Origin of the sequence: Idiomarina piscisalsi (assembly GCF_002211765.1) — a bacterium.
Classification (GTDB): Bacteria; Pseudomonadota; Gammaproteobacteria; order Enterobacterales; family Alteromonadaceae; genus Idiomarina; species Idiomarina piscisalsi_A.
Genome location: NZ_CP022133.1, coordinates 519,044 through 576,714, shown reverse-complemented (window position 1 = coordinate 576,714; position 57,671 = coordinate 519,044). Strand labels below are relative to the sequence as shown.

General features: G+C 48.9%; 57 protein-coding genes, 1 other RNA gene and 1 pseudogene (2 of these 59 running past the window's edge). 20 read left to right on the top strand and 39 right to left on the bottom strand.

Annotation, left to right across the window (positions count from 1 at the left end; genetic code table 11):
- Positions 1–1,029: the 5' portion of a glycine cleavage system aminomethyltransferase GcvT gene (gene gcvT, locus CEW91_RS02685; protein WP_088767556.1), read on the bottom strand. The gene continues 51 nt to the left of window position 1, outside the view; only the first 1,029 of its 1,080 coding nucleotides appear in the window; it begins with the start codon at positions 1,027–1,029; its stop codon lies off the left edge, out of view.
- Between the two features lie 141 nt (positions 1,030–1,170).
- Here gcvT and CEW91_RS02680 point away from each other — a divergent pair, with 141 nt between their 5' ends.
- Entirely contained in the window at positions 1,171–2,013 is an 843-nt protein-coding gene (locus tag CEW91_RS02680) for a LysR family transcriptional regulator (RefSeq protein ID WP_088767555.1), read from the top strand.
- Positions 2,014–2,036: 23 nt separating this feature from the next.
- Here CEW91_RS02680 and CEW91_RS02675 read toward each other — a convergent pair whose 3' ends face one another.
- Genes CEW91_RS02675 through CEW91_RS02660 form a run of 4 tightly spaced genes read right to left on the bottom strand, consistent with a single transcriptional unit; the run spans position 2,037 to position 6,249 of the window.
- Positions 2,037–3,209, bottom strand: coding sequence for an FAD-dependent oxidoreductase (locus tag CEW91_RS02675; protein WP_088767554.1), 1,173 nt, complete (start codon positions 3,207–3,209; stop codon positions 2,037–2,039).
- The gene (gene ubiH / locus CEW91_RS02670; protein WP_088767553.1) at positions 3,206–4,372 is read right to left on the bottom strand and encodes a 2-octaprenyl-6-methoxyphenyl hydroxylase; all 1,167 of its coding nucleotides are present in this window, start codon (positions 4,370–4,372) and stop codon (positions 3,206–3,208) included. Before ubiH ends, CEW91_RS02675 begins: the two co-directional genes overlap by 4 nt.
- Positions 4,354–5,676, bottom strand: a complete 1,323-nt coding sequence (pepP, locus tag CEW91_RS02665) for a Xaa-Pro aminopeptidase (RefSeq protein ID WP_088767552.1) — start codon at positions 5,674–5,676, stop codon at positions 4,354–4,356. Before pepP ends, ubiH begins: the two co-directional genes overlap by 19 nt.
- 3 nt (positions 5,677–5,679) lie before the next feature.
- Positions 5,680–6,249 carry a UPF0149 family protein gene (locus tag CEW91_RS02660; protein WP_088767551.1) on the bottom strand — a complete coding sequence of 190 codons (570 nt, stop codon included), beginning with the start codon at positions 6,247–6,249 and terminating at the stop codon, positions 5,680–5,682.
- Positions 6,250–6,382: 133 nt separating this feature from the next.
- On the opposite strand from CEW91_RS02660, the gene CEW91_RS02655 reads away from it, so the two are divergent.
- Positions 6,383–6,643: a cell division protein ZapA gene (locus tag CEW91_RS02655; protein WP_232507013.1), complete on the top strand. Its 261-nt coding sequence runs from the start codon at positions 6,383–6,385 to the stop codon at positions 6,641–6,643.
- Positions 6,644–6,699: 56 nt separating this feature from the next.
- Positions 6,700–6,884, top strand: a non-coding RNA gene (ssrS, locus tag CEW91_RS02650) — 6S RNA.
- A gap of 12 nt (positions 6,885–6,896) precedes the next feature.
- Here ssrS and CEW91_RS02645 read toward each other — a convergent pair.
- Entirely contained in the window at positions 6,897–8,483 is a 1,587-nt protein-coding gene (locus tag CEW91_RS02645) for an amidohydrolase family protein (RefSeq protein WP_088767550.1), read from the bottom strand.
- A gap of 47 nt (positions 8,484–8,530) precedes the next feature.
- On the opposite strand from CEW91_RS02645, the gene CEW91_RS02640 reads away from it, so the two are divergent.
- From CEW91_RS02640 to serA, 3 genes are all read left to right on the top strand, one after another.
- Positions 8,531–9,118 carry a 5-formyltetrahydrofolate cyclo-ligase gene (locus tag CEW91_RS02640; RefSeq protein WP_088767549.1) on the top strand — a complete coding sequence of 196 codons (588 nt, stop codon included), beginning with the start codon at positions 8,531–8,533 and terminating at the stop codon, positions 9,116–9,118.
- 79 nt (positions 9,119–9,197) lie between these two features.
- Positions 9,198–9,869, top strand: a complete 672-nt coding sequence (rpiA, locus tag CEW91_RS02635; RefSeq protein ID WP_088767548.1) for a ribose-5-phosphate isomerase RpiA — start codon at positions 9,198–9,200, stop codon at positions 9,867–9,869.
- On the top strand, positions 9,869–11,095 hold the full coding sequence (serA, locus tag CEW91_RS02630) for a phosphoglycerate dehydrogenase (protein ID WP_088767547.1): 1,227 nt from the start codon (positions 9,869–9,871) through the stop codon (positions 11,093–11,095). Before rpiA ends, serA begins: the two co-directional genes overlap by 1 nt.
- On the opposite strand, the gene phoU is transcribed toward serA, so the two are convergent.
- The 15 genes from phoU to CEW91_RS02555 all read right to left on the bottom strand — a co-directional run bounded on the left by phoU (position 11,092) and on the right by CEW91_RS02555 (position 27,111).
- Positions 11,092–11,814 carry a phosphate signaling complex protein PhoU gene (phoU, locus tag CEW91_RS02625; protein WP_088767546.1) on the bottom strand — a complete coding sequence of 241 codons (723 nt, stop codon included), beginning with the start codon at positions 11,812–11,814 and terminating at the stop codon, positions 11,092–11,094. The genes serA and phoU overlap by 4 nt on opposite strands.
- Positions 11,815–11,824: 10 nt before the next feature.
- Positions 11,825–12,643, bottom strand: a complete 819-nt coding sequence (gene pstB / locus CEW91_RS02620; RefSeq protein ID WP_088769337.1) for a phosphate ABC transporter ATP-binding protein PstB — start codon at positions 12,641–12,643, stop codon at positions 11,825–11,827.
- A 46-nt stretch (positions 12,644–12,689) separates the two neighbouring features.
- The gene (gene pstA / locus CEW91_RS02615) at positions 12,690–14,351 is read right to left on the bottom strand and encodes a phosphate ABC transporter permease PstA (protein ID WP_088767545.1); all 1,662 of its coding nucleotides are present in this window, start codon (positions 14,349–14,351) and stop codon (positions 12,690–12,692) included.
- Between the two features lie 22 nt (positions 14,352–14,373).
- The gene (locus tag CEW91_RS02610) at positions 14,374–16,641 is read right to left on the bottom strand and encodes an ABC transporter permease subunit (protein WP_088767544.1); all 2,268 of its coding nucleotides are present in this window, start codon (positions 16,639–16,641) and stop codon (positions 14,374–14,376) included.
- A gap of 165 nt (positions 16,642–16,806) precedes the next feature.
- On the bottom strand, positions 16,807–17,787 hold the full coding sequence (locus CEW91_RS02605) for a PstS family phosphate ABC transporter substrate-binding protein (RefSeq protein ID WP_088767543.1): 981 nt from the start codon (positions 17,785–17,787) through the stop codon (positions 16,807–16,809).
- A 101-nt stretch (positions 17,788–17,888) separates the two neighbouring features.
- Positions 17,889–19,184: a phosphate regulon sensor histidine kinase PhoR gene (gene phoR / locus CEW91_RS02600; RefSeq protein WP_088767542.1), complete on the bottom strand. Its 1,296-nt coding sequence runs from the start codon at positions 19,182–19,184 to the stop codon at positions 17,889–17,891.
- 17 nt (positions 19,185–19,201) lie between these two features.
- Positions 19,202–19,888 (bottom strand): phosphate regulon transcriptional regulator PhoB, encoded by a 687-nt coding sequence (phoB, locus tag CEW91_RS02595; RefSeq protein WP_088767541.1) that lies wholly within the window; start codon positions 19,886–19,888, stop codon positions 19,202–19,204.
- Between the two features lie 96 nt (positions 19,889–19,984).
- Positions 19,985–20,896, bottom strand: coding sequence for an AEC family transporter (locus tag CEW91_RS02590; RefSeq protein WP_088767540.1), 912 nt, complete (start codon positions 20,894–20,896; stop codon positions 19,985–19,987).
- A gap of 80 nt (positions 20,897–20,976) precedes the next feature.
- Positions 20,977–21,942, bottom strand: a complete 966-nt coding sequence (locus CEW91_RS02585; protein WP_088767539.1) for a porin — start codon at positions 21,940–21,942, stop codon at positions 20,977–20,979.
- A 128-nt stretch (positions 21,943–22,070) separates the two neighbouring features.
- The gene (locus CEW91_RS02580; protein ID WP_088767538.1) at positions 22,071–23,333 is read right to left on the bottom strand and encodes a tetratricopeptide repeat protein; all 1,263 of its coding nucleotides are present in this window, start codon (positions 23,331–23,333) and stop codon (positions 22,071–22,073) included.
- A gap of 11 nt (positions 23,334–23,344) precedes the next feature.
- Positions 23,345–23,950 (bottom strand): energy transducer TonB, encoded by a 606-nt coding sequence (locus CEW91_RS02575; protein ID WP_088767537.1) that lies wholly within the window; start codon positions 23,948–23,950, stop codon positions 23,345–23,347.
- Positions 23,951–23,956: 6 nt separating this feature from the next.
- Positions 23,957–24,364: an ExbD/TolR family protein gene (locus tag CEW91_RS02570; protein ID WP_053953732.1), complete on the bottom strand. Its 408-nt coding sequence runs from the start codon at positions 24,362–24,364 to the stop codon at positions 23,957–23,959.
- A gap of 21 nt (positions 24,365–24,385) precedes the next feature.
- Positions 24,386–24,916 (bottom strand): MotA/TolQ/ExbB proton channel family protein, encoded by a 531-nt coding sequence (locus tag CEW91_RS02565; protein ID WP_088767536.1) that lies wholly within the window; start codon positions 24,914–24,916, stop codon positions 24,386–24,388.
- Between the two features lie 2 nt (positions 24,917–24,918).
- Positions 24,919–26,298, bottom strand: a complete 1,380-nt coding sequence (locus tag CEW91_RS02560; protein ID WP_088767535.1) for a MotA/TolQ/ExbB proton channel family protein — start codon at positions 26,296–26,298, stop codon at positions 24,919–24,921.
- A gap of 12 nt (positions 26,299–26,310) precedes the next feature.
- Entirely contained in the window at positions 26,311–27,111 is an 801-nt protein-coding gene (locus CEW91_RS02555; protein ID WP_088767534.1) for a DUF3450 domain-containing protein, read from the bottom strand.
- 183 nt (positions 27,112–27,294) lie between these two features.
- On the opposite strand from CEW91_RS02555, the gene CEW91_RS02550 reads away from it, so the two are divergent.
- Entirely contained in the window at positions 27,295–29,028 is a 1,734-nt protein-coding gene (locus CEW91_RS02550; RefSeq protein WP_088767533.1) for a sensor histidine kinase, read from the top strand.
- 60 nt (positions 29,029–29,088) lie between these two features.
- Positions 29,089–29,979, top strand: a complete 891-nt coding sequence (gene rdgC / locus CEW91_RS02545) for a recombination-associated protein RdgC (protein ID WP_088767532.1) — start codon at positions 29,089–29,091, stop codon at positions 29,977–29,979.
- A gap of 6 nt (positions 29,980–29,985) precedes the next feature.
- Here the strand turns inward: rdgC and CEW91_RS02540 are convergent, their stop codons facing one another.
- Positions 29,986–30,834, bottom strand: a complete 849-nt coding sequence (locus CEW91_RS02540) for an HDOD domain-containing protein (protein ID WP_088767531.1) — start codon at positions 30,832–30,834, stop codon at positions 29,986–29,988.
- Between the two features lie 98 nt (positions 30,835–30,932).
- Between CEW91_RS02540 and CEW91_RS02535 the strand changes: the two genes are divergently transcribed.
- The 9 genes from CEW91_RS02535 to srmB all read left to right on the top strand — a co-directional run bounded on the left by CEW91_RS02535 (position 30,933) and on the right by srmB (position 40,843).
- The gene (locus tag CEW91_RS02535; RefSeq protein WP_088767530.1) at positions 30,933–32,594 is read left to right on the top strand and encodes a dipeptidyl-peptidase 3 family protein; all 1,662 of its coding nucleotides are present in this window, start codon (positions 30,933–30,935) and stop codon (positions 32,592–32,594) included.
- Positions 32,595–33,010: 416 nt separating this feature from the next.
- On the top strand, positions 33,011–33,481 hold the full coding sequence (locus CEW91_RS12345) for an arsenate reductase ArsC (protein ID WP_198400881.1): 471 nt from the start codon (positions 33,011–33,013) through the stop codon (positions 33,479–33,481).
- A gap of 2 nt (positions 33,482–33,483) precedes the next feature.
- Positions 33,484–33,750 (top strand): metalloregulator ArsR/SmtB family transcription factor, encoded by a 267-nt coding sequence (locus tag CEW91_RS12340; RefSeq protein ID WP_198400880.1) that lies wholly within the window; start codon positions 33,484–33,486, stop codon positions 33,748–33,750.
- On the top strand, positions 33,737–34,774 hold the full coding sequence (gene arsB, locus CEW91_RS02525; RefSeq protein WP_088767529.1) for an ACR3 family arsenite efflux transporter: 1,038 nt from the start codon (positions 33,737–33,739) through the stop codon (positions 34,772–34,774). Before CEW91_RS12340 ends, arsB begins: the two co-directional genes overlap by 14 nt.
- A gap of 38 nt (positions 34,775–34,812) precedes the next feature.
- The gene (locus CEW91_RS02520; RefSeq protein WP_088767528.1) at positions 34,813–35,808 is read left to right on the top strand and encodes an ArsJ-associated glyceraldehyde-3-phosphate dehydrogenase; all 996 of its coding nucleotides are present in this window, start codon (positions 34,813–34,815) and stop codon (positions 35,806–35,808) included.
- Complete coding sequence (gene arsJ / locus CEW91_RS02515; RefSeq protein WP_088767527.1) at positions 35,808–37,016, top strand: organoarsenical effux MFS transporter ArsJ; 1,209 nt, start codon at positions 35,808–35,810, stop codon at positions 37,014–37,016. The genes CEW91_RS02520 and arsJ overlap by 1 nt, the downstream gene beginning before the upstream one ends.
- 197 nt (positions 37,017–37,213) lie before the next feature.
- Positions 37,214–38,704, top strand: coding sequence for a SulP family inorganic anion transporter (locus CEW91_RS02510; RefSeq protein ID WP_088767526.1), 1,491 nt, complete (start codon positions 37,214–37,216; stop codon positions 38,702–38,704).
- An 11-nt stretch (positions 38,705–38,715) separates the two neighbouring features.
- Entirely contained in the window at positions 38,716–39,567 is an 852-nt protein-coding gene (locus CEW91_RS02505; RefSeq protein WP_442906056.1) for a universal stress protein, read from the top strand.
- A 22-nt stretch (positions 39,568–39,589) separates the two neighbouring features.
- Positions 39,590–40,843: an ATP-dependent RNA helicase SrmB gene (srmB, locus tag CEW91_RS02500; protein WP_088767524.1), complete on the top strand. Its 1,254-nt coding sequence runs from the start codon at positions 39,590–39,592 to the stop codon at positions 40,841–40,843.
- Here the strand turns inward: srmB and CEW91_RS02495 are convergent.
- From CEW91_RS02495 to pomA, 4 genes are all read right to left on the bottom strand, one after another.
- Positions 40,840–41,172 carry a VanZ family protein gene (locus CEW91_RS02495; RefSeq protein WP_088767523.1) on the bottom strand — a complete coding sequence of 111 codons (333 nt, stop codon included), beginning with the start codon at positions 41,170–41,172 and terminating at the stop codon, positions 40,840–40,842. The genes srmB and CEW91_RS02495 overlap by 4 nt on opposite strands.
- A 12-nt stretch (positions 41,173–41,184) precedes the next feature.
- Positions 41,185–42,639, bottom strand: coding sequence for a tRNA uracil 4-sulfurtransferase ThiI (gene thiI, locus CEW91_RS02490; protein ID WP_088767522.1), 1,455 nt, complete (start codon positions 42,637–42,639; stop codon positions 41,185–41,187).
- 67 nt (positions 42,640–42,706) lie between these two features.
- Positions 42,707–43,648, bottom strand: a complete 942-nt coding sequence (locus CEW91_RS02485; RefSeq protein WP_088767521.1) for a flagellar motor protein MotB — start codon at positions 43,646–43,648, stop codon at positions 42,707–42,709.
- 2 nt (positions 43,649–43,650) lie between these two features.
- Positions 43,651–44,418 (bottom strand): flagellar motor protein PomA, encoded by a 768-nt coding sequence (gene pomA / locus CEW91_RS02480; protein ID WP_088767520.1) that lies wholly within the window; start codon positions 44,416–44,418, stop codon positions 43,651–43,653.
- 180 nt (positions 44,419–44,598) lie between these two features.
- Between pomA and CEW91_RS02475 the strand changes: the two genes are divergently transcribed.
- From CEW91_RS02475 to dxs, 3 genes are read left to right on the top strand one after another with little or no spacing between them, the layout of a single operon-like run.
- On the top strand, positions 44,599–44,835 hold the full coding sequence (locus CEW91_RS02475; protein ID WP_088767519.1) for an exodeoxyribonuclease VII small subunit: 237 nt from the start codon (positions 44,599–44,601) through the stop codon (positions 44,833–44,835).
- Positions 44,832–45,719 carry a farnesyl diphosphate synthase gene (locus tag CEW91_RS02470; RefSeq protein WP_088767518.1) on the top strand — a complete coding sequence of 296 codons (888 nt, stop codon included), beginning with the start codon at positions 44,832–44,834 and terminating at the stop codon, positions 45,717–45,719. Before CEW91_RS02475 ends, CEW91_RS02470 begins: the two co-directional genes overlap by 4 nt.
- 4 nt (positions 45,720–45,723) lie before the next feature.
- Complete coding sequence (gene dxs, locus CEW91_RS02465) at positions 45,724–47,571, top strand: 1-deoxy-D-xylulose-5-phosphate synthase (RefSeq protein WP_088767517.1); 1,848 nt, start codon at positions 45,724–45,726, stop codon at positions 47,569–47,571.
- Positions 47,572–47,719: 148 nt separating this feature from the next.
- On the opposite strand, the gene CEW91_RS02460 is transcribed toward dxs, so the two are convergent.
- The 13 genes and pseudogenes from CEW91_RS02460 to CEW91_RS02405 all read right to left on the bottom strand — a co-directional run.
- Positions 47,720–48,184 carry a phosphatidylglycerophosphatase A family protein gene (locus CEW91_RS02460; RefSeq protein ID WP_088767516.1) on the bottom strand — a complete coding sequence of 155 codons (465 nt, stop codon included), beginning with the start codon at positions 48,182–48,184 and terminating at the stop codon, positions 47,720–47,722.
- 3 nt (positions 48,185–48,187) lie between these two features.
- Complete coding sequence (gene thiL / locus CEW91_RS02455) at positions 48,188–49,192, bottom strand: thiamine-phosphate kinase (protein WP_088767515.1); 1,005 nt, start codon at positions 49,190–49,192, stop codon at positions 48,188–48,190.
- A gap of 2 nt (positions 49,193–49,194) precedes the next feature.
- Positions 49,195–49,614: a transcription antitermination factor NusB gene (gene nusB, locus CEW91_RS02450; RefSeq protein ID WP_088767514.1), complete on the bottom strand. Its 420-nt coding sequence runs from the start codon at positions 49,612–49,614 to the stop codon at positions 49,195–49,197.
- Positions 49,615–49,616: 2 nt separating this feature from the next.
- Positions 49,617–50,081, bottom strand: coding sequence for a 6,7-dimethyl-8-ribityllumazine synthase (gene ribH, locus CEW91_RS02445; protein WP_053953707.1), 465 nt, complete (start codon positions 50,079–50,081; stop codon positions 49,617–49,619).
- Positions 50,082–50,151: 70 nt separating this feature from the next.
- The gene (locus CEW91_RS02440; protein WP_232507011.1) at positions 50,152–50,799 is read right to left on the bottom strand and encodes a GNAT family N-acetyltransferase; all 648 of its coding nucleotides are present in this window, start codon (positions 50,797–50,799) and stop codon (positions 50,152–50,154) included.
- Positions 50,793–51,398, bottom strand: a complete 606-nt coding sequence (locus CEW91_RS02435; protein ID WP_088767513.1) for a lysophospholipid acyltransferase family protein — start codon at positions 51,396–51,398, stop codon at positions 50,793–50,795. The genes CEW91_RS02440 and CEW91_RS02435 overlap by 7 nt, the downstream gene beginning before the upstream one ends.
- 3 nt (positions 51,399–51,401) lie before the next feature.
- The gene (locus CEW91_RS02430; RefSeq protein WP_088767512.1) at positions 51,402–52,277 is read right to left on the bottom strand and encodes a DUF3014 domain-containing protein; all 876 of its coding nucleotides are present in this window, start codon (positions 52,275–52,277) and stop codon (positions 51,402–51,404) included.
- Between the two features lie 11 nt (positions 52,278–52,288).
- Positions 52,289–53,065, bottom strand: a complete 777-nt coding sequence (gene yaaA / locus CEW91_RS02425; RefSeq protein ID WP_088767511.1) for a peroxide stress protein YaaA — start codon at positions 53,063–53,065, stop codon at positions 52,289–52,291.
- A gap of 35 nt (positions 53,066–53,100) precedes the next feature.
- Positions 53,101–54,039, bottom strand: coding sequence for a protein translocase subunit SecF (gene secF, locus CEW91_RS02420; RefSeq protein WP_088767510.1), 939 nt, complete (start codon positions 54,037–54,039; stop codon positions 53,101–53,103).
- Between the two features lie 15 nt (positions 54,040–54,054).
- Positions 54,055–55,899, bottom strand: coding sequence for a protein translocase subunit SecD (gene secD / locus CEW91_RS02415; protein ID WP_088767509.1), 1,845 nt, complete (start codon positions 55,897–55,899; stop codon positions 54,055–54,057).
- A gap of 29 nt (positions 55,900–55,928) precedes the next feature.
- Positions 55,929–56,264, bottom strand: coding sequence for a preprotein translocase subunit YajC (yajC, locus tag CEW91_RS02410; protein ID WP_088767508.1), 336 nt, complete (start codon positions 56,262–56,264; stop codon positions 55,929–55,931).
- Between the two features lie 138 nt (positions 56,265–56,402).
- Positions 56,403–56,615 (bottom strand): annotated as a pseudogene (locus CEW91_RS12395) (sigma-54-dependent Fis family transcriptional regulator); the annotation flags it as partial.
- A 35-nt stretch (positions 56,616–56,650) separates the two neighbouring features.
- Positions 56,651–57,671: the 3' portion of a sigma-54-dependent transcriptional regulator gene (locus CEW91_RS02405; protein ID WP_232507010.1), read on the bottom strand. 245 nt of this gene lie beyond the right edge of the window; 1,021 of the gene's 1,266 nt are visible here — the last part of the coding sequence; its start codon lies off the right edge, out of view — the gene reads right to left on this strand; the stop codon is at positions 56,651–56,653.

Here is a 57,671-nt window from a genome sequence, read left to right as displayed (position 1 = left end):
CGGTACTTGTTTCTTACGCATTTCAACGTCCGCCGTATCACCCACTGAAGCAGGTACACGCGCCATTGCGACTGAGAAACCAAGTGTAGGCGAGAATGTACCAGAAGTGATGATACCTTCGCCACCCTCTACGGTCACTTTTTGACCGTGACGAAGCACACCTTTTTCTTCCATCACCAAGCCTACCAGCTTGTCGTGACCTTCCGCTTTTTTCTGCTCTAGTGCTTTACGGCCAATAAAATCTCTGTCTGCTGGCTCAAATGCCACACTCCAGCCCATGTTAGCTTCTAATGGTGTGATATTTTCGTCCATGTCCTGACCGTACAGGTTCATTCCTGCTTCTAAGCGCAGGGTATCACGTGCGCCCAGTCCACAAGGCGCGACGTCAGCTTTTAGCAGAGCATCCCACAGCGCTTCAAGCTGGTCAGCCGGAACCACAATTTCGTAGCCTTTTTCGCCGGTGTAACCGGTGGTCGCGATGAAAAAGTCGCCCACTTGTTTACCAACGAATGGTTTCATGCCGTCAATTTCAGCGTATTGTTCGCTTGAAAGTACTTTTTGAATTTTCTCAGCAGCGTTAGGGCCTTGCAAAGCAAGCATGCCCATATCGTCACGTTCTTTCGTGGTGACATCAAAATCGGCAGCGACTTTTTCAATCCATGCTAAGTCACGGTCACGCGTGGCTGAGTTGACAACCATACGATAAGACGTTTCAGAAAAGTGATACACGATAAGGTCATCAATAACACCGCCGTTTTCGTTCAGCATGCTGGTGTATTGTGCTTTACCTTCCGCTTTAAGCTTAGCCACGTCATTAGCAAGCAAGTAACGCAAAAACGCCTGAGCCTGAGCGCCTTCAACATCAACAATGGTCATGTGCGACACATCGAAAACACCGCAGTCGCGGCGTACCGCGTGGTGTTCTTCAATCTGTGAGCCATAGTTCAGCGGCATGTCCCAGCCATGAAAGTCGACCATTTTGGCACCGGCTTTTACGTGTGCATCGTACAGTGGCGTTTTGCTACCCATAACGCGTTCCTTATCTGTTCACTTTATGTGCGTGTTTATGGGCGCAAATTATAGGCGTGATTGACTTAAACTTAAAATCAATAATGCTTATAATGCTATTAATTTTTCAAATAGTAACTAATCACTTTATAAAGCAAACCAATGAAACATTTATCATTAGAGGCATTACGCAGTTTTAGCGCCGTTGTCGAGTTAGGCAGCATGACGCTGGCCGGCGAGCGCATGGGGCGCTCCCAGCCCGCTATCAGTCTGCAACTCAAAAAACTGGAAGAGCAACTTGGGGTCGAGTTGCTTGTTCGCCAGGGCAATGGCTTTGCGTTGACCCCGGACGGCGACGTTCTGTTTGACTACGCACAACGTATGCTGGCACTCAATGATCAGGCCTGGGCTCAGTTCGAGCCCCAGCAAGTCAGCGGTAAAGTACGCCTGGGTATTACCAGTGAATTTGCGTCTAGCTTATTACCGAAAGTACTGGGCCAGTTTGCCCAGGTGTACCCACAGGTTACGTTGCAGGTAACTTCAGGGCTGAGTAAAGACTTACTTTCCGGGCTCGGGCAGCAATTCGATATTATTCTGGCGTTGCGCGAGCAGACCAATAAAAGCGATGTGTTAATTCAGCGGGAGGAGCTGGTTTGGGTCGGTTCGCCGGCATTGGTTGAGCAGCCCAGTTTGCCGTTAGTTGTCGCGCCGGATGGCTGCATTTACCGGCGTCGGGCTGAGCAAAGTTTGCAGCGCATTCGACAGCCTTATCGAATTACTTATACCAATACAGATTTCTCCGGGCTCACCGCGGCGTTGAATAGTGGACTGGGTATAACGGTGTTAGCCAAAAGTACCGTACCCGAGAGTGTCTCAGTCATTGATGCTTTAGCGAATGGGCAAAGCCTACCAACCCCCGGATCAGTAAACGTCATTATGCGTCTGGCTGGCGGCGCTTCCAGTGCGGCTTCTCAACTGGCCGATTACTTAAAAGCGCGAATTTAAAGATCGCACCTGATGCAATAGCATCAGGCGACAGCGATTTCAGCGAGTTTTCTTTTTAAGAGCGTCAATTTATTCGCCACACCAAAGGCGATGGCGCGCAGTCCTTTTATCACCGGGTTAGCGGTACCAAAGCCGCGCTTGAAGAGCTCCATGGCAGCTATCATAACTTGGGTGTCAGCTTTGCGGGAACGCTGATAGGCGCCAAGGCGTTTGGTTAAATCGGTAAGTGCTTTTAAGTCGATGTCCTGCAACTGTTCGCACAGCTCTTTCACGTCGCCAAAGCCCAAGTTAGCGCCCTGCCCGGCAAGCGGATGAATGGTGTGCGCGGCGTCGCCGGCCAACACAATGCGCTGATGAAACCACTGCCGTGCGTACTGCATTCTAAGCGGGAAAGCTTTTACGTCAGACACGCACTCACATGCGCCCAGCACTCGCCCTGACTCGGTTTCTACCTGTTTAGCGAACCGTTCCGGGCTTTCATTCAGTAACGCCACCGCCAGCGGCTCGTCCGCTGACCAGACAATAGAAACAGTATGTGGGTCGGGCGTGGGTAACAGCGCCAGCGGTCCTGTCGGTAAAAATACTTGTCGTGCCACGCCATTATGCGGCTGTTCAGTACGAATGTTGGCGACAATGCCGCGCTGCTCGTAGTCCCAGAAGCTAATGGGTAACTCAGCAAACTGGCGCACCTGCGAGCGGCCGCCGTCTGCGCCAATAATGAGGTTGGCGGAAAGTAACTGCTCACCCACTTGTATTTCTGCTGGAGCGCTTTCATCACCTGCACTCAGTAATTTCCAACTGTCTGTTTTAATAATGTCTACGCCAGCTTGCTCCGCGCTTTCCCACAGAAAATGCTCGGCCACGTTGTTCTCGACAATAGCGCCAATATCTTCCGCGTTAATTTCTTCGGCAGAAAATTCAATATGGGCAGAACTGTCTTTGTCCCACACTTGCATGCTGTTGTAGGGTCCGGTGCGGTGCGCCTGTATTTTCTGCCAGGCATCACAATCGGCAAGCACACTGCGACTGCGGTCGTTTAACGCGCTCACCCGCAATGCCAGCTCTTCAGTGAGTTCGGGCTGGTCGTGGCGTTCTATCACAATGACTTGCCGCCCCTGTTGCGCCAGCTTGGTGGCCAAGCTCAGGCCTATCATGCCGCCGCCAACAACAACAATGTCCGTGTATTTGCGTGTCATGGTTTCATCCCCATGGTCAGTCGGGCAAAGCTCGACTTTAGAGGGCTACAATGCTGCAACAACATGAGCGCACTGTTCCGTCCTAATATCGTTGGCCAAAACTGATTGGAGAACCCTCTAACTAAGCCATCGGTTAAACGGATAATAGACTCGTAGTCGCGCTCGCGTTGTTGTTCGTAGTCGGCCAGATTCTGGAATGCGCCCGGATCCGTAGCATTGCTCAAGGTCTCACAAAGCTGCTCTACGTCACGCAGCCCCAGGTTAAACCCTTGCCCGGCGATTGGGTGCAAAGCGTGAGAGGCATTACCAATAATCACCGTTCGGTGGTGCGTTGAGCGTTTTGCCCGGCGTAGAATCAGCGGATAAAACACGCGTGGCGACACCGATTTAAAACGCCCGGCTCGATAACCAAAAGCTTTCTGGCAACGCTCCAAAAACTCAGAGTCTGTCCATTGTTCCGCTTCGGCCAACTGCTTTTCGGTAAAGCTCCACACCAACGACGCGTCGTTTCCTTTCATAGGTAAAAGGGCAATGGGTCCATTTTCGGTAAAACGTTCGTAGGCCCAGCCATTGAGGGGCTGCTCAAGCGTCAGCGTGGCAATACAACCGTACTGTCCGTAATCCGTCACGTCTGACTTCAGTCGTAACTGCTCACGCACTAGCGAGTTTTGGCCGTCGGCGCCAATCAGCAGCCGACAATTCACCCGCTGTTGGTTGTCCAGTGTCACGTTTACCTGCGCTTGTTCTTGTTCAATACGCTCGGCACGCACGCCGCCTAACCAGGTAACGTTATCCAGCGTCTGGCAGCTGTTATATAAGCGTTCTACCAACTCAGACGCGGCCACGACTTTACCCAAGGCTTCCACGCCTTCGTGCTCTGCATGCAGTTCGGTACCGCCAATGAAACCGCGGTCAGAAATATGAATGTGCTTTATGGGCTCGTGGGTAATATCCTTCAGCACGCCCAGCTTAGACAAACGATGGGCCGATGCAGCCGCCAACGCAATAATACGTTTGTCGTTGGGTGGGCCTTCTTTGCGGGGTTCGCAAATAACAATACGCCAGTCCGGACGCTGTTGCGCCAGCATCATGCCGGTTAATGCGCCAACCAGACCGCCGCCAACAATGGCGATATCGGCAGAGGTTATTTGCCGTTCATCCATGCTTCTATCTCTTCTATGGTTTTAGGCACGTCGCTGGTCAGGTTTTCATAACCTTCGGCGGTGACCACCAGGTCATCTTCGATGCGAATGCCAATGCCACGCCATTTCTCATCGACGTCGGCATCTTCCGGAATATAAATACCCGGCTCGACCGTCAACACCATGCCCGGTTCAAAAGCAACGGGTTTACCGTTTTCATCTTTGTAGCGTCCCATGTCGTGCACATCGAGACCCAGCCAGTGTCCTAAGCCGTGAATAAAGTACGTTTTCCAGCGCATGGCTTCAAAGGTGGTGTCCGGATCACCGTCGATAATGCCCAGTTCAACTAAACCGTCGTTAATGACACGAGCCGCGGCATTACTGGCATTAACCAAATTACTGCCGGGCTTTATTTCTTCAAACGCTGCGTACTGTGCTTTTAATACCAACTCATACAAGGTGCGCTGCGTGTCACTGAATTTGCCATTGACGGGGAAAGTACGAGTAATGTCGGCAGCATACCCCTGATACTCAGCGCCGGCATCGACGAGGATCAAATCGCCATCGTTCAGTACGTCTTTATTGTCGGTATAGTGCAATACGCAGGCATTGGCCCCACCACCGCAAATCATTCCATAAGCTGGGTACAGCGCCCCGTTCATCGCAAACTCATGATGCAGTTCTGCACCCACTTGGTATTCGTGTTTGCCGGGCGCCACAAAACGCATAATGCGACGAAACGCGCTGTAGCTGATACGCGCCGACTCGCGCATAACGTCAATTTCAGCGTCTGACTTTATCAGTCGCATGTCGTCTAATAGCGGTCGTAAATCGCGCAGACTTTGTGGCGGTAATTCGCCGCTGCGACGGGCGGCTTGCTGCAGTTGGTTACGGGCACCGTGAATCAACTCACCGACTTCGGGTTGTTCGCTCATAAGGTAAAACACGCTGTCCATACCTTTCAGTACATCCGGCAGTCGTTCCTCAAAAGCGTCTACGTCTTCCGCCACATCGACACTCAATGCCTGCTCGGCATTTTCATAACCCAACCGCAAACCATGCCATACTTCCTGTTGTGGGTCTTTGTCCTGACAGAACAGCAAACTATGCGGTTGCTTGTCATTAATAAGTACCAACACCGCATCGGGCTCGGCAAAGCCGGTTAAATAGAAAAAGTCACTGTTTTGCCGAAACGGATACTCGGTGTCGTTACTGCGCGTGACTTCGCTGTTACCGGCAATAATGGCAACAGCGCCTAGTGGCAAACGCTTCATGAGCGCTTGCCGGCGTTGTGCAAACTCTTCTACGGAAATTACGGCGGTCATAAATTAATGCAGTGTTTTCGGTGGTTGGTTGGCTGGCTGCTCTTTGCGGCCTAACTCGGTGTAGCACATCATGGCCGATACACGCAGATATTCGACAATTTCAAAGTAAGCGCGTTCTTCTTCCTCGCCACCACCTTCTTCGGTGAACTCAATTTTTGCCAGTTCGACCATGTCTTCTATGGCCTCTTTTAAGTCAGCGCTTAAGGTCGCCATACTTTGCTGATTAACACCGTAGCCTGCGAGAAACGCATTCACCCAACCGGCTAAAGCATTTAGACGCTCCGGCAATGGCTCGCCGTCTTCCGGCAGCAGTAAACGAAAGCCCAAATCGTGATCGCCCAGCGAATGTTCAATTTCTTCCGCTTGTTGCTGTAATAAGTTTTTAAGCTCGGTTGGAATACTTTGGCCGTCGTAGGCTAAGTCTGACAATATCGCCATGAGTTCGTCGCTTTGAGCGTCGCTGCCTGTTGCGATTAAGCCGGTCAGCATGCCTTGTACTTCAGAAACGCCTGGCGTCATATCGTAACCAGCATAAAGTTCGGCTAAACGGTCATAATTAAAGCGTGTGGACATGAATTCTCGCCTTTTGTGAATCTTGCCCTAATCCTAACACTGGCTTTACATAATCGCTAGCTGACAAACGCCCGCCGCTCGTGCCATAATGCAGTTATTCACGCTGATGAGTCAGTTGCAAGGAGTCTTTTGAATGGCCGCGAAAACCATGGATATTAAATTGCTGGAGCGTAACTATAAGGTTGCCTGCCCTGTGGGTCAGGAAAGCGCGTTGCAGCAAGCGGCAGATGCGTTAAACAGACGCCTTGAAGAAACCAAGGAACGAACCCAACTGACCAATGTCGAACAAATAGCCGTGATGACCGCACTCAACTTGTGTCATGACAGTCGGCCAAAACGGCCAAGCTTGAAGAGAAAATTCAACTGCTTCAGGCGACAATTGAACAGGCGATGAGCGAGCAGCGCTCGCAACGTAATCGCTAATTTGACAATACAGTAACCCTTTTCTGCGGTTCCCTGGGGTGTTAGCCAGCAGGCTTATGTCCCTGAGCCGATGCTTGTATTAAAAGGGGATCACTGGCCCGTCATGAGCAAGCCCGGCACGCACCGGGAAGCCTACGACGGATACCAATTGCTCCCCGCCTTGAACCAATGGGTTCAAGGGCTACAGCCAGCAGCGGCACCTTGGGGAACCACCACTTCATACATTATTCCGCGCGTTCTGCTTTTTCTTTTGCGACAAGGCGCTTCACGTCGTCCAACAACGCCTGCGCGTCGTAAACAATACCGTCTTTAATGGTGTATTTAACGCCTTCTGTGCGCATCGGCTTGTTCTGGTCGTTTAATTTGAAATGACCGGTGCCATACAGCACTTTAAAGTTCGCCAGCGGGTTTTCCTTCACAATAACCATGTCGGCTTTTTTGCCCAGCGCAATACTGCCAATGTCGTCTTCCATGCCTAAGGCTTGCGCCCCTGCAACCGTTGCCGCATGGATGACTTCCAGTGCGTTTAGACCAGCCTCACGGAGCAGTTCCATTTCGCGAATGTAACCAAAGCCATAAATTTTATAGATATAGCCTGCGTCAGAGCCCAACGTAATACGGCCGCCGTTGGCGTGATAATCCTTCAGAAAAGCCATCCACTTGTCGTAGTTGTTTTTCCAGGCAATCTCATTATCGGTGGTCCAGTCGAACCAGTATGAGCCATGTGCGTAACGGCTGGGCTCGAAGAAGTCCCACAGTCTTGGCAGTGTGTATTCATCGTGCCAAATGGCTTGGCGTTCACGCATAAGATCGCGCGAGGCTTCGTAAATTGTGAGCGTTGGGTTAATGGTAAAGTCGAGCTCTATCAGTTCATCACGCACCGCGTTCCATTTGTCAGAGCCTGGTTCCGCCGCTTGTTTCCATAAACGCCCGGCTTCTTCGAAACGGTGTTGCTCGTTGTTGTAATTGTAATGCGCCGGATAGTCCTGAATGCGCTGATCTTCGAACAGCGCTTCCGGCAAGCCATACCAGTGCTCCATTGAGGTCAGCCCCAGCCGCGCCGAGTCCAGCGCATTCATGGACATAACGTTGAGCTGAGCGTGGTGCATCATGGTACCGAGACCTTGTTTGTTGGCTTCGTCAAGCGCGGCTTCCATGACTTTGCGTGACGCGCCAAAGAACTTAATGCCTGCAGCACCCCGATCTTTTATGTAGCGTACCCATTCTCGCGCTTGCTCAGCACCGTAAATAGGCTCTTCCCAGCCTTGTCCAAAACCGACATAAGGCACAATGCGCGGCGAAGCAATGTCGTTGTCCTGCGCTTGCTCCTGATGCCACTGCACCCAGTCCAGACCGTTAAAACTGCCGGGCTCGCGAATGGTAGTAATGCCGTGTCCCAGCCACAGCTTCAGTACATACTCGGCCGGAATACCTTTCGCTGAACCACCGATATGAGCGTGCATGTCGATAAATCCGGGCAAAATATAATGCCCGGATACGTCCATTTCTTTGTCGCCGCGACCTGCTTTAGGGCGGCGCGAGTCGATAATCGGCACACCCGGGTTACCCACACTGACAATTTGAGTAATGCGATCATCTTCAATAACGATGTCGACCGGGCCTTGTGGTGGTGCGCCTTCGCCGGTAATGAGGGTTCCGCCACGCAAAATTAAGCGGTCATAGGGGCCCTCACCTTGCTCTCGTTCAGGTGCTTTGGGCGGTGCCTGCATTAACGGGGCAGAAAACACCTGAGAGGAAGCAGCAAGCAACAAGGCTGCGCAGGTGAAAGCTATCGTTTTTATTGTTTTCATCGGTTATCCTCGACACATTCGTTCGGCTGACTGACACAGACTTTAGCATGACCCGACAAGAACTCCGAAGCAAGTTACAGCACATTCGCCGCAGCTTACCCCAGGATTATGCCGAACAGGCCGGTATGGCGGTTGCTGACGCTGTTGAACAGCGGCTGCGGGGGTTAGAGCCTACCCAAACCACTGTTGCTGTGTATCACAGCTTTGCCGGCGAGCTGCCCACACAGCCAGTTATTGAGCGGCTTTGGGAAAACGGTTTCCAAACAGTGCTGCCAGTGTTGCACCCATTCGCGAAAGGTCATTTACTGTTCTTACGTTACGCCCCCGATACCCCGATGACCACCAATAAATATGGTATAGAAGAGCCCGAATTGCGTGTCGATAACGTCGTGCCCCTTAGCAAGATTGATATTTTGCTGCTGCCGCTGGTCGGTTTCGACAAAAAAGGCAACCGACTGGGCATGGGCGGCGGTTACTACGACCGAACATTAGCGCAGTGGCATAACGGACATACACCCCATTTATTCCCAATTGGGCTAAGTTATGACGAGCAGCGGGTCGATGAGTTGCCTGTTGAAGCCTGGGATATTCCTTTGCCGGAAGTTATTACGCCAACGAAACACTGGCAATTTTAACGGTTTTCGGTGTAAAGCGTTCGATAAAAACCAACAAAAACCTTATACTGACGCTAAAAGTCAAACGGGGAGTTTTACCATGTCAGGCAATGCAGATTCACTCAAAAAAGCCGCTGCAGAAGCAGCTATGCAATACATTGAAAACGGCACTGTTGTCGGTGTTGGTACCGGTTCCACTGTCAATTTCTTTATTGATGAGCTGGCCAAGCGGAAAGACGATATTGAAGGTGCGGTATCAAGCTCTGAGGAATCAACCAAACGCTTAAAAGCCCATGGTATTGAGGTGTTTGACTTAAACTCAGTTGCCGATATTCCTATTTACGTTGACGGTGCCGACGAAATTAACGAGCACGGCCAAATGATAAAAGGCGGCGGTGGGGCATTAACCCGCGAGAAGATTATTGCAGCGGTGGCGGACAAATTCGTTTGTGTCGCCGACGACAGTAAACGTGTGGGCTTGTTGGGTCGTTTCCCGTTACCGGTTGAGGTGATTCCCATGGCGCGTTCTTATGTGGCACGGGAAATCGTCAAGTTAGGCGGTGATCCAGTCTGGCGGCAGGGCTTTACCACCGATAACGGCAACTGGATTCTGGATGTCCACAACCTGGACATTATGAAACCCATGGAGCTTGAGTCTGACCTGAACAATATTGTCGGCGTAGTCACTAACGGCTTATTCGCCCAGCGTGGCGCCGACGTGGCGCTGATTGCGCGCGAAGACGGCGTTGAAACTCTTAAGGTAGCAGGCTAATGCAAAAGTCATTGTCGAAAGACAAGATAAAAGTTTTATTGTTAGAAGGTGTGCACGACAGTGCCATACAGCTGTTCCGCCACCATGGTTATAACAATTTAGAGATTCTGCAGACATCACTTAACGAAGACGAGCTGTGTGAAAAAATTAAAGACGCGCACATTGTCGGTATACGCTCGCGCAGCCAGTTAAATGAGCGGGTCTTTGCGGCAGCAGAGAAACTCATCGCGGTCGGCTGCTTTTGCATTGGTACCAACCAGGTCGACCTTGAGGCAGCGAAAAAACACGGTGTTATTGTATTTAACGCGCCGTTTTCCAATACTCGCAGTGTGGCGGAGTTAGTGCTGGCTGAAATTATTATGCTGCTACGCGGTATTCCTGAAAAGAACGCAGTGGCTCACGAAGGTGGCTGGCTGAAATCGGCGAAACAGTCTTTTGAAGCGCGCGGTAAAATACTGGGCATTATTGGTTATGGCCATATTGGCAGCCAGTTAAGTGTGCTTGCTGAGCAATTGGGTATGCACATTCGCTACTACGATGTGGAAGACAAGCTGCCAATGGGGAACGCTCAGTCGGTACCAACGTTGGATGACTTACTGGCACAGTCTGACATTGTCACATTGCATGTACCGGAAACGGAACAAACGCAGTGGATGATAGGCCGCCGTCAAATTGAGCGAATGAAGCCCGGCAGTTTATTGATTAACGCGTCGCGTGGCACGGTCGTGGATATTGACGCGTTGGCTGACGCCCTTTCTTCGCGCCATATTGCCGGTGCCGCCATTGATGTGTTCCCGGTTGAGCCGAAAGGCAATAACGATGAATTTGTGTCGCCGCTGCGCGGTTTGAAGAACTGCCTGCTGACGCCACACATTGGCGGCTCGACACTGGAGGCCCAGGAAAACATTGGTGTGGAAGTGGCGGGTAAACTGGTGCGTTACTCTGACAATGGTTCGACGTTGTCGGCGGTGAACTTCCCGGAAGTCAGTTTACCTACACACGCGACCACACAACGGTTGCTGCATATTCACAAAAACCAGCCTGGTATGCTGAACGCTATTAACCGTATTATTAGTGACAACCAAATAAACGTGGCGGGTCAATATTTACAAACCGACGAGACGGTCGGTTACGTTGTGATGGATATCGACAGCGACAATGGCGCCGATATCCTGCAGCAACTGAAAGACATTCCGGGCACCATTCGCGCCCGGCGTCTGTTTTAGTCTGCTTTTTTCCCCAAAACTGTGCGTTCCATGCTCTCCGGTGAGACATGGCGCACGTCTTTGCCTTTCACAAAGAAAATAATGTACTCGGCAATGTTCTGGCAGCGGTCGCCCATACGCTCTAATGAACGCGCAGACCACAGTACATCCATAATCTTAGGTATCGAGCGTGAGTCTTCCATCATGTAAGTCATTAGCTGACGCGTCAGTGCTTCGTACTGGCGGTCGGCCTGCTCGTCCTGCTGGTGCACGTCGTAAGCCGCTTCCAGGTCCATACGAGCAAAGGCGTCGAGCACTTTGCGCAGCATGCTGAGAATGTGCTGACCTAAGTTCTCCAGACTCACCAACAACTGCTGTTGGTCTTTGTTGAAGCTCTCTTTTGCCACTTTGGCAATACGCTCCGCTTCGTCACCAATGCGCTCTAAGTCGGCAATGGTTTTGATAATAGCAATGACCAAACGCAGGTCACTGGCTGCCGGCTGACGTTTCGCAATAATGTGCACACACTCTTCATCAATCTGCACTTCCAGCTTATTGATTTTGTGGTCACTGCTCAGGACTTTTTCGGCCAGTTCAACGTTGCCTTTTTGAATCGCCTCCAGCGCATCGCTTATTTGCTGCTCGACCATTCCGCCCATGCTCAATACCCGGTTACGCACAGCCTCAAGCTCTTCATTGAACTTACCGGAAATGTGCTTACTCATGTTCATTTTATCCATAACACTCTCCTTAGCCGTAACGACCGGTAATGTAGTCTTCGGTTTGCTTTTCCGACGGTGTTGTAAATAACGTGTCAGTGTCTGCGTATTCTATCATTTTACCCATGTACAAAAATGCGGTCTGGTCTGACACACGCGCCGCCTGCTGCATGTTATGGGTAACAATTACCACTGTGAATTTTTCTTTCAGCTCGGTAATGAGCTCTTCAATGGTTAACGTAGAAATCGGGTCAAGCGCTGAGGTTGGCTCGTCGAGCAGTAAAATTTCAGGTTCTATAGCAATAGAGCGCGCGATAACCAAACGTTGTTGCTGACCACCTGACAGACTAAACGCACTGGCGTTGAGACGGTCTTTTACTTCGTCCCACAGAGCCGCACCACGTAGCGACGTTTCTACCGCTTCGTCTAATACGCGTTTGTCTTTTACGCCTTGCAAGCGCAGACCATAGACCACATTTTCGTAAATGGACTTAGGAAACGGGTTAGGACGCTGAAACACCATACCAACGCGGCGTCTTAACGCAGCAACATCAACGTTCTTGTCGTATATGTTCTGACCGTGCAGCTCTATTTCGCCGTCAATACGGCAAATTTCCACTAGATCGTTCATGCGATTAATGCAGCGCAGCAGCGTCGATTTACCACAACCTGACGGTCCGATGAACGCCGTGACGCGATTTTTTGGAATGCGCATGGAAATATCATGCAACGCCTGATCTTCACCGTAGTATAAGTCCAGGTTCTTAATATCCAACGCGGTTTGCTCAGCTGGCAAGTTGTGTAAGTCCAGCTTTTCCATGTTGCTTGTACTCGGGTTTACCGAAATCATAAATTCTGACCCTTTCGCTAATTCATCAAAATCTTTTTTGTAAACTTTAGTGCTCAAGTGAGCGGTATTTTTCACGTAAATGGTTACGCACACCAATGGCCGTCAGGTTCAGACCCACAATGACGGTAATCAATAAAAATGAGGTGGCGTACACCAGCGGCCGTGCCGCTTCAACGTTCGGGCTTTGGAAGCCAACGTCGTAAATATGAAAGCCTAAGTGCATAAACTTACGGTCTAAATGTAAGTACGGGAAGTTGCCATCAACCGGCAGCATCGGCGCCGACTTCACCACACCCACCAGCATGAGCGGCGCGACTTCACCCGCGGCTCGTGCAACAGCCAAAATAAGCCCCGTCATAATGGCCGGTGACGCCATCGGCAAAACAATACGCCAAATGGTTTCCCACTTAGTGGCGCCCAGAGACAAGCTGCCCTCTCGCAACGACGGCGGAATACGTGACAAACCTTCTTCGGTTGACACAATAACCACCGGCAGTGTCAAAATTGCCAAGGTAACCGCCGACCACAGCACACCCGGCGTCCCAAAGGTTGGGTTCGGCAGCGCTTCCGGGTAAAAGATTTGGTCCAGACTGCCACCGACCATGTATACGAAGAAACCAAGACCAAACACCCCGTAAACAATCGACGGTACGCCCGCCAGGTTAATAACCGCTATGCGAATGAGCTTGGTGACTGGGTTCTTTCCTGCATATTCGTGCAGGTAAACCGCTGCCACAACACCAAACGGCGTGACAATAATAGACATTAGCAGCACCATAAAGACGGTACCGAAAATAGCCGGGAATACACCGCCTTCGGTGTTAGCTTCACGTGGATCTTCACTCACAAACTTGCCAATTTGCTGGAAAAAGTGCCCCAGCTTGGCGAAAAAGCCCATGTCGTTCGGGAAGTTAACGTCCAACACCCGGTACATTGGCACTTTGACGTCTTCGCCACGAAAGTCTTTAACCACTAACGCGTCGCGCTGTGCCTGCTCACGTAAGTCGAACAGCTCTTTTTCGTAAACCTGATAATCGGCATTTAATTGTTCGCGCTGTGCCTGCAGTTCGGCGATAGCCTGATCGGTTAATTCGCCCTGTAACTCCAGGCGACGGCGTTCCAGCGAGAGCTCATTCAACTGGTAGTTAATAGACGATATTTCGCCTTCCTGTAAACTCATGGCTTGTTCATTCAGCTCGACCGCTCGTTCAACCCGATCGAACATGACTTCACGAAAGTTGTCGTCACTTTGCGACGCAACGATGTCACCATTTTCAGTCACGGCAGTAATGCGACCGTAGAAGTTACCGTCTTTACTGCGCTCAATGACCGCCATGTCTTTTGGCGTGGTGTCTTCAGTAACCAGTGACTCAAGTACCCAGGTAAAGTCGAGCGGCACGTATTCGCGGTTACCAATTTTCATGAGGTAACGCGTGACGGTTTCTGACTCTATGTCGGCTAGCTCAATCATTGACTGAGGCAAGCGAGTGGTCGGAACCACTTCCGAGTCGTACACCTCACCAATAATGTGCTTGGTGCTGCCATCGGCCTGCATAATGTCCATTTCATGAATGGCGGATGGCCAGAAGAATGACAAACCGCGCCAGCCAATCATGATAACCAGCCCAATGACGGCAATTAGACTGACGCTGACCGAGCCAGCCGTTAGCCAAATCCAGGGTTTTCCGGTTCTAAACCACTTTTTCATCGTTAAACCTCAATTCCGCGGATTACATTGAGCTGTATTTGTCGCGCAAGCGTTGGCGAACAAATTCAGCAATGGTGTTAAAGAAGAAGGTGAATATGAACAACACAAAGGCTGCCAGGAACAAAATACGGTAATGCGAGCTGCCCACTTCCGACTCTGGCATTTCAACCGCAATGTTGGCAGATAAGGTGCGCATACCTTCGAAAATGTTCCAGTCCATAATAGGCGTGTTACCCGTGGCCATGAGCACTATCATGGTTTCACCCACAGCACGACCAAGCCCCATCATCACTGCGGAGAAAATGCCCGGGCTGGCGGTCAGCAACACGACTTTGGTCAGGGTTTGCCAAGGCGTAGCACCAAGAGCTAATGAACCGTTGGACAAGTGCTTGGGCACGCTGAATACGGCATCTTCAGCGATGGAGAAAATGGTTGGGATAACCGCAAAGCCCATCGCAATACCCACCACCAGCGAGTTACGTTGGTCGAAGGTAACGCCCAGTTCATTGGTGATAAAGCGACGAGCATCACCGTCAAACACCACGTGCTCAACCCAAGGGCTTATTTCAAAGGAGAACCAGCCTACCGCCAAAACAACAGGAATAAGCAGTACCGCAGCACGGCCGTCATTCACCTTGCTCTTAATCTGAGTCGGCAACTGGCTCCAAAGAGCCGCCATTAAGATAACGGCCAGTGGCACCAGTAGTAGCACGGCGACAAACCCCGGGAGGTAGGCTTCCACTAAAGGGGCCAACCATAAACCTGCAAGGAAACCAAGAATGACCGTTGGCAATGCCTCCATAATTTCCACGGTCGGTTTAACGTACTTACGCACCGATGGCGACATAAAATACGCCGTGTAAACCGCTGCGGCTAAGCCAATCGGCACCGCAAATAGCATCGCGTAAGCGGCGGCCTTTATCGTACCGAACGAAATAGGTACCAAACTGAACTTAGACTCAAAGTCGTCAGAACCTGACGTTGACTGCCAAGTGTAGTCTGGTTCAGGGTAACCTTCGTACCAGACTTCCTGCCACAAACCGCTCCAGCTGACTTCCGGGTGTTCGTTATCGACATCATAAAGGCCATAACCGTCTGCCGTTTTCATTAATAGGTAATTGGCTCGCGGATCGACCATGACAGCTTGAACTTCCGCATCGGCTGGTTTGCCTCGGTATAGGTCAGCTTCTGCCGTTGTATGGAAAATGTTCATGTCACCGTTTTCAGATAACGTGTAGAACGTACGGCGATAATATTCGACTTCAACGTTAGTTACCGGTGAACCGGCGTCAAAGCTGCGAATAAATTGATACTGGCGTCCGTCGTCACCCGGCACTTCAAACCATTGTGAGACTTTGCCCGAGTCGTGGGTTAACAATACCGATGACGCGCCAGCCAATAGGTACATGCCGGTAGCATTACCCAGCTCGCGCGTACGCATAGGCAACAATTCACGCTCAGTAACGTTACCGCTAATCGAGATATCAAATACATGCACACGGTTGCCACGGCGAGCAATAACCTGTCGTAAGTCTGGCGTCACAACCAGGTCATCAATAGCGGTATTTAAAGGAATTTCGGTGTAGTTTGGCGTCAATGTGACGGCGCCTGTCATAAAGTTTTCTTCGGCAACAAAGTGCGTGATCAACAAAGTGCTTTTTTCAACGGCGGCAGCAAATATCATACCGTCGCCATCGGTCTCATAAGCCAGCTTCTCAAGTGCCCGGCCTTGTTCATCAATAACTAATGGCTCGCCGTCGTTTTTCACTTCAAACCGTGGCGTAATAAGCCGTTCCACTTTATCGGTTACGGAAGTTGCCGCCGTTTCTGGAAAAGTAACGGAGAACTTAGGCTCGACAACCAGCGCCTCACCCGACGCTAACCCATAAGCGTATTGCTTATTCACTGGCAGAGTCTTAGCAAAGCTGGTGATGTTTTCTGAGCCCACAAAGGTTTCACTCAGTAATATGTCACCTGAACGACGATCGTTTTTGTCGATAAGCGAGAAAAACTGCAGCTCACCGCTTTGTAAAAAGCGATAACCAATTTCTGCCTGCTCTTCCATACCAACCGCTTCAACTTGCCCCGCCTCAGGCAAGTTAAAACTGTTCACTTTTTTCAAGCTCACCGACTCGAATATCGGCTGCACCACATAAAGCAGGTAAAAGAAGATCAAAAGCAGTGCGACCAATACCATAACGCCGCCAGCCGTTACGCCATAACGTGCGAAACGGTCTTTGAACAATCGCATGCGATTGGCCGACAGCTGTTGGGCAGATTGTGTTGCCATTGTGACCTCGGACTCTAAAATGACTTCAAATTTAACTGAGTGATAGTGTAGTAAAGTTTTATGACAGTACTGTTACAGTACCGTCATATTTTCTTCACTAAACTGTCAAAATAGAAAAAAGCCGGCAGTTTCAAAGAACTACCGGCTTTATTATGACGTAATTTTTTAGTGGCTAAGGCCGAGTTTTTTCAGCTCTGCTTCGACCACTTGCTTCGGCAAGCCGATATAGCCGTCTTTGTTCACAATGTCCTGGCCTTGTTTTGACAGAATCATTTTCATGAACTCAGCTTCTGCTTTACCTAATGGTTTGTTCGGGTGCTTGTTCACGTATACGTAGAGGAAACGTGCCAGCGGATATTTGCCTGCCAATGCGGCTTCACGTGACGCTTCAATAAAGTCGTCGCCGTCGCCCTTAGCAATCGGTACCGCTTTCACACCCGAGGTGACATAACCAATACCTGAGTAACCAATCGCGTTCAGTGACGTAGACACTGACTGAACAACTGACGCTGAGCCCGGTTGTTCGTTGACGTTTGCACGGAAGTCACCGTCACACAGTGCCACTTCTTTAAAATAACCATAAGTACCGGATACCGAGTTACGGCCGTAAAGCTGTAAGTCGCGGTTAGCCCAGTCACCGCCTAAGTCCAGATCACCCCAACGGTTGACTTGCTGGTTCGCACCGCATTTACGAGTTGACGAGAATATTGCGTCGACTTCCGCAATGGATAAACCTTCAATTGGGTTGTCTTTATGTACGAAAACCGCTAACGCATCGATAGCAACTCGCACTGGGGTTGGCTTGTAGCCGTGACGCTTCTCAAACGCTTCAATTTCTTTTGACTTCATAGCGCGGCTCATTGGGCCAAAGCTTGACGTCCCCTCGGTTAATGCCGGCGGCGCAGTTGAAGAGCCTGCCGCCTGAATTTGAATGTTAACGCTTGGGTACATGCGCTTAAATTCTTCGCCCCAGAACGTCATCATGTTGGCCAGGGTGTCAGAGCCTACTGACGATAGGTTGCCTGATAAACCGCTGACTTTTTCGTACTCTGGTAGGTCCTCGGTTGCTGCTGCCAGCGAGCTGAACATTAACGTGCCCGCCGCGACTAAACCAGTTAATGTCTTGTTCAAAGTAGATTGAAACATGTTTTTCACCTCTGTGGGTTTTGTCTGAATTCAAGAAATCGTTCTTCGATGATGAGTAGTTTAAGAACGATTTGTGACAGCTTTATGACAATGTGAAAAATTTATGACTTAATTAATCCTTGCGGCAGTTGAAATGCAAAACGACTGCCTTTGCCCGGTGTACTGCTAATATCCAGTTGAGCGTTATGATGTTCGATGGCTTGTTTCACAATAGATAACCCCAGCCCAGTTCCACCACTGGCACTATTACGGTCTTCATCAATACGATAAAAACGTTCAGTCAATCGCGGTAGGTGCTGCGCGGGTATGCCTTTGCCATTATCGGTGACACTGAACTCGACACCACCTGACGTTTCTTTCCAGCACACCTCTATTTCGCCGCCCTCCGGCGTGTAACGAATGGCGTTCGTGATCAGGTTCTGCATGGCACTGCGCAGCAATGACTCTTTGCCATAGATACGAATAGGGTCAACCTTGAATATGAGGTTATGCTGCTTTTGCTCATTGAGGCGATGGGCTTCCGTTTGTAGTTGTTCCAGCAAAGCGGGTACGTTGACTTCGTGGTCAAACACATCATCACTTGGCGTTTCCATGCGAGACAGAACCAGAAGTTGGTCAACTAGGTTGGCCATGCGATCACTTTGCGCATTCATGTTCTCGACCGCCTTTTTGAGCATAGCGGGTGGTGTTTGCTCAGGATCTTCCAGCATTTCCAAATAGCCCTGCAACACGGTAAGCGGCGTTTTTAATTCATGCGACACGTTGGCAACGAACTCTCGGCGCATAGAGTCCAGCCGTTTAACTTGGGTGACGTCGCGCGCAACCAGCAGGAACTGATCGTCGCTGTACGGCATAATGCGAATTTCAATATCGAGGCTGTCCCGCACCGGCGACGGTATCGTCAGTGCGTCATCAAACTGACCTTTGCTGAGATACACCGAAAATTCCGGGTGACGAATAAGATTAGAGAGTCGTTGCCCCGCATCGTCCGGCCAGCGTAACCCAAAATAAAATTGGGCGAGTTTGTTGCTCCACAGCAAAGCACCATCGGCACGAAACACAATAGCCGCATCCGGCAGAGCCTCCGCCGCTTCACGAAAACGTCTTAACAGGCGTGCCAGCGACTTGCGGCGCTTTTGACTGCGGCGTTGGGAACGATAAATACCGTCGTAAATATAGGACCAACTGCCCGGAGCTGATGGCGGCATGAGTGTACGGCTTTGCCACAGCCATTTAATAAGCTTTTGCTGATAAAAATAGTGCCAGCACACCAGACCCAGCAAGGCAAATGTCAGCAGCGGCCAAAAAATATCGAACAGCCATCCAATAAAAATAAACGGCAGCAGAAAGAGAGCGAGGTTACGCAGCGACTGCCAGTTTGAATAGTCTCTGTCCATATCAAGCAGACCCGCTGTTAGCGACTTGAGAAACGATAACCAACTCCACGAACAGTCTGGATTAAACGGTCATAACCGTGATCAGCCAGAGCTTTACGTAAGCGACGAATGTGGACATCCACCGTTCTGTCTTCAACGTAAACATTGGTGCCCCAAACGTGGTCCAGTAATTGCTCACGACTATATACCCGCTCAGGGTGAGTCATAAAAAAGTGCAGGAGCTTGAATTCGGTCGGCCCCATATCAACGCTGTTATCAGCAACGGAAATTCGGTGGGACACAGGATCAAGCTTCAAACCATCAACTTCTAACGGTTCGTCTAATACCGTTGGCGCCACACGTCTAAACACGGCACGCATGCGAGCCATCAGTTCTTTCGGGGAAAACGGCTTAGTAATATAGTCGTCAGCCCCCACTTCTAACCCTTTTATTTTGTCTTCTTCTTCCCCGCGAGCAGTCAACATAATAATAGGAATGTTGCGGGTGAAGTCATCGCCTTTAATTTTTTTTGCCAGTTGAATACCGGAACCGCCGGGGAGCATCCAGTCAAGCAATACCATGTCGGGGTATGGCTCGGCAATTTTACCGACGGCGGCGTCAAAATCATGAGCTTCGACTGCTTGATAGCCGTGTTGCTCCATAACAAAGCTCAACATCTCACGAATGGGGGCTTCATCTTCTACAATTAGAATTCTGCGCGACATGTATTTAGTCCCTTATTGGATCAGTTGAGCCAATTATTACTAAAGAATATGACATTTTTATGACCAGCGACACATTGCTGTAAGATTTCTCTTGTTTTACGCCAGAAACTGCATGAATTCATAGGTTAGGGGCAATGTAATAAAGGCCAGCAGTATGCCATAACCGACCATAGCGGCTGACAATCGCGGTGCTAACCCGGCCATAATAGCGACAGCTCCTGCGGTTATCATTGGCGGCATAGCGGCTTCAAAAACAGTGACTTGAATCAGTGTGTTGTCAAAACCAAAACTGAACAGCAGTAACATAGCCACTGCCGGCATGAGTACCAGCTTGGTTAACAGGCCAATGGCCAACGGTGTTTTACTGCCTTTGGGTAAACGGAACTTCAGTTGAAAACCCACAGCTATCATAATGACCGGCACTAGCGTAACGGCTAATGACTCAATTAGGCGCTGAAAAACATCGGGGTAACTCAGGCTTTTAGTTAACAGCGCCAGCACCAAAGCGATAAACGGCGGGAAAGTAATAATTTTTTTAAAAACGCCTGCCACGGTCGGCCTTTCGTCTTGGTCTTTATAAAGCGCAATAATAACGGTTGAGTAAATGGCCAACCCGAAGAACGAACCAAACTGGTCATAGAGCAGGCCGTAGGCAATGGCGTCGCTGCCGTAGAAGGCTTCTATCATGGGGAAGCCGAAGAAAGACGTGTTGCCCAATGGCACACAAACCAACAAGGCGCCGACAATTTCTTTGCGCCAGTTCAGTGCTCTGCCAATAAGGAAAATAAACACAGCACTAAACGCCAGCAATACCCAGGGAATAATAACGGGAATAAGTAAGTCAGCGGAAAATTCAAGGCCGGGCACTTTGCTAAAAATAACGCCGGGTAACGCGGCATAAATAACGTATAAGTTAAGAACTTCTGCCGTGTTGTCGGGACACTTTCCGGAACGTTTTAGAATAAAACCAATAAGTAGGTAAAAGCCGAGTACCGCCAGGTTGGTCATATTAAGTACAGAGGTTGAGAGTGACGGCTATAGTGTAGCCTGACCAAGGCGATCAGGCTACATTAGTCTGCTTTAGACGCTTACCAGGAGAAGTCGTGGCGAATGCCTACAGCGAAGAAGTCTTGTTCTGCGCCAGGTGTTGCACCACAGCCACGGCTTTCATAGGTGGCAATGTCACACTCACGACCGGTGTACCATGCGTAAACACGCGTATTGCCGGTGAAATGATAGTCCGCGCCGAACGAGAACGACGCATCGCTTTCACCACTTTCGTCAACGGACTGATATTGGCCTTTAAACACCCAGTTATCCATTGGGTAGGTTGCGCTCAGTAAGTAGCCATCACCGTCTTCCAGACCGTCGGTGCTTTCAAACTGCTGCAGTGCAGCACCGAGTTTGAAGTCGCCTAATTTTGTGTGGACACTTAACTGCTCCGTGTCGTAACCGTCAACGTCGCGATCAACCGCAATAGCAGCGTAAAACGGCGTTTTCTTCAGTTTGTCGTCACCGTACAGTAAGCCCATAGACACGCCGTCTTCCTGTGCGTCGCCGCCAGAGGCAATATAGGTCACACCGAAGGTGAAGTTATTATAGGTTGGCGAGTAATAGGTCACGGTGTTGTCCGGACGCTCCTCACCAACGAATAAGCTTTTTAAGTCCGCTTCGTAGTCTTTAAACGCGTCGATAGATCCCTGAGAGTCTTTCAGGAAGGTATCGTAACGGCCGATCATGACTTCACCAAAGTTGCCGCGTAAACCGACGATTTGGTTACGGTTGGTTACCGCATCTTTATCATCACTGGAGTCCGCTAAGTCAACGCCAAACTCAAGCTGGTAAAAAACTTCTAAATCATTTTTCAGTTCAGCCGCGCCTTTAAAACCAAAGCGCGACGAGTTGCTAACAACGTCGGTGTCAGAGCCGTTGCCGGTATCATTGCTTTGCAAAGATACATTAGCTCGACCGTAAACGGTTAACGTACCGTCATCGTTCGCAAACGCCGGGAAAGTCGCACCAGCAATTAACAACGCAATTAAAGACTTTTTCATAGAACCCTCATTAACTTATAACCCAACTGCCCAATTCTTAACCGCATTATAGACACGATAAGAATTATTGCAGTTATTTTTCTGCCATGAGTCAATTCTATGTCTTTTTTGTTACAGCTTTATGACAGCTATAAGTCAATTAACGAAGCCAACTGCTCCTTTTGTCGGTGTTGTGCCTTTGCGTACTTTAACCACTGCTTTGCAGTCGACGCTGTTTTTTCATACTCACTTGCCTGTTCAAAGGCTTCCAGCGCCAATTTGTAGTCTTTTAGGTTTAGCGCCGCCATACCTTCCACTAAGTGCAAATGCCCCGGGTTAGACACCTGCCCTTTATTACGACTACGGGTAACGTACTCGATGGCTTGGTCATTATTGTTCAGGTTTAAGTGCAACTGTGCAATTTGAGCCGCGAAGTTACCGTGGTCAACTTGCTCTGATGCTTTTTCATACGCCTGAATCGCTAGCTCGTATTCTTTTGCTTGAGCGTAAGCCTGCGCCATAAACTTCAGGTTATCGACAGTAGCGTCGACCACACCTTTTTGTATGGTACTATTTAACGTTTCTGCCGCTTTGAATGGCAGTTCGTTGAAGTAATACGCTTGCGCTAGCTGACGCCAGTCGCTGGCTTTTTCAATAAAGCCCTGTTGATTTGCCGCTTCCAAAACCGCTAGCTGCTTTTTGTCTTGCTCTAACTGCGCATAAACGCCCGCCAATTGCAGCCAGTATTCCGGCTTACTGTAATCTGTGACCAAACGTTCCATGACTTTGGCAACGTGCTTCGGCTGCTCTAGTTCGTAGTGCAGTGCGCGCTTGAGAATTAACCAGTTTTCGTCGGGGGTTTTATTGTTGGCGTCGGCATTCGCAATGGCTTTATCAATAAGCGGCAGCGCTTTAGTAAAGTCTCCCGACTGGTAAAAGGCCTGCGCTTTTAATACCCAGGCTTTGCCCAATTCGTCTGGCTCGGCCAACGTCTCCCAACGCCCCAGAAATTCGACAGAACGTTGATACTGACCTTCGCTCAACGCCAGCTGCGCCAGGCTGAATAAGGTGCTTTTTTTAAGCGACTCGGGAATTGGCGACTCATTCACCACTTTTTCAAAATAGTGAATAGCCTGGCTTATTTGATCCTGCTCGTAATACATAAAGCCATAAAAATTCCAAAGCATGGCGCGTTCGTAACTGTTCATACTGTCGGCTTTTCCTTCAATGTCTGACAGTATGCTGAGGCCTTCCTGAACATTACCATTGTCGGCTTGTTCCTGCGCCCGTGCCAGCTGACCATAGACTTTTTCGCGCAGGGCTGGCACACGTTCAGTTTGTTGCGCAAGCACTGGCTGAGTTAATGCTATCCAACCACTTAAGGCGGCAATAATCACAAATTTCATATTCATAAGTCACCCAATCAGTTCATTTCGAAGGTCATGCGGTTTCTGACTCCGCCCACTTCTACCGCTTCCCCGTCAATGACCCTTGGTTTGTATTTAAACTTCAGTACCGCATCCATGGCGGCCTGATCAAAAATGCCTTCCGGCTCAGCCTCAATAACGACAGGATCGCGCACTGAACCGTGCTTGGTCACAGTGAACTCCACAACCACATAACCTTCAATGCCACGCTGTAAAGCGCGTCGTGGGTAAGCCGCCTGTACTTTCACAATCGGCAGATACTCGCCGTCACTGGCTTGCAATGACATGCCATTACCAATGTCTGCACCCGCGTCCATACTGGCAGAGAAGTCGTAACCTGAGCCGCTATCGGCATCAGCAATGTCGTTATCCATTTGCGGTTGCGGCAAGTCCTCCGGCGGTTGCTCTGGCTCCGGCGGGCGCTCAGGCTTGCGCTCTTTCTCCTGCACTTCTTCAGGCTCTGGCGTGCGCACAAAGTCCAGCACACTGCCTCGCGGCGGTTCGCTCATTGCCCCTTCGCCACCGCTGATTAGCGACTGCATCAAGTAAAACAGCCCAATAGTGACAAACGCGGCGACCAATAATGCTGCCAAAAGTCTCATTGCGGATTACTCTTCGTCAGTTGCAACAGATACGTCATACACACCGGCGGCTCGCGCTGCATCCATTACTTTAATAAGTACGCGTGTATTCGACTCTTCGTCGGCCTGAATGACCACAGAACCTTGCGGATTCTCTGCGTATAAGCGTTCGATATTCGCCTGCACCGCACGCACATCCACCTGACGCTTGTTTATCCAAATTTCGTTGTTATCACTTATCGCAACTAAGATGTTTGCCCTGTTTTTCTGAACCGCGGTGGCGGCATCAGGGCGGTTTACATCAATACCCGCTTCTTTCACAAAAGAGGCGGTAACAATGAAGAAAATAAGCATAATGAACACCACATCCAGCATGGGCGTCATGTCGATGTTGCTCTCTTCTTCTTCAATTAAGTTGGCAAAATGCTGTTTCATCGTTGTTTCCTCAGCCTCACTTTAGTGACGCTCTAAAAGTATTTTGTCTTCCAGCTTCATGCGCTCACGACGGGTGGTGCGCTGTAACCAGGTAGCGGCGAAGACGCCGGACAGCGCGCCAACCATGCCGGCCATTGTCGGGATGGTGGCCTTAGACACGCCTGATGCCATTGAGCGGGCGCTTCCGGTTCCTGTTACCGCCATAACGTCGAACACTTCAATCATGCCGGTCACGGTGCCCATAAGGCCTAATAAAGGACACAAGGCAACCAACGCTTTGATAACCGGTAAATTACCGCCCAATGCCAAACTGACGCGTGAAATCATTGCCTGACGAATTTGCTCTGCGTTCCAAGACGACTTGTCTTCACGTTGCTGCCAGCGCTTAAGGGTGTCTTTAACCCGCGCGCGATGCCCTTTCAGGTAGTAAAAAATGCGCTCGAGAATCATTAACCACATACTAAAAATGAGGATTCCGATGACCAGCAGGACTTGCCCGCCGGCCTCGATAAAGTCTCGAATCGCATTATTAAACTCGATGAGAAATAACACGGTTACTCTCCTCGCTCTGAGCGCTCCGCAATAATGCCGGACGCCTGCTCCTGCAATATGTGAATCAGGTTTTTACTGCGAGTGTGCAAAGTGGCGAACAGTAAGGTCATGGGTATTGCGACCACCAAGCCGAGTACCGTTGTGACCAGGGCTTGTGAGATACCACCTGCCATCAGTTTCGGGTCACCTGTGCCGAACAGCGTTATCGCCTGGAAGGTATTGATCATACCGGTGACGGTACCCAACAGACCCATCAGTGGTGCGACCACGGAAATGATTTTGATGAACGTCAGGTTGCGCGTAATTTTAGGCACTTCGCGCAAGATACCTTCACTGAGCTTCAACTCCAGCGTTTCAGTGTCGGCTTGCGGGTACTTGTCCTTAATCAGCATGACTCGACCCAGCGGGTTGTCCTGACTTGGCTTGTCTTTCTTAAGCTGACGTTTCACTTTGTTGCCCAGTAGCATCAGTGATACAAAGCGCTCTAATGCGAACAGCAAGCCAATAGCACCCAACGCCAGAATGATGTAACCCACGGTGCCACCCTGATCGATGCGCTCACCTAAGCTTGGTGCCTGAACTAATAAGCCAAGAATTGAGCCGCCTGTTGGATCAAGACCGAAGGTGACAATGCCACTGTCGGTTTGCTGGATATTTTCAGCCGTATCCAAATAGCGACCGGACGGTTGACGCACTAACTCAGCCACAGAGCCGGTTGAACTCATGCGTTCTAAGTACTTACCATTTGAAACTAGGTTAAAGGCACCTACGCGAACCACTTCTTGCTCCGCTTTGTCGCCGTTGGCTGCTGTCACCTCAGTCGTGAACTCGGCTACTTTGCCCGACTCGGTCATTTCCTTTTGCAGGGCAAACCAGACGCTTTCAATGTCTTCAATGGACGCCAGTTTCGATGACGAGCTCATATTTTCTGCCAGCTGCTTAAGCGCTTCGGAGCGGCCCGGATACTGAGCTGAAATAACCGAGTTGTCGAACTTGCCTGATGCGTCATTCGCCACCTGCTGCAGCACACCAAACAGCTCTTTGAGTGAGCCCATGCGCTGGGTCAGCGTGTCGCTTAAGTTGCCTAAGTCGACTTCGTTCTGTTCAAAGTTCGTTTCCAGCTGCTCGGCGCGTTGCTCCAGCTGGTTTCTTTGAGCAATTGCGTCTTCGAGCATGGCTTTTTGCTCTTGCTCTTTTTCGCGGAAACGCTGTTCACGTTGCTTATTGCTCTCTGATTGCGAGAACTTGCCTTGCTCTAATTGCTGTAGTAATTGATCTAAGTTAATCGGGTCTTGCGGCAACGGCGCGGCTAGTGCAGCGCTTGAGTTCGCTGCCAGCGCAATCACTGAGAACCACTGGACAATGCGTTGTGTTAGCTTCATGTGTGTGACTCCTTATTGACCAGCAGCGGTGTTGGTAGCGGCTTTGTTAGCGAAGACAGGCATCATCAGCATGTCCGGTGCTAACTGTTTTCGGGCTATGCGAATAGCTTCTTCAACGGCAGGTAAGTGCTTACTATCGAGCTCTTGCCACTTGCGCTCCTGTTGGTTCCAGATCCCCAGGTGCTGACCGTCGCGGGTTTTGTAAATAAGCGCTACCCGACCAATGCGCAGAAACGTCACGTCTTGCTGTTGGCCGTTAATCTCATGCTCTGCAGTGTAGGCTTCAATGTTGCGGCCGTAGTCTGCTTCTATTTGGTAAGCTTCCATAACACGGCGGAACTTTTCAGAAACGTCGACGTTGGCGCGCTCCATCAAGTCGTTTAATTGCGCTAAACGCTCGTTACGCTCGGTTTCAAGGAAGGGAACGTCCAGCTCAACAAAGGACTCGAGCGAGTCGATCATGCGTAACATCAGCGGAGTAATTTGACGCTCGACATAACTGACCTTGTCTATTGAGTCATTGATGTCCTGCTTTTCCTGTTGCTGATTATTAATTTGCTGCTCAAGCTGTGCGGTATACACTTTTAAACCATCAATTTCCTTCATGATGCGTTTATACTGCTGCAAACGCTCTTGCATGTTGTCTGAGATTTGGTCGATGGTCAGCTGAGACTGACGTGCAGACTGGTTAATTGAAGAGGCTTGTTCAACAACCGGTTCAAGCTTGTCTTGCTCTTGTAATGGAGCTGAGTGCGCTTGCGCTAAAAGCGCAGAACTTAAAACCAAAGCGCCAGCCGAGGTAATGAACTTCATAAGTTATGACCCTTGTGAATTAATTTGTGGCAACTTTAGTGAGTTTTAGTGACAGCTTGATGACCAAAGTGTGTCAGTTTTGTGTCAATTGCTCTGGGCGAGAACGCTTTGCTTTATTGCGTTATTAACAGCAATGATTTAGTTTAAGCTTATATTTACAAAAATCTTACGCACACCTCATATATGGCCATCAAAAGTATTTCATCATCGCTGCTGACACGGGTTCTGTCCGTTTATTTTGTGCTGACATTTATTGTTACCGCAGTACAAATTGGTGCGGAATACTTTGATACCAAACGCATACTCATTGCCGAGCTGCAAAACCAACAGCGCACGTTTAATGGCTCATTAACGCGTTCGCTGTGGGAGTTTAATAGTGACCAAATTGACAGCATTGCTGACGGCCTCATTGGCATTCCGGCAATTGCCGGTGTTTTAATTCGTGATGACGCCGGTAATATTTTGGTGCAACTGGGCGAAACATCGGAAATGTCTGACTTACCGGAAGAAACAAGTGAAGGTGTTTTACTCCCTGAACGCAATGGTGTTTTTGGCTACCACAGTTCACTTATTTTCGAGTTTTCCGGGCATTCTACAAAAGTCGGTGACGTTAGCCTGTTTTCAACGCGCGACATCGCTATTGACCGGATTAAAGTCAGCCTGGGCTTTATTATTGGTAACGCACTCATAAAAAGTACCTTCTTAATTATTCTGTTTACGGTCGCCTTCAGCCGTATGCTAAGCCGCCCTCTCAATGACTTAACACAGCAAATAAAAAGCTTCAGGCTGGACAACCTGGAACGTTCGCGGATCCGCTTAAAAGACCAGCATAATAACGAACTGGTACTGATTGAGCAGGCTTACAACCAACTTCTCGATAATATTGAAGAGTACCAGGCCGATTTAGACCGTACTCAAAATAAACTGAAAGCAGCGAATCGGCAGCTGGATGAACAGAACGCGATTCTAGAGCAGGAAGTGGCTCGTAAAACCTCTCGTTTGAGCCAGGTGATGCTCGACCTTGAACAGCGTAAAAACGAGCTGGAAATGCGACAGGAAAAACTCGAAAGAGAAATTAGTCAGCGTCGCACCATGGAAAATACCTTGCGCCAATCTAACCAGCGACTCGAGTCGTCACTCAACCACCTACGCGAGACTCAGCAGCAACTGATTGAATCCGAGAAAATGGCGTCACTGGGGGGCCTTGTCGCGGGCATTACTCACGATGTGAACACACCCATAGGGATCAGTGTGACTGCAGCCTCTTATCTGCGCGAGAAGTTAGATTCACTGGATACCGCGTTAACCAATAAAGAACTGACTCAGCCACAACTGCAAAAATTTATCGAGGAAGGCAGAGAAAGCTTAAGCCTACTCGATAACAACTTGCACAGAGCGTCCGATCTTATCAGCAGCTTTAAGCAAGTGGCAGTCGACCAGGCGTCTGACGCCATTCGTGATATTAATGTGAAGCGCTACATAGAAGAGTTGATTCAGTCATTGCAGCCCCATTTGAAGAAAACGTTGCATAAAATTGAGCTCAACTGTGCCGATGACTTATTTATTCGGTGCCCTGCCGGCGCGTTGTCGCAGATATTCACTAACTTAATTTTAAATTCGTTACGCCACGCCTTTGACGGCATTGAACAAGGTACCATGACCATCAATATCGAACTGCGCGACAGCGAGCTTCATGTTGTTTACGAAGATAATGGTAATGGTCTGTCTGAAGAGAACCTCAGCAAGCTGTTTGATCCCTTCTTTACGACTAAGCTTAACGATGGTGGCAGTGGCTTGGGTACCCATATTGTGCGTAATTTGGTCACTCAAACCCTGAAAGGCGATATTGACGCGACCAGCGAACCGGGTCACGGCCTAACTTACACCTTTTCGTTTCCTGTACAGGTTTTAAACTGACAGCAACGTTGTTAGTCGATACAATTCAGGGTTTCTAATGCCGGACAGGAACCCTAATTTATGTGGTTTAAAAACCTTCGCTTTTACCATTTCAGTGAGACTTTTTCATTACCCGATGATTTTGCAGAGCAGCTATCTGAACATACATTTCACCCATGTTCGCGAACTGAACAAAGCAGTTTTGGCTGGTTCTCCCCTTTTGGCCCGGACAACGATACGTTAACCCACAGCGTCGGTAACTGTTGGCTTCTATGTGCCAAGCGTGAAGAGAAAGTATTGCCCAGCACGGTCGTCAACGCACAACTCGATGAAAAAGTCCGTCAGATTAGTGAAGCCGAAGGCCGCTCTGTGCCGCGCAAAGAAAAACAAAACTTAAAAGAAGACTTAATTCATCAGTTATTACCACAAGCATTTAGTCGTTTTCGCTTAAGCTGGGGCTACATCGATTTAGACCGTCAATTTATAGCGGTTGACGAGTCGGCGGCGAATAAAGCAGAAGACTTCCTCGGTTTATTGCGTGGCTCGGTGGGCTCTTTACCCGTCAGACCTTTGAGCCCGTCTGAAGCCGTTGAAGTGTACTTGACCGACTGGTTACAAAAACAAGAGATTCCTGCACCTTTTGAACTGGGCGACGAAGCGGAGCTGCGTTCACCCCAGGCCGACGGTGGCATCATTCGTTGCAAACAAGAAGACCTGACTCGTGACGACATTCAAGCTCATTTAACTGCCGGTAAGCAAGTGACTCGGTTAGGTTTGGTGTGGCAGGAAAATCTCGAGTTCATTATTGAGTCCGATATGGCGCTGAAACGCGTCAAGCCGACCGACGTGTTGTTAGACGCGAAAGACGATTTAGTTGATCCGACACCAGAAGAGAAGATCGATGCCGACTTCGCTTTAATTAGTGGCGAAGCCGGTCAGTTATTCGATGATTTAAAAAAAGCGTTCGCATAACCTGGATTAGCCAAATAAATCCAATACCTGGTGGTAAGACTCTTGAGTTGAGTCTTGCTGCCAGAAATCCTCTCGTTCAATAATCCCCCGTAATTCATACTCCACCACGGTAACATTGTGTCTTTTACTGGCGTTATTGCCTGTTAATAGACTGGCTAAATGCACAATATCGCAATAATTCACGGTAATAGCGTCATCCAGATTCATGCGCCCTTTATTAAAATGTAACGGTACCTGCACTAAATTTGGTGTGAATTGCCAGTATTTCAAAATGTTAGTACCCAGCGGTGAACTTAACTGTGAAATGCATTCGTTAATAAACGTTGGATTGGCAAAACTGTCCTCAAACTCACTGGCCATTCTTAAAATAGGCGTCACGCCAATTCTGGATACCATCCCTGCCAGCAAAGAAACATCCTGGTGTAACCGGTGTCCTATTCCTCTGCGCTGAAGATCTTTCGTGATAACCACCGATGCAGCGGCAATTTCTCTGCTCTCTTTGATATATTGTTCTGAGAACATCTTCACAATGTCGTTGCCGGGCTCAAATACCTGCTCCATGGCCATTGCAAAAGCCAAGGTGCGAATTCGACGCATACCTATACGTGTTAGCGCCTGCATCAGGCTTTCAGCTTTATTGCGGCCCCCCAGATAAGCACTGTTTGCCAGACGTATTAATCGAGCCGACAATACGGCATCTTGTTGAATGATGTGCGCCAAATCGTGCAAGTTGCAATCAGGATCAAGTGTTGCGTTACGCACTTGCTCAGCCGTTTTCGGCAAACCGGGCAACGTTAGTTCGTCACGCTGTAACCGTTCATCAATGAGTAAATAAAGCGCATTCTGCGATGCCATTGAGAGATCCTTTTTTATGGTTATTCTATTGCTTCTAATCAGGCATAGCAGTAGATTAACAGAACTTTCCAACAACTCAATTTGACAAAAGTATCATTATGAAAAAATCAGCCTTTTTTATTGCCCCGTTAGCGCTTGCTATAGCCGCCTGCGGTCAACAATCAACAACTGAAGATACCCAAAGCGCGGCTCCAAAAAGCTACCAATTGATTGAAGGAAAAGAGCACCGGCTCGATATTTACACGCCGTATGAATTGACCAGTGACCTGTCGCATTTATCCAGCGACCAGAAAAAAATGATCGGCTTACTGATTGATGCGTCAAAAATAATGGACGAGCTATTTTGGCAGCAGGCATTCCCGGGAAACAAAGAGAAGCTGCTGACAAAGGTAGAAGAACGCGCTAAAGAGTTCACGGTGATAAACTACGGTCCGTGGGATCGCCTTAACAACAATCAACCTTTTTTAACGGGCTTTGACGACAAGCCTGCCGGCGCCAACTTCTACCCGGAGGATATGACCAAAGTTGAGTTTGAGAACGCTGATTTAGCCAACAAAGACAGTCTTTACACGTTATTACGCCGTGATGAAAACGGCGACTTAATGACGGTTCCTTACTCTGAAGCGTTCAATGAGTCACTGACCGAGGCAGCTGAGTTACTGCGCCAGGCGGCGGATCTCGCGGAAAGTAAAGACTTCGCCGAATACCTGCGCTTACGTGCCGATGCGTTTTTAAGTAATGAATACCAACCGTCTGATATGGCGTGGATGGACATGACCGACAACGAGATTGATGTGGTTATTGGTCCTATTGAGAACTACGAAGATCACTTGTACGGCTACAAAACGGCATTTGAGTCTTATGTTTTGATTAAAGACAAAGCCTGGAGTGATCGCTTAGCAAAATACGCCGAGTACTTGCCTGAATTACAACGCGGCTTGCCGGTTGAAGACGCTTACAAAGCGGAAATGCCGGGCGCTAATGCCCAGCTAAATGCTTACGATGCGGTTTACTACGCCGGGCACTCTAATGCGGGTAGCAAGACGATTGCGATAAACCTGCCTAACGACGAAGAAGTTCAGCTGGAAAAAGGCACCCGCCGCTTACAGCTCAAAAACGCCATGCAGGCTAAATTCGATAAAATTCTGGTTCCTATTGCCGAACAGCTGATTGTGCCAGAACAGCGCGAGAACATTACGTTTAATGCCTTCTTTGCCAATACCATGTTCCACGAAGTGGCTCATGGTCTGGGCATTAAAAACACGCTAAATGATAAAGGTACCGTGCGTTCGGCGTTGAAAGAACATGCTTCTGCGCTAGAAGAAGGCAAAGCAGATATTCTCGGCCTTTACATGGTGACTCAGCTATTTGAACAAGGCGTTTTAGCCGAAGGCGAACTGGAAGATTATTACACCACCTTTATGGCCAGTATTTTCCGTTCAGTGCGTTTTGGCGCATCTAGCGCTCACGGCAAAGCCAATATGATTCGATTCAACTATTTCGCCGATGAAGGCGCTTTCAAACGCAATGCACAAGGCCAGTACGCCATTGACATGGACAAAATGCGTGCCGCCATGAACAGCCTTTCAGAAAAAATTCTGACCCTGCAAGGCGACGGCGACTACAACGGTGTGGCTGAACTGGTTGCAACCTTAGGCGTTGTCAGCCCGCAGCTCAAAGCCGACCTCGACAAACTCGCCGACGCCGGCATCCCGGTTGACGTCACCTTCAAACAAGGCAAAGACGTCCTCGGGCTTTAGCTGCGAGGGTGGGGCTGAAACCACGAGCGCTGAGGTTACAGGAGCTACTGTGGAGGACGCCCGTGAATACATCCCTGTAGGGCTTGAGCAGCGCCATCCATGGCGCTGCTCACCTCCTCAGTAGCTCCTGTAACCGTTGGGCGCACTCATGGTTCAGCCCCCTCACGACCAATGGTAGATAAGGCCGGTTGCTCACTTGTAAGCGTTACGAGTGTTGAACCTCCTGTGTCGGAGTGTCGAAGGCCAAGGATGGCCTTCGTCAAGCGTTCATGGATAAACTCGTAGCGTCTCCGCCACAGGAGGTTCAATGCTCAAGCGAAACAAGTGACAACCGGCCTCCTCCCAGCTTGGCTATTGCGCGGCCAATATATTCGGGATAGCATATATATGAATTATCGAATATATGGTGTTACCTGATGACGAAGGTTTTGTTTCTGTGTACGGCGAATTCTGCGCGGTCTTTGATGGCGGAGGCTATTTTTCGGCAGTTTGCTGGTGATGACTTTGAGGTAGCCAGTGCAGGTACTGAGCCGACACAACCGGAGCCGGAGGGGCTATCGGCGTTGCAGGCTCTGGGTGTTGAGACAGAGGGGCTTCGCTCGAAAGCGCTTGATGACATTGAGCTTGATAGCTTCGATTATGTGATAAGCCTCTGTGACCGCGCTCGCACAGAGTGCCAGACTTTATGTGGCGACCAGCATTTCATTGCCTGGGACTTCCCGGATCCTGTTGCCAGCAAAAAAGCGGATGCTTTTAAGAAAACGGCGCATGAATTAAGCGAGCGTATAAAGATGCTGTTGCTGATTTTACGCAAGGAAAGTAACCGACCGCAGCTCTTTGATGCCCCCATGAGTTCTTCAAAATTCTGTCTGATCCGCTACGCCTGAAAATGATTTTAATGCTACAACACCATGGTGAGTTATGTGTTTGCCAATTCGTGGACGCGACGGGTATGTCACAACCAAAAGTGTCGCGGCATTTGGCGCAACTGCGCGAATACGGGTTGCTTGCTGACCGCAAAGATCAGCGCTGGGTTTACTATCGCATTAACCCCGCGCTGCAGGACTGGATGGCAACAATTATTAAAACCACTGCGGCTTATCACGCAGCGTTAATTCCTCAACAAGTCAAGGATGTCGATAATGGGTGTGTTTGAACGGTTTTTATCGGTTTGGGTCGCACTGGCGATTATTGTCGGTACGTTACTGGGCAACTTATTCCCGTCAATCTTTGAAGTCTTGTCGGGCATTGAATTTGCTCAAGTGAATCTGATTATCGCGGTGTTGATATGGTTGATGATTTACCCGGTTATGGTTCAGGTAAACTTCGAGTCGATTACTCAAATTGCTAAGGAACCGAAAGGGCTTATTCTTACCGTGGTCATTAATTGGCTGGTAAAACCCTTTACTATGGCACTGGTCGGCTGGCTGTTTTTCAAAGGCGTATTTGCTGATTTCATTCAGCCCGAGACCGCCAACGAATACCTGGCTGGGGTCATTCTTCTGGGCGTGGCACCATGTACAGCTATGGTGTTTATCTGGAGCCAACTGACCAAAGGCGATGCCAGTTATACCCTGGTACAGGTGTCGGTCAACGACGTCATTATGATTTTTGCCTTCGCACCAATAGCTGCGCTGCTTTTAGGTATTACCGACATCATTGTGCCCTGGCAAACCCTATTGCTCAGCGTTGGCTTATACGTGGTAGCACCGCTTATTGCCGGGCTGTTAACGCGCCAGCGGCTAAAGGGCAGAGCAACATCGCAACAGCAAAATGTCGACTCCGCACTGCAGGCCTTTGATACGCGCATGAAGCCCTGGTCCATTGTCGGCTTACTGCTAACAGTGGTGCTGCTATTCGGCTTTCAGGCCGAGGTGCTACTAACACGCCCGTTAGACATTGCCATGATAGCAACGCCGCTGCTGATTCAAACCTACGGCATTTTTGCTATTACGTTTATTATTGCGTTACTGATAAAGCTCCCTCACCGCATTGCGGCTCCGGCCTGCCTGATTGGTACATCAAACTTTTTTGAGCTGGCGGTTGCGGTGGCTATTTCATTATTTGGTTTGCAGTCGGGTGCAGCGTTAGCAACGGTTGTTGGTGTCTTAGTTGAAGTGCCGGTTATGCTCTCTTTAGTCTGGTTCGCGAATAAGACGAAACACTGGTTTAAATCATGAGCGCTAAAACCCTTTAGATATAGAATGGGGAGTCTTTTATGACAATTAAAGTTGGAATTAACGGTTTGGGTCGCATTGGCCGTCTCGCTTTACGTGTAGCATGGGAAAACCCTGAGCTGGAGATTGTTCAGGTCAATGATCCGGGTGCCGATGCGGCTACTTTTGCGCACTTGCTGAATTTTGATTCGGTGCATGGCCGCTGGGGTTATGAGGCCGAAGCTCTGAACAATGCGATTCAAATTGGTGGGGAACGCATTGCTTTTTCTCAGCACAAAACCATTGCCGACAATGACTGGAGTGGTTGCGATGTGGTTCTGGAAGCCTCCGGCAAGATGAAAACCGTGAAGGTTCTGAATGACTATCTGTCACAGGGCGTTAAGCGAGTTGTGGTATCCGCTCCGGTTAAAGAACCCGGCGCTTTGAATATTGTCATGGGCGTTAATGAGCACCTTTATAACCCGGAAAAGCATCAGATAGTTACAGCAGCTTCCTGCACCACCAACTGTCTGGCGCCTGTGGTAAAAGTACTACAAGACAAAATTGGTATTAAGCACGCGTCTATTACCACGATTCACGATTTAACTAATACGCAGACCATTCTGGACGCGCCGCACAAAGACTTACGTCGGGCCCGCGCCTGCGGCATGAGTTTAATTCCGACGTCCACCGGTTCGGCTACTGCTATTGTGGAGATTTTCCCAGAGCTGAAAGACAAAATTGACGGTCACGCTGTACGAGTCCCCCTTGCCAATGCGTCCCTAACCGACTGTGTATTCGAAGTGGAAAAAGCCACTTCTGTTGAAGAGGTTAACGACTGGATGAAAGAAGCCGCAGAAGGTGAACTTAAAGGCATTCTGGGTTACGAAGAGCGCCCGTTAGTGTCGATAGATTACAAAACTGATCCGCGCTCAAGCATTGTCGATGCCCTGTCCACCAAAGTCATTAACGGTACGCACGTAAAAATTTACGCCTGGTATGACAACGAGTGGGGTTATGCCAACCGCTCGGTTGAGCTGGTCGAAAAGGTCGGTTAATGCTGAGTCAGCTGTCGCCGGCAATACGCCAATACTTAATTGTTACGGGCAACTACTGGGCTTTTACTCTGACTGACGGCGCGCTGCGTATGCTGGTGGTGCTGCACTTCCACCAGTTGGGCTACAGTGCGCTGGAAGTCGCCATGTTGTTCCTGTTCTATGAGTTTTTCGGCATAGTCACCAACCTGTTTGGTGGTTGGCTGGGGGCTCGTTGGGGGCTCAATCGCACCATGAACATTGGGCTCGGCATACAAATTGTGGCACTCGCCATGCTGCTGGTGCCCAGTTCGATGCTCACTGTTATTTGGGTGATGGCGGCTCAGGCGCTATCCGGTATTGCCAAAGACCTGAATAAAATGAGCGCTAAAAGCACCATTAAGCTCTTGGTGCCGGACGACAAGCAGGGTCAGCTATACAAGTGGGTAGCGATACTGACGGGATCGAAGAACACCTTAAAAGGCGTTGGCTTTTTCCTGGGCGGGTTTCTCCTTACCTTAATTGGTTTTCAAGGCGCGGTACTGGCTATGGCGATAATGCTCGCTGTTGTCTGGACAGGCAGTTTAATCTGCCTGAAAAAAGAGTCCGGCAAGGCCAAGTTTAAGCCGAAATTTAAAGACATTTTATCCAAAAGCCGACCTATTAATATTTTGTCGGGCGCACGTTTTCTGTTGTTTGGTGCTCGTGACGTCTGGTTTGTGGTTGCGTTGCCTGTATTTCTTGCCAGTCAACTCAACTGGAATCACTGGCAGATCGGTAGCTTTTTGGCGTTATGGGTGATTGGCTACGGCTTTGTGCAAAGCGTTGCGCCTAAATTCACAAAAAGTAGCCAGGACGTGCCCAAAGCTCAGGCGGTGGTATGGAACGCCCTACTGACACTGAGCCCGCTAGCGCTTGCTCTGGCACTTTGGCAATACTTACCGATTGCCCACAGCATTATTATTGGCTTAGGGCTATTCGGTATTTTGTTCGCCATCAATTCGTCGCTGCACAGTTATTTAATTGTGGCTTATTCACGCGCTGACGGGGTGTCGCTGGACGTTGGTTTTTATTATATGGCCAATGCCGCCGGACGCCTATTAGGTACGGTTTTATCCGGTTGGGTGTATCAGCAATGGGGGCTGGTTGCTTGCCTGATCATATCAACGCTGTTATTGGCGCTATCTACCATGGCGATTAGCTTTTTACCGGCGCGAGGAAAGCACTTGTAGTTGGCACATTTTATGCTAAAATTCGCGCTCTTTTTTTGACCAGCCTCAAACCATAAGGAGCCACCTACGTGCTGACGCGTATTACGCCACCCTAGCCGTCACTTCCTTGTCGCAGGTGCGCAGTAGGCTGTTCACTGCTTTTCTGGCCATTCCGGCCGCTTTTATATGTGTTATTTAAAATTTGGTGTCATTTAACTATGTTGAAGTCTATCCAGCAGAACTGGTTTTCTAATATACGTGGTGATTTGCTCTCAGGTATTGTCGTTGCTCTAGCGCTAATTCCTGAAGCCATCGCATTCTCCATCATTGCCGGCGTTGATCCAAAAATAGGCTTATACGCTTCTTTCTGTATTGCTGTGGTTATCGCTTTTACGGGTGGGCGCCCGGGCATGATATCTGCCGCAACCGGTGCTATGGCACTGCTAATGGTCACCCTGGTCAAAGACCACGGGCTTGAATACCTGCTAGCTGCCACCCTATTGACCGGTGTGCTGCAAATAATTGCGGGCTATCTCAAGTTAGGGGACCTCATGCGCTTTGTCTCACGCTCGGTGGTGACAGGCTTTGTGAATGCTTTGGCTATTTTGATATTTATGGCTCAGTTACCTGAGCTGACCAATGTCACCTGGCATGTGTATGCGATGACGGCGGCTGGCTTGGCAATTATTTACGGATTCCCTTACATTCCGGTTATCGGAAAAATTTTACCGTCTCCATTGGTTTGTATTGTTTCTTTAACCATTGTTGCCGTGTTCTTAGGCTTAGACATTCGCACCGTTGGTGATATGGGCGAATTGCCGGACGCTCTGCCGATATTCTTATGGCCTGACGTTCCGTTAAACTTCGAAACCTTAGCCATTATTTTCCCTTATTCTGCGGCATTGGCGGTTGTCGGTATTCTTGAGTCACTGATGACGGCAACCATTGTTGATGACTTAACCGATACCTCCAGCGATAAAAACCGCGAATGTAAAGGTCAGGGCATAGCCAATATCGGCTCGGGTTTACTTGGCGGCATGGCGGGTTGCGCCATGATTGGTCAGTCGATTATTAATGTGAAATCGGGTGGTCGTACGCGCCTATCCACCTTGGTTGCGGGTATTTTCCTGCTGATTATGGTCTTAGTGCTGGATAATATTTTGGTACAAATACCCATGGCAGCGTTGGTTGCAGTGATGATCATGGTCTCTATTGGTACCTTTAGCTGGAGCTCTATTCGAGATTTGAAGAAACACCCACTGTCGACCAATATCGTTATGGTGAGTACCGTTGCGGTTGTTGTCGCAACACATAACTTAGCATTAGGCGTTTTAGTCGGCGTGCTGTTAGCTGCCATGTTCTTTGCCAACAAAATCGGGCATTATCTGTATATTAACTCGGATGTTGATGCGGATGGCATTAAACGCACATACCGCGTTGTCGGCCAGGTGTTCTTTAGCTCGTCTGAGAAGTTTCTCGCCGCATTTGACTTTAAAGAAGGTGTTGAACGGGTTGTTATTGACGTGAGCAATGCCCATTTCTGGGATATTACCGCCGTTGAAGCACTTGACCGTGCAGTAGTGAAGTTTCGCCGTGAAGGTGCTGATGTTGAAGTGGTTGGACTTAACGAAGCCAGTGCTACGATTGTCGATCGGTTTGGTGTTCACGACAAACCCGAAGCGGTTGATAAATTAATGGGCGGTCACTAAAAAGGAATTCGATGATGAAACATGTTGTTGCTTGTATTGACGGTTCTGCCTCGACACAGTCAGTTTGTGACTACGCCAGCTGGGCGGCACTGCGTTTAGATACCCCATTAACGCTGTTCCACGTATTGGATGAAGCGCGCTACCCGACTGAAACTGATATGACGGGCAATATTGGCTTGGGCAGTCGCGAAGCCTTACTGGAACAGCTGGCTGAACTCGACCAACAGCGCAGTAAATTAGCGCTTGAGCAAGGACACCACATGCTGGAAAGCGCCAAAATACGCGCTCAGGAAGACGGTGTGGAGCAAGTACACCTGCGCCAGCGTCATGGTGACTTAGCCGAATCGTTGCACGAAATTGAAGACTCTATGCGCTTGCTGGTCATGGGCTTACATGGTGAAGACACGACACGCACTCATCGCATAGGCAGCCAGTTGGAAACCGTGGTAAGAACCATGCGTCGCCCTATTTTGGTGGCACCTGAAGAATTCACGGAACCGAAAAGTGTTATGTTGGCATACGATGGCAGCGATTCGTCACGCAAAGGCATACGCTTACTTGCTGAAAGCCCGATTTTTAAAGGTCTGCCTTTACACTTGGTCATGGTTGGCGCCGACACTAACGACAACCATGCAGCAATAGAGTCAGCGGCTAACCATTTACGGGAACTGGGTCACGACGTGCGCTTTGAAGTGCGCTCAGGAGAGATTGAATCAACTCTGCACGCCTACCAGAATGAACACAATATTGATGTGCTGGTGATGGGTGCCTATGGTCATTCGCGCATTCGCCAGTTCTTGGTGGGCAGCACGACCACTAGCATTTTACAAACAACCAACTCAGCCTTGCTGCTGTTGCGTTAATTTGTTTTAAAGAGGAAAAACAATGGTCCCAGACTGGGAAGAGTTAGAACTGGATGATCGCTTAATTGGCGTTCTCAAAGCAGCCGATTTAAACAAACCAGCGAAAGTTCAACAGTTAAGTATTCCACAAGCGCTCGACGGCCGGGACTTGTTAGTGAGTGCGCCGACAGGCACCGGTAAAACCTTAGCGTTTTTATTGCCGGCGCTGCAGCACTTATTGGACTTCCCTCGCAAGCAACCAGGCCCGGCCCGGATTTTGGTGTTGGCGCCGACGCGTGAGTTGGCTGAACAGATTCACCAACAAGCGTCGCTGTTCTCTGAGGCTACCGGTTTGTCGTCGGTGGTGGTCACCGGCGGCATTAACTATGGAAGCCAGTTGTCTCAACTAGAAAAAAGTCACGATCTGTTGGTCGCAACGCCTGGCCGCTTGATGGATTTACTGGAGGCAGAACAGTACAACTTAGAAAGTGTTGAGTGGCTGGTCATTGATGAAGCTGACAGAATGTTGGATATGGGCTTTGCCGCTTCAGTAAAAGAAATGGCGTTGCAGGCCCGACACAGACAGCTGTCACTGTTGTTCTCTGCAACACTGGGCAGCTCTGGGGTTATTAAATTCTCCAAAGAGCTTTTAAATGAGCCCGAATACATTGACGTGCAACCACCCAAGCGCGAACGCGGTAAAATTGTTCAGTGGATTCATTTGGCTGACACCGATGAGCACAAGCGTAAACTTTTAATCTCATCCCTAAAGGACTTTAAAGGTCGTCAGTTTGTCTTTGTTCGCACTCGTGAGCGGGTGGAAATAGTCGCTAACTTCTTGCGCAGTGAATTTACTGATACCCGCAAGATTGTCACGCTAAGAGGTGACATGCCTCAGAATGAGCGCCAGCAAATTATTAATACACTGAAAGAGAATCAGGACATTACGCTGGTTGCTACTGACGTGGCCGCGCGTGGGTTAGATATTGATGATATCTCGTTAGTTGTTAATTACGACTTGCCCAAACAAGCCGATGTGTATGTGCACCGTATTGGCCGAACGGCTCGCGGTGGGCAAAAAGGTACGGCTATTTCATTAGTCGAAGCACATGATGCGTTGTTGTTAGGCCGGATTGAGCGTTATTTAGATGCTCAACTCGATAGACGTGTTATTGAAGGGCTGCGCCCTCAGTACAAATTCCCGTCGACGAAAAAATCTAAGCCGAAAAAGAAGGCGAAGAAAGAAACAAAAGGGAAAAAAACGGCTAAGCCAAAAAAACCGAAAAAGTCGCGTTAAGAGCGCGACTTTTTTCGTATATGATGGAGAGCAAAGTAAGCAATAACGCCACAGGCGTCAGCTATCCAGTCATAGACATCGGCACCGCGTCCAGGTGCATAACTTTGTGCAATCTCAATGGCCAAGCCATAGCAGGCCAAAAACAATAAAGACAACTTCGCTGACAATGCGAACGCTCGGTGAAAAGTCATCGCCAACACGAAGAATATTCCAAAATGCACAAGCTTATCCAGGTAAGGAATACTCTGCGCGCCGGTGTTTGGGAATTGCCACAAAAACAAAACCGTCGCGATACTCAACAGAAGAAAAAACAGCAATCGTGCCAGCATAAATACGTCTCTTTAATCAGGCTTATAAACAGATACGTTGTTAAAGCCATTTTCGTGCAATAGCAACGCCTGCATACGACTCATAATTCCCTGGTCACAATAGAGCAAATAATCGCGACTCTGGTCTAATTCAGGAAACTTAGACGCCAATTTGAAAAATGGAATTTCGATGATATCCGCACTGACACTCAAAGGTGCCGCTTCAATTTCATCATCGTTACGAATATCTATGATGACACTCTGCTTGCTGAGTTCCGCTGTTGTATCCGGCATTTGCAATTCATTTTCAGTTTGTTCTGCAATGTCCTGCATACTCAATACATTGGATGCGCGCACAACCTGATCTAAAAGCTCCGGGTTCAGTTTTGCTTCTTCCGCCTCGATAACGTCAGGCAAGGCTTTCACTGTCGGTTTATTAGAAATGACTCCACAGTACTCAGGAATCGATTTCGCTAACGGTTCAGTGCCTATTTTCTTCGCCTCGTCGACAATTTCTTGTTTGTCTTTGGTGATAAGCGGACGCAATACTAAGGCCGGTGTCGCCTGATCAATCACTCGCAGATTAGACAGTGTTTGGCTGGAGACTTGACCCATTGCTTCACCAGTGACCAGCGCCTGTGCTTTAACATAATGAGCAACTTTCGATGCCGCCCGAAGCATTTGACGCTTAAGCACAACCCCCATTTGGCCATTATCAACATTCGTCAGAATGTCATCAACGATGGGCGCAAAGTCGACACTGATAAACTTAATAGGATGTGATGAGCTGTATTTTTTCCAAAGGAAATAAGCAATTTGACGCACCGCCACTTCGTGAGCGTCGCCACCTAAGTTGAAAAAGCAGAAATGAGTACGGGCCCCACGACGAATAAACTCATAGCTGGCAACGCCGGAGTCAAACCCACCACTGAGCAGTGACAACACCGTCTCCTGAGTCGGAATGGGAAAACCGCCAATACCATCAATACGTTCACCAATAAGATGCACCACTTGATTGGTAATCTGCAGTTGTACTTCTTCATCCGGCCGGGTTAATTGCACACGAGCGTTTTCTGAATGCTTTAAAAGATAGCCACCGATGTAGCGTTCAAGTTGCTGAGAATTAAATTCGTGTTTGCCCTGACGTTTGACTCGCACCGCAAAACTTTTGCCTTGCAGGCGACGATTCCAGTGCTCACCGACGAGTTCAGCAATATCGTCAAAGGTCGTTAATGGCTGCTCAATAACTTCGGCAAACCAGGAAATTCCCGGAGTATGTCTCAGTGCCTCGCGTATCGCGTCGCGCGCGTCGTTGCTATCGGTCTCCGCTGCCACCTCAATACGGTCCCACAGCCACTTAACATAAATGGACGAATGTATCGGTGCCAAAATTTTGCGCAAATTATTGGTTAACACCTTACCGTGGCGTTTTCGGACCGATGCGCTTTTAATGGTGATTTCGGCGTGCAGGCGGACAACAAACTTCATAGCAATATCATTTGGCTTTGTGAGAAAGTCGGCAATTATACGTGTCCTAAGCGCCAGAAACCAGCGCTTAGTCTATGACGTCAACCTGTTGCTCAGACTCGGCCGCTTTACCCTGCATCACCGATATCTCAACCCGACGGTTACGGCGGCGATTCTCTTCAGAGTTATTAGGAACCAACGGTTTGGTGTCTGAATACCCCATAACCACCATGCGGTCTTCACTGAAGTCATCGACTTTTAGCATTTCCTCAGCGACAGCAACTGCTCGTTTGCTGGAGAGATCCCAGCGTGAAGAGTAAATCTCTGACACAACTTGCTCATTGTCACTGTGTCCGGAAATCGTAATTTCGCCCGGAATCTCTTTAAGCGCTGTCGCGACTTGCTGAATAATTGGGCGGAATTGTGGCTGTAAGAAAGCCGAGCCTTCCGGGAATGAGCCTTGTTCACGAATACGAATAATAATTTGCTGACCGTGCTGCTCCAGCTCGATAGTGCCCGCTTTTATTTCGTTCTCGAGCTGTTGCTCAATGCGACGCATAAGCTCTTGAGACACTTGAGTCATGGCTTCAGTATTTTCAGATTCAGCCTGTTTTTCATCTTCTTTACTATCGGCTTCCTGACCGCCACGCTCGGTTTGCTGACCGCCGGCAAAGTCAGACTGCCCTTCCTGAAACTCGAGCATTTGTTGAGTCATTTCAACGGTTTGCTGCTGAATGGTTTCTATTGGGGTTGGCTCAGGCCGACCAGGCCGAAATTCCTGAGCGATAACACTGGTTCCTTTGGGTATGTCTTTCACTTCAATTTTATTCTGAACGCCCAGAGCGTACTTCATAGAACCGGCTATTTGTTTAAACTTCAGCACGTCCATTTCGGAGAACGCCAACAGCAAAACGAAGAAACACATCAACAGCGTCATCAAGTCGGCGAATGTCGCCATCCACATGGGCAAGCCTGCGGGTGGGCAGTCGCACTCTTCTTCGTCTTCGTCTCTTACTGTTTCAGAGGCCATTATTACTCTTCCTCGTCACCGTCACCAACGCGTTTTGATTCAGCCAGGTAGTTACGCAAAATACCTTCAATGACACGTGGGTTTTGCCCGTCTTGTATACCGAGTATGGCATCAAGAACCAACTGCTGATTCAGTTTTTCCTGCTCGGCACGCAGCATCAGTTTGTTAGCGATTGGAATCGCGATAACGTTAGCCAAAAACGCACCGTAAAGCGTCGTCAACAAGGCAACCGCCATGGCCGGGCCAATGGCTTTAGGGTCATCCATATTAGACAGCATAGCCACCAAGCCAATAAGCGTACCTATCATACCCATGGCCGGTGCGACATCGCTCAGAATTTTAAAAACGCGAGCGCCTTCTTCATGACGCGCAAAACTCATTTTTATGTCTTTCGATAGCGTTGTTCTTACGACTTCTGCATCGTGACCATCGACCAGCATGTCGACACCTTTACGAAAGAACTTGTTGGGAATTTCCGCCTCTTCCAGTGCCAAAAAGCCGCCTTTACGCGCGGCGTCCGCCATTTCAACTGCCGTATCGATAAGTTCTTGCGGGTGCTCGATTTTGAAAAAGAAGGCTTTTACAACGACTTTACCTGTGCCCAGAAACTGACTAAGAGAAAAGTTTGCGAGTGTAATAAAAAGGGAGCCACCAAAAACAATGAATACCGATCGTGTATCCATAAACAAACTGATATCGCCACCCAAAATCATTGCCATGATAACGAAACCAATGGCGCCGATTATCCCAACGAGCGTTGCTATATCCACTCAGTGCTCCTCCCCAATTCACTTTTTGCCATTCAGCTACGCTCCATTCTTAAACAATAGCGCTGCTCTGACAAGCATCTTCTTGTTATGTTACACAGGAATAATGAGATCATCGGCTGACATTCGGGATTCTTTATCGGATAATTAGCCCTAACACACAACAATTGCGCAAGAAGCACTATGTCAGAACAACAAAAAGCCCCTTCATTTGAGCAGGCGTTAGAAGAGCTAGAGTCATTGGTAAATGAACTTGAGCATGGCGAACTGCCACTTGAGAAGTCGCTGGAAAAGTTCGAAAAAGCCATTCAATTAGCTCGTACCAGCCAACAGCAACTGCAACAGGCCGAGCAAAAAGTCACAACCCTCATGGCTGCTCAGGAAGGCTCTTCTGAAAGTGATGACGGAGAAGTCATGTGAGCATTAATGCATTAACGGCTGAAGTGCGCGAGCAAGTCGACACGTTTTTACAAAAACAGCTGTCTCGCCACTCCATTAATGAACCATTAACCCGTGCTATGGAGCACGGTGTGCTGCTGGGCGGAAAACGCGTGCGCCCGTATTTATTAATGACGATTGCCGATATTTGTCACGGCGATAAGCATGCCGCTTTAGCCGCTGCAGCGGCGATTGAACTCATTCATGCGTATTCGCTGATTCACGATGATTTACCAGCGATGGACAATGACGATCTAAGGCGCGGTCAACCCACCTGCCACATAGCCTTTGATGAGGCGACCGCTATTTTAGCCGGTGACGCTCTGCAGACACTCGCCTTTGAATTGTTGTCAGAATCCCCGCTAGGTGGGTTGAATGCAGACCGCCAGTTGTCTATGGTGAACGCATTGGCTCGTGCCAGTGGTAGTGCGGGCATGTGCGCCGGTCAGGCAATTGACTTGCAAGCCACAGACCAGCATGTCAATGAGACCGAGCTGGAGCACATGCACAAGCATAAAACGGGGGCGTTAATTGAAGCCGCTGCGACAATAGGCGTACTTTGTGGTGAAGAAAAAGCCCAAAAGTGGCAACCGCATTTTAAAACCTTTGCGGCCCATTTGGGGCTCGCATTTCAAGTGCAGGATGATATTCTCGACGTTATCGGCAATACTGAGTTGCTTGGTAAGCCCCAAGGGTCAGACACGGCAGCCAATAAATCAACGTACGTTCAACTATTAGGTGTCGACGGGGCTCAGCAATACTTAAACTCGTTACATGAGAAAGCACTACTGTCACTCGCCGATATCCCTTACAATACGGCAAAACTCGAACAATTTTCTGATGTCCTGCTGAAGCGGGATCACTGAGCGAATGATACAAAATTACCCGTTACTCGATAAAATTAATTCTCCGGCTGATTTGCGTGAACTGTCACCCAATCAACTCACTGACCTATGCGCTGAAGTTCGTCAGTTTCTGCTGACCTCCGTGAGTCAAAGCAGCGGGCACCTGGCGTCAGGTTTAGGTACCGTAGAGCTCACTGTTGCCTTGCACTACGTGTACCACACGCCAAATGATAAGCTGGTTTGGGATGTTGGTCATCAGGCCTACCCGCACAAGATTCTGACCGGTCGAAAAGACCAGCTGCACAGCATTCGCCAAAAGGACGGGTTACACCCCTTCCCATGGCGTGAAGAAAGCGACTATGACGTGCTTTCTGTGGGTCACTCGAGTACATCAATATCCGCCGCACTAGGGCTAGCTGTAGCCGCACAGCGTCAAAAACGCGAACAGAAAGTGGTCTCCATTATCGGTGACGGCGCTATGACTGCCGGTATGGCCTTTGAAGCCATGAATCACGCGGGTGACATAAAACCGGATATGCTGGTTATTCTGAACGACAATGATATGTCGATTTCGGAGAACGTCGGTGCATTAAATCATCACTTTGCTCGTTTATTGTCAGGTCGCTTTTATACCTCTTTACGTGAGAGTGGCAAGAAACTGCTGAGTCCGCTGCCTCATATTCGCCATTTCGCCAGCCGTGCCGAAGAGCATATGAAAGGAATGATGGCGCCGGGTACCATTTTTGAAGAGCTTGGTTTCAACTACATAGGGCCCATTGACGGTCACGATGTTAATGCGCTGGTCGACACCCTACGTAACATGAAAGACCTGAAAGGTCCTCAGTTACTGCATATAGTGACGCAAAAAGGCAAAGGCTATAAGCCCGCAGAAAAAGACCCTATTGGTTACCACGGCGTGCCTAAGTTTGATCCTAAGTCATCAGAGCTGCCGCAAAAGGCGCCGGGCGTTCCAAATTACTCCGATATTTTTGGTCAGTGGCTGTGTAGCACTGCACAAAGTGACAAGTCCCTTATGGCAATAACCCCAGCCATGCGTGAAGGCTCAGGCATGGTTGAGTTTTCCCAGGCGTACCCTGAGCAATACTTTGATGTTGCCATCGCTGAGCAGCACAGCGTCACTTACGCTGCTGGTTTAGCCATTGCCGGCATGAAGCCCGTTGTCGCCATATACTCCACATTCTTACAGCGTGGTTACGATCAGCTCATTCACGACGTAGCATTGCAGAATTTAGATGTATTATTCGCTATCGATCGAGCGGGTATTGTTGGTGCCGACGGCCCAACCCACCAGGGGGCTTTCGACATTAGCTATATGCGCTGCATACCGAATATGGTCATAATGACCCCCAGTGACGAGCAAGAGTGTCTGGATATGCTGACGACCGGCTATGAATATAAAGGTCCGGCCTCTGTTCGCTATCCCAGAGGCGCCGGTGTTGGACTCGAACTGAGAGACCCTAAGCCATTAACAATCGGTAAAGCCAGAACCGTCCGTGATGGTGAAAAAATTGCCTTTTTGAACTTTGGCACACTGTTGCCAGAGGTAATGCAAGCCGCAGAAGCATTAAACGCAAGCGTTGTTGATATGCGTTTCGTTAAGCCTTTGGACACCAAAGCTATTGAGGATGCGGTTGCCAAACACGACAGTTTAGTCACCGTTGAAGAAAACGTGACCGCGGGTGGCGCCGGCAGTGCTGTGCTCGAGCATCTTGCCGACAAAGGCTTATCTATTTCTGTCCTGCAACTAGGACTCCCCGATGAGTTCATCAAACACGGCTCACAAGCCGAAATCCGCGCAGAGCTCAACCTAGACGCCAAAGGCATCGAAGCCCAAGTCAAAGACCGCTTATAAGCGTTACGAGCATAGAGAAGCTTTACTGGGGAGTGTCGAAGGCCATGGATGGCCTTCGTCAAGCGTTCATGGATGAACTCGTAGCGTCTCCACAGGGAAGCTTCTCTATGCTCAAGCGAAATAAGAGGGTTATCTGTCCCTTCGGGCCTTAAAAGAGGTATGCCGCTACATGCAAGATGGCGGTGGTTAGGATGCCGGCTATGACGTCGTCCATCATGATGCCGGTGCCGCCAGTGAGTTTTTTGTCGGACCAGCCGATAGGGCCGGGTTTCCAGATGTCGAATAGGCGGAATAGAATGAAAGCGGCGATGAGCCAAACGGCTTCGAAGGGTAAAGCGAACATGGCAAAGCCGTAGCCGACTATTTCATCCCATACAATGGAAGGATGGTCATGTTCACCCATGGCTTTGGCTGTATACTGGCATAGAAAAACACCAATAATGGTAGCCATTAATAAGACGCCAATTTGCCATTGCCATGTGAGCTGGGTAGTCAGATAAACAAAGGGGATGCCGACTAAGGTGCCGAAGGTGCCGGGTGCTTTTGGGGCTAACCCAGTGCCAAACCCCAGAGAGAGCCAGTGTATTGGATTAAACCAGTTTAGTTTCGGCATAACTTACTCGCCTTTTCTGACCCGTTCGTCTGTGGCAAAGTGGTTAAAGCTCTTATAGCCCTCGGGAAGCTCCCACGGTTCGCCTTCATAGTGCATGTCAATTTGCGCTTCAGCACCTTTGACGATTCTGCCGATACAGACTGGTTTGGTCTTTAAGTGTGACGTTAGCGTTTCCATACGACCGCGGTGTTCTTCCGGCAAGGTAAAACAAAGTTCATAGTCATCACCGGCGGTTAGCGCCATCGCTAGTGCCTCATTGGCTTCCAGCGTTTCCGTCAGCGCTAGTGACAGTGGCAACTTTTCTAACTCTATTTGCGCAGACACCTGAGCCTGTTTTAGCAGGTGCCCTAAGTCTGCAACCAAACCATCCGACACATCAATGCACGACGTTGCTACCCCTCGCAATACTTGCCCCATTGCAACCCTTGGCGTCGGGTAGTGTAGCCGCTCGATGACATGCTGTAAGTGTCGGCCGGTCGTGCTGACTTTATTCTGTGTTACTTTTAAGCCTAACCCTGCATCACCTAATGAGCCACTCACATAAACCCAATCTCCGGGTTTGGCACCGCTTCGGCTTATGGCGGTTCCGGTTGGCAGCTGGCCATGGGCTGTTACGGTGACCGTTAGCGGGCCTTTTGTGGTGTCTCCGCCAATAAGCTGACAATCGTAATAACGACAAATTTCGTCAAGTCCACTGCTGAATTCTGCTAGCCAGTCGTTGTCAGTATTAGGGCAAGTGAGTGCAAGGCTTATCCAGCTGGGCTGGGCGCCCATAGCGGCTAAATCGCTTAAGTTAACGGCGACCGCTTTGTGTCCAATGGCTCTTGGTGGTGTGGTTTTATCAAAATGCACGCCCTCAACTAACGTATCAGTTACGACAACAAGATCATGCTCGGGCAAAGGTTTCACCACTGCGCCATCGTCACCAATGCCAATTGCAACATCGCTCCGACAAGCGGAGCGATTTGCGAAATAGTCGTTAATGAGAGAAAACTCGTCTTGAGGCATAACTATTTTCGTGCGGGTCTCAACGTATCGACTGCCTTGTCTAATACACCATTGACAAAACGGTGGCTCTCATCAGCCCCAAATGACTTAGCAAGCTCAATAGCTTCGTTAATAGCCACTTTGTAAGGAACATCCATGCGCTCACTTAGCTCGTAAGCCGCTATACGCAGAACCGCCAACTCAATAGGATCAAGCTCGTTTATTGGACGCGCCAAAAAGGGCTTCAGAGACTCATCAAGCGAACGGTACTGACCGCCAACGCCACGTACCAGCTCTAAAAAGTAGTCAACATCCACTTTATTGGTGTCGGTGTCCGTCAAAAACTGTGCTTCAATATCGCTGAAGCTGTTTTGCGATAACTGCCAGGAGTAAATAGCCTGTACCGCTAATTTTCGTGCTTTTCTTCTTGCTGCAGGTTTCATCTTCAGATCTTATCCAGTACGTTAACCATTTCGAGTGCGCTTAATGCAGCTTCAGAGCCTTTATTACCTGCTTTAGAACCGCTTCGTTCAATCGCTTGCTCCAGTGAATCTGTGGTAATAACGCCAAAAGCGACAGGCAGCCCAAATTCGGTTGCAACACGACCTAGCCCGCTATTGCATTCACCGGCAACAAATTCAAAGTGAGGCGTGCCACCACGAATGACTGCACCGACAGCAATAATTGCATCGTACTTCCCAGATTGGGCTAAACGCTTTGCAGTAACCGGAATTTCGTAAGCACCAGGAACACGTACCACAGTGATGTCGTCGTCTGCTACTTCGCCATAGTGCTTCAATGTTTGAACCGCACCGTCCAGTAAACTTTCAACAACGAAATGGTTGAAGCGAGATACGATAATGGCAAATTTTTTGCCAGCCGCATTAATACCGCCTTCAATTACCTGCATAAGTTTTCCTTAATTGACCTGTCTTTAGTACTAAATCGCAAATTGCGCGCGATCATAGCACAAAGAGGAATTATTTGCGTGAAATTGCGTAAGAGAAATACTTTTCCCGTGTATCGAGGTTTCTGCCAATGTAGCGTGCTTTACTGCTTTCTAACAGTTGCAGAGCTGTTGCGTTATTTTCAGAGACAGGAAACATAACCTGCCGCCACGGCCAGCTTTCCCCAAGCCAACGCGTTAGTAAAGCGAAGAGATCGTTATGGAGGTTATTATCGACAGCACTTTCTAACAACCACCAGCTGACTTCTGCGTTATAGGCGCTTTTTGAAATACCACTGTTTTCCTGACGTTCCGACGCCACAGGCACCATATAAACCGCACCAATAATAGAATTGTCGGATTTATCCAGTACCACATAAGTGAACGCGGTCTTTTGTTCGGCTTGTTCCAGGTGGTAGTCCACCATTGTACTGTTTTGTTCCAGCGTACTCTTCTCAGAAGGCCAAGCCCAGCCGAGTTTCTTATATAACCATTGTTGTGACGTCATGTAAGAGTGAAAAAAGCGCGCTTTATCAGACTCCCGTATAGGGCGAATAATTAAATTATTACTTTCAGCTTGGCCGGGAACCGTCCATTGCTGCTGCCAAAAGTCGCCCGCCTTAGCCGGCATTGCGACCAGTACAAGAAAACACATAATGACAGCGGCCAAACTTCTCAGCACGATGCTTCACTCCGTTTGCCCTGCGCATGCGCAAAAAATGACTTCACACGAAGCAATTCTTTTTCGATTTCGTCGGTGATCATGAGTGCCGGGCCGATATCGATGGCTTTACGGGCAAAATCGAAAGCGACCGGTATGACCGGCACTTTTGCCTGCTTCGCCATGTGCAAAAAACCTTTCTTCCATTCGGTCACCTTTTTGCGCGTGCCTTCTGGAGTAATGACCAAAATGAGCTCATCCTTACTGCGAAACTGCTCAACCATACTGCCAACCACACCGTTCGCAGCACTTCTATCAACCGGAATACCGCCTAACTTGGTCATCAGCGTTTTGATAGGAAACCGGAACAAGCTGTTCTTACCTAAGTAATTCAGCTTTAGACCCATCGCCAACATAACAAACGCGCCGACCGGAAAATCCCAGTTTGACGTATGCGGCGCAACGGGCAGAATGGCTTTCTTTACCGCTGGCATACTGCCGTTAATTTTCCAGCCTCCCATGAGACGCATTCCAACACGGCCAACCCAGCGTAAGAAACGGTTGTCTCTCACCGGAAATTCGCCTTTCACAAACTCAGGAAGCTGATCGTTATTTTCCATAAATTACTGCAATGCCTTCTGTATTTCTCTTAATTTCTGTTTAATACGCTCAATGTTGTCTGGCCCCATGCGCAGCAGTTGCTTCTGGGCGGCCGGTAACGCTTCATAGGCGTCATCGGCGTAGGTGTACATCACACTGTCGGCTTTGACCTCCACCAAACCTTCAGGTACCGGTGTTGACAACAGCACATCAATCGCTTCCATTAAGGTATTATCAAAGTCTGAATCTGGGTAGCCAATTTCCGCATAGGCTTCCTGGACTAAGGGTTTAAACAGCTCATAGTTGTCAGCCAACGCGTACGCGTCGAGGCTGATAAACCAGTCGACCAACGCGTCATAACGACGGTAAGAACTTTCGTCAATGTACAGCTCACCATCCACTTTTATCACACTAAAACGGCCATCAGGACGCTGAACAATAGTGCGATCTCGGACGATGCTGCCATTACTAATATTGTCCGCTAATACAACAGCGTCACGGATAAGCTGAGAACTTTTCAGCGGACGAATGTTAATATCGCTCGAGTCCAGTTCCTGTAAAACCGTAGGCGTACTGTTGTTCAGTTCAGGCAGTGCTATTTGCTCAGGCTCGGGGGCTTCTTCGGGTTGTTTAGCCGGTTCAGGCTCTGGCTCTACCGGCTCAGGTAAAGGCTCCGATTCTTCTTCGGGCTCTTCAGGCTGATAAGGCTCGGCTTCCACCTCAGTTGAGGTCGATTGTTCTACCTTCACTTTTTCTTGTTGTTGCGGCTTTTCTGCCGGTAACCACCACCAAACAACAGCAGCTATGACAGCAACCGCAATGACAATAACAACGGCCCAAGTTGTTTTCCGGCTAGCGTCTTCCGTTGCCGGAGAATTTTCTACTTTGTCGTCACTCATTCAGGGCTCCTTTATTTTTGCTCTGCCCGACAGAATACCAGCTCATTACCTTTTGACAGGTCACCGTTGTAGCTGTATCCGGCCGCGTCAAACTCTTTAAGATCAGACACAGATTGTGGCGTTTGGTTCACAATAAAGCGCGCCATCATGCCTCTTGCCTTTTTAGCGTAAAAACTAATGACTTTATATTGGCCATTTTTTTCGTCTTTAAACACCGGCGTTATAATGTCGGCATTAAGGGCTTTCGGTTTTACCGCAGAGAAATACTCATTCGACGCCAAGTTAACTAACATTGAGCTGCCGATAGCTTCCAAGTCCTGATTTAACTGTTCAGTTATTGACTCACCCCAGAATTCGTAAAGGTTTTTGCCGTTCTCGGTTTGCAACTTGGTACCCATTTCTAGTCGGTAAGGCTGCATTAAATCAAGAGGTCTTAAAACACCATACAAACCTGACAAGATACGCAGGTGCTGCTGAGCGTTTGTCACGGCAGAAGCGTCTAACGTTTCGGCATCTAATCCAGCATATACATCGCCGTTAAACGCATACATTGCAGGACGAGCATTATCGTCTGTGAACGGCCGTTGCCACTCTTCAAATCGCGCCGCATTTAAGCCCGCTAGCTTGTCGCTAATTTTCATGAGCGACCCTAAATCTTGCGGACTGAGTTTGCGACAGACTTTAACCAAGGCCTCTGCCTGGTCCAGCATTCTTGGCTGGGTGACGTCTAACTTCGGTAAGTCACTTTCATAGTCTAGATTTTTAGCAGGTGAAACAACGGCTAGCATGCTCTTATCTCCTGTAATGATAACTCAGGACCCTCTTATTGAAGAGGGTCCTGGTCTGCACCTTCTTTTTCAACTTCCGGCGGCATTAAGTCTTCTCGGCTTACACCAAAGGCTAACGCGACGGTACTCGCAATATAAATCGACGAGTAAGTACCAATAACCACACCAAATAACAGTGCCGTTGCGAAACCGTGAATTAACGGGCCGCCTAAGAAGAACAAGGTCAATAACACCAGAATAGTAGTAATTGACGTGACTAAAGTACGGCTTAATGTATCCGTCAACGCCCGGTTAACCGTTTGCAACGGTGTCAACTTAGCGTATTTACGGAACGTTTCCCGAATTCGGTCACACACCACAACGGTATCGTTAATGGAGTAACCAATAACCGCGAGAAGCGCTGCCAGTACCGTTAAGTCGAACTCTAATTGCAAGAAAGAAAATAAACCGAGTGTTAGAGTCACGTCATGTGCCAATGCAGCGACTGCACCGACCGCTAAACGCCATTCAAAGCGCATCGCAATGTACAGCAAAATACAGATTAGCGCTGTCAGCATGGCTAAACCGCCCTGCTCAATAAACTCGTCACCCACATTAGGGCCAACGAATTCAATACGGCGCATTTCAACTGTTTTGTCGAACTCTGCACGCAATGTCTCAAGAATATTTGAGCCAAGTTCTTCGGCTTTAACATCGGTACGAGGCTCAAGGCGAATCAAAATATCCTCCTGAGTCCCGTAGTTTTGAACAACGGCGTCTCCAAAACCCTCACTTTCTAAAGAACTGCGTACTCGGTTCAGATCAGCCGGCTCCTGAAAGCCAACTTCCAACAAAGTACCACCGGTAAAATCGAGACCAAAGTTCAGCTTGTTTACCGACAATGACACGATAGACGCAATAACCAATAATGCACTGATGATTCCGGCAATACCCCGGAAGCGCATAAAGGGAAGTCGTTCTTCTGAATTCATCATATTCCTGTACCTCCCTTATATCGACAGCTTCGATAAGCGCTTGCCACCCCAAACGGAGTTAACAATGGCACGCGTACCGACAATAGCGGTGAACATGGATGTAATAATGCCGATTGCCAGAGTAATAGCGAAGCCTTTAATTGGCCCATTACCAATAGCAAACAAAATAAGTGCGGCAATTAATGTGGTGACGTTGGCGTCGGCAATGGTCGATAACGCGCTGTCATAACCATGGTGAATAGCTTGTTGCGGACTCCGCTTCGCTTTTATTTCTTCGCGTATACGCTCAAAAATAAGTACGTTTGCATCGACCGCCATACCAACGGTTAAGACAATACCCGCCATACCCGGCAAGGTCAGTGTCGCCCCTGGTATCATCGACATGACACCAATAATTAAAATTAAGTTGGTTGCCAACGCCGCATTAGCGACTAGACCAAACTTCTTGTAGTACACAACCATAAACGCCAGAACTAAAACGAAGCCCCAGAAAATAGCCTGTGTACCTGAATCGATATTTTGCTGGCCGAGGCTTGGACCAACCGTGCGCTCTTCAACAATTTGAATCGGCGCAATCAATGCACCGGCGCGCAATAACAGCGCGAGGTTTTGTGCTTCTTGCGCCCCTACGCCGGTAATGCGGAAATTACTGCCCAGACGCGACTGTATCGTTGCAACGTTGATAACTTCAGCACTTTTGGTGAATTGTAAGTTACCTTCTTCATCACGTTCATCCGTCGCTTCGTATTCGATAAAGACGGTTGCCATTGGTTTACCGACATTATCTTTGGTTGCCAACGACATTTTGTTACCACCAACACCGTCCAGGGTAATATTGACCTGTGGACGGTTATATTCGTCGTAGCCAACCCCTGCGTTAACGATGTGGTCCCCAGTTAAAATAACGTCTTCTTTCAGCAGCTGCTGAGGGCCATCGCGCATAGGTAAGAGTTCACTGCCAAACGGGACTCGGCCGTTCATGGCGTCACGGACATCATTTTCGCTGTCGACCATACGGAATTCCAACGTCGCTGTTGCGCCCAGAATTTCCTTAGCGCGAGCAGTATCTTGTACGCCGGGTAATTCAACCACAATACGGTTAGAGCCCTGACGCTGAATGACCGGCTCCGCAACACCCAATTCATTCACACGGTTGCGCATGATAGTGATGTTCTGATCAACCGCGTAGTCGCGTGTCTCCGCAATTTTCTGCTCGGTCATTTCCAAGCGCAAAGTGCGAGTCTCTTCATTTTCGGCCAACACATAACCCTGATAACGGTTATCTAAGTATTGCGCAGCCTCTTGAAACGCTTCGTCATTTCGCAGTTCGATCTCGACCGCCGTACCGTCCACACGGACAGCACTGTATCGAATTCGTTCTTCGCGCAACTCGGCTCTAACGGTGTCTTTCATGCCATCGATAATTTTGGACATTGCTTCGCCCATATCGATTTCCATCAAGAAATGAACACCACCTCGCAGATCCAGCCCCAGCTTCATAGGTTGTGCACCTAAACTTTTAAGCCACTCCGGCGTTGCTGGTGCCAGGTTAAGCGCGACAATGTAATTGTCGCCCAGGCTATCGAGAATAGTTTCTCTGGCCTTTAACTGCTCGTTGTCTGAATTCAAACGAACCAACAGTTGTTCATTCTCTAATGATACGCTTTTCGGCTCTATATCAACACTGTCAAGCGCATTGCGCACACGATCCATCGTGCTTGCATCAATCGTTGCGTTTCTGTCTGCGGAAATTTGCACCGCTGGGTCTTCGCCATAAATATTTGGCAGCGCATAAAGCGCTGCCACTAATACAACAAAGGTAACCAGCAAGTTTTTCCACAACGGGTATTTGTTTAACACGTCGTGCCCCTGCTTATTTCTTTATCACTTTACAGTGATTTCATGGTTCCTTTAGGAAGAACAGAAGTCACAGCACCTTTTTGAATGGTCACTTCTAACTCGTCAGTTAATGCGATAACAAGAAAATCTTTTTCATCGCTTACTTTAGTGATTTTTCCAACTAACCCGCCTTGAGTCAGTACTTCATCACCTTTACTTAAAGAGCCCATCAGTTCTTTATGTTTTTTCACGCGTTTCGCTTGTGGGCGGTAAATCATGAAATAGAAAATCAACGCGAACATGACCAGCATGAAAATAAGTTCCATACCGCCACCGCTTTGTCCACCAGCTTCCTGGGCATATGCCGGGCTAATAAAAAAGTCCATAAGTTTCCCTCAAATTAATGTTAAATTATTATTCGTTTTAGTTGCTTCCCCGAAGATATGGGGACACAGGAACCAAAATACAATTCGCAATTTACAGACAATGTATCTTAACAGAAAGTTCTTCCACTCTCAGTAGAATCAAATGTCATAACCTAAGCTTTTTAAACGGCGTCTCAAGCCTATCTGCGAGACCCGTAATTCCCACATCATTGCTTCGGTATCGCCCCGATGTTTCGCGTAACAATCTTTAATATCCGACTCACTGAGATCTTGCGCCGTATGAAGACCATCAAAACGCTGGATTAGCTGATAAACAGACGCCCGGGATATGTTCAGCCTTTTAGCAACGGCTTGAAGTTCAAAGCGGCAGCTCTCAAGTGCTCCGGTTAATTCCCCCGACTCACGCTGTTGGGTCGACGTTGTTTAGACTCTGACTCAGCCGGGCCCACTTTAGAGGACGACGGCTTCAATAAAGATAATAACTGAGGGTCTAAATACATTTGTTCTTGATTTCGACTGTCTATAACCACTTGCCTTGCGACATTTCTAAGCTGACGCACATTGCCCGGCCAGGTGAAAGTCATAAGTTGCTTCATCAATTCACCCGGTATGACAAATTGGTCTGTTGTTTCCGGATAGAGTTTGCACCATTGTTCACGCACAAACGCGTTAAAGAGTAGGCCAATATCTTCTCTGCGCTGCACTAAAGGTGGCATAAACAGCTGATAAGGAGCCAATTTTTCAAACAGCATTGAAACCATCGACGATTCATCGACCGCGCTGCTCTCCTGGTGACTCGTTATAATAATGCGACACTCAATAGGTAGTGCATGTGCACCATCTTTCGGCATGACACTTTGGCTCTGCAAAGCTCTGTTCAGCAACTTGTGGATATTATCGGAAGCATCCTCAATATCCTCCAGTACAATGGTTCCTCCGGCGGCTTGTTCAAAATAACCCGCCTGATGTTTGCCGTTTCGGACGACCCCAAATAATTCAACCTCAGCGACCGCATCGTGAATTGCGGCTAAGTTTACGGAGATAAAGGGCTTATCATCACCAAACTGCTCTTTATGAATAGCATGCGCCGCTTGTTGCTTACCAACGCCAATCGCGCCTCGAATAATCACAGGAACAGACAGGGTGGCTAGGTGCGAAATCCGCTGACGTATTGCCTGGATGTCTGCGCTTAGCCCCATGAGTGTATGGTTATCATCGACCGTTGTATCTTTTAATGGAAGACTTTTAAGCAACAATACAATTCGGTGATTAAGCCCTAGCACCACGCCATTGTCGAGCTCGTCCTCACTTATCAAGTACTCGTCCTGGGGACGTCGTCCGGCTATAGTCAGCACTGTCTTTGTACTGTGTGCTCGCAATTTAATGCCGCCATTATCTGTGGATTCA

Coding starts and splice junctions, on each gene's coding strand:
- CEW91_RS02680 (WP_088767555.1), top strand. CDS start 1,171: ATGAAACATTTATCATTAGAGGCATTACGCAGTTTTAGCGCCGTTGTC.
- secF (WP_088767510.1), bottom strand. CDS start 54,039: ATGATGAATTCAGAAGAACGACTTCCCTTTATGCGCTTCCGGGGTATT.
- CEW91_RS02585 (WP_088767539.1), bottom strand. CDS start 21,942: ATGAAAAAGTCTTTAATTGCGTTGTTAATTGCTGGTGCGACTTTCCCG.
- CEW91_RS02550 (WP_088767533.1), top strand. CDS start 27,295: ATGGCCATCAAAAGTATTTCATCATCGCTGCTGACACGGGTTCTGTCC.
- CEW91_RS02460 (WP_088767516.1), bottom strand. CDS start 48,184: ATGCCGAAACTAAACTGGTTTAATCCAATACACTGGCTCTCTCTGGGG.
- thiL (WP_088767515.1), bottom strand. CDS start 49,192: ATGCCTCAAGACGAGTTTTCTCTCATTAACGACTATTTCGCAAATCGC.
- rpiA (WP_088767548.1), top strand. CDS start 9,198: ATGTCAGGCAATGCAGATTCACTCAAAAAAGCCGCTGCAGAAGCAGCT.
- CEW91_RS02435 (WP_088767513.1), bottom strand. CDS start 51,398: ATGGAAAATAACGATCAGCTTCCTGAGTTTGTGAAAGGCGAATTTCCG.
- CEW91_RS02580 (WP_088767538.1), bottom strand. CDS start 23,333: ATGAATATGAAATTTGTGATTATTGCCGCCTTAAGTGGTTGGATAGCA.
- rdgC (WP_088767532.1), top strand. CDS start 29,089: ATGTGGTTTAAAAACCTTCGCTTTTACCATTTCAGTGAGACTTTTTCA.
- CEW91_RS02605 (WP_088767543.1), bottom strand. CDS start 17,787: ATGTTTCAATCTACTTTGAACAAGACATTAACTGGTTTAGTCGCGGCG.
- serA (WP_088767547.1), top strand. CDS start 9,869: ATGCAAAAGTCATTGTCGAAAGACAAGATAAAAGTTTTATTGTTAGAA.
- thiI (WP_088767522.1), bottom strand. CDS start 42,639: ATGAAGTTTGTTGTCCGCCTGCACGCCGAAATCACCATTAAAAGCGCA.
- CEW91_RS02560 (WP_088767535.1), bottom strand. CDS start 26,298: ATGAAGCTAACACAACGCATTGTCCAGTGGTTCTCAGTGATTGCGCTG.
- CEW91_RS02590 (WP_088767540.1), bottom strand. CDS start 20,896: ATGACCAACCTGGCGGTACTCGGCTTTTACCTACTTATTGGTTTTATT.
- ribH (WP_053953707.1), bottom strand. CDS start 50,081: ATGCAGGTAATTGAAGGCGGTATTAATGCGGCTGGCAAAAAATTTGCC.
- ubiH (WP_088767553.1), bottom strand. CDS start 4,372: ATGGATGAACGGCAAATAACCTCTGCCGATATCGCCATTGTTGGCGGC.
- CEW91_RS02540 (WP_088767531.1), bottom strand. CDS start 30,834: ATGGCATCGCAGAATGCGCTTTATTTACTCATTGATGAACGGTTACAG.
- CEW91_RS12345 (WP_198400881.1), top strand. CDS start 33,011: ATGACGAAGGTTTTGTTTCTGTGTACGGCGAATTCTGCGCGGTCTTTG.
- yajC (WP_088767508.1), bottom strand. CDS start 56,264: ATGGACTTTTTTATTAGCCCGGCATATGCCCAGGAAGCTGGTGGACAA.
- CEW91_RS02660 (WP_088767551.1), bottom strand. CDS start 6,249: ATGTCCACACGCTTTAATTATGACCGTTTAGCCGAACTTTATGCTGGT.
- pepP (WP_088767552.1), bottom strand. CDS start 5,676: ATGACCGCCGTAATTTCCGTAGAAGAGTTTGCACAACGCCGGCAAGCG.
- phoU (WP_088767546.1), bottom strand. CDS start 11,814: ATGGATAAAATGAACATGAGTAAGCACATTTCCGGTAAGTTCAATGAA.
- pstA (WP_088767545.1), bottom strand. CDS start 14,351: ATGAAAAAGTGGTTTAGAACCGGAAAACCCTGGATTTGGCTAACGGCT.
- arsJ (WP_088767527.1), top strand. CDS start 35,808: ATGCTGAGTCAGCTGTCGCCGGCAATACGCCAATACTTAATTGTTACG.
- srmB (WP_088767524.1), top strand. CDS start 39,590: ATGGTCCCAGACTGGGAAGAGTTAGAACTGGATGATCGCTTAATTGGC.
- CEW91_RS02475 (WP_088767519.1), top strand. CDS start 44,599: ATGTCAGAACAACAAAAAGCCCCTTCATTTGAGCAGGCGTTAGAAGAG.
- pstB (WP_088769337.1), bottom strand. CDS start 12,643: ATGATTTCGGTAAACCCGAGTACAAGCAACATGGAAAAGCTGGACTTA.
- phoB (WP_088767541.1), bottom strand. CDS start 19,888: ATGTCGCGCAGAATTCTAATTGTAGAAGATGAAGCCCCCATTCGTGAG.
- nusB (WP_088767514.1), bottom strand. CDS start 49,614: ATGAAACCTGCAGCAAGAAGAAAAGCACGAAAATTAGCGGTACAGGCT.
- CEW91_RS02645 (WP_088767550.1), bottom strand. CDS start 8,483: ATGAAAACAATAAAAACGATAGCTTTCACCTGCGCAGCCTTGTTGCTT.
- CEW91_RS02505 (WP_442906056.1), top strand. CDS start 38,716: ATGATGAAACATGTTGTTGCTTGTATTGACGGTTCTGCCTCGACACAG.
- CEW91_RS02640 (WP_088767549.1), top strand. CDS start 8,531: ATGACCCGACAAGAACTCCGAAGCAAGTTACAGCACATTCGCCGCAGC.
- CEW91_RS02555 (WP_088767534.1), bottom strand. CDS start 27,111: ATGAAGTTCATTACCTCGGCTGGCGCTTTGGTTTTAAGTTCTGCGCTT.
- phoR (WP_088767542.1), bottom strand. CDS start 19,184: ATGGACAGAGACTATTCAAACTGGCAGTCGCTGCGTAACCTCGCTCTC.
- CEW91_RS02610 (WP_088767544.1), bottom strand. CDS start 16,641: ATGGCAACACAATCTGCCCAACAGCTGTCGGCCAATCGCATGCGATTG.
- CEW91_RS02510 (WP_088767526.1), top strand. CDS start 37,214: ATGTTGAAGTCTATCCAGCAGAACTGGTTTTCTAATATACGTGGTGAT.
- CEW91_RS12340 (WP_198400880.1), top strand. CDS start 33,484: ATGATTTTAATGCTACAACACCATGGTGAGTTATGTGTTTGCCAATTC.
- dxs (WP_088767517.1), top strand. CDS start 45,724: ATGATACAAAATTACCCGTTACTCGATAAAATTAATTCTCCGGCTGAT.
- CEW91_RS02430 (WP_088767512.1), bottom strand. CDS start 52,277: ATGAGTGACGACAAAGTAGAAAATTCTCCGGCAACGGAAGACGCTAGC.
- arsB (WP_088767529.1), top strand. CDS start 33,737: ATGGGTGTGTTTGAACGGTTTTTATCGGTTTGGGTCGCACTGGCGATT.
- CEW91_RS02485 (WP_088767521.1), bottom strand. CDS start 43,648: ATGGCCTCTGAAACAGTAAGAGACGAAGACGAAGAAGAGTGCGACTGC.
- CEW91_RS02575 (WP_088767537.1), bottom strand. CDS start 23,950: ATGAGACTTTTGGCAGCATTATTGGTCGCCGCGTTTGTCACTATTGGG.
- CEW91_RS02655 (WP_232507013.1), top strand. CDS start 6,383: ATGGCCGCGAAAACCATGGATATTAAATTGCTGGAGCGTAACTATAAG.
- CEW91_RS02520 (WP_088767528.1), top strand. CDS start 34,813: ATGACAATTAAAGTTGGAATTAACGGTTTGGGTCGCATTGGCCGTCTC.
- CEW91_RS02570 (WP_053953732.1), bottom strand. CDS start 24,364: ATGAAACAGCATTTTGCCAACTTAATTGAAGAAGAAGAGAGCAACATC.
- CEW91_RS02675 (WP_088767554.1), bottom strand. CDS start 3,209: ATGACACGCAAATACACGGACATTGTTGTTGTTGGCGGCGGCATGATA.
- CEW91_RS02495 (WP_088767523.1), bottom strand. CDS start 41,172: ATGCTGGCACGATTGCTGTTTTTTCTTCTGTTGAGTATCGCGACGGTT.
- yaaA (WP_088767511.1), bottom strand. CDS start 53,065: ATGCTAGCCGTTGTTTCACCTGCTAAAAATCTAGACTATGAAAGTGAC.
- CEW91_RS02535 (WP_088767530.1), top strand. CDS start 30,933: ATGAAAAAATCAGCCTTTTTTATTGCCCCGTTAGCGCTTGCTATAGCC.